Here is a 55,536-nt window from a genome sequence, read left to right as displayed (position 1 = left end):
CCGGGTTGTAGGAGCGGACCAGCTCGTCGGTGAGGAGCAGGTGGTGCGGGGTGACCTCGGCGGTCACGTCGATGCCGCGGGACTTGGCCCAGCGGACGATCTCGACGGAGCCGGCGGTCGAGAGGTGGCAGATGTGCACGCGGGAGCCGACGTGCTCGGCGAGCAGCACGTCGCGGGCGATGATCGACTCCTCGGCGACGGCGGGCCAGCCGCCGAGGCCGAGCTCGGCCGAGACGACGCCCTCGTTCATCTGGGCGCCCTCGGTCAGCCGGGGCTCCTGGGCGTGCTGGGCGACGACGCCGCCGAAGGCCTTCACGTACTCCAGGGCGCGGCGCATGATCACGGCGTCGTCGACGCACTTGCCGTCGTCGGAGAAGACGGTGACGCCGGCCGCCGAGTCGTGCATGGCGCCGAGCTCGGAGAGCTGCTTGCCCTCCAGGCCCACGGTGACGGCGCCGATGGGCTGCACGTCGCAGTAGCCGGACTCCTTGCCGAGCCGCCAGACCTGCTCGACGACGCCCGCCGTGTCGGCGACGGGGAAGGTGTTGGCCATGGCGAAGACGGAGGTGTAACCGCCGCGTGCGGCCGCCTGGGTGCCGGTGAGAACGGTCTCGGAGTCCTCACGGCCGGGCTCGCGCAGGTGGGTGTGCAGGTCGACCAGGCCCGGCAGCAGGATCTGGCCCTCGGCGTCGACCACGGTCGCGCCCTCGGCGTCCAGAGCGGTGCCGACGGCGGCGACGGTCTCGCCGTCGATCAGGACGTCCTGGACCTCGCCGCCGAGGACCTTCGCACCACGGATAAGGATCTTGCTCATGGTTACTTGTTCTCCGAATCGGTGGGACGGGCGTGGCTGACGGCGGGCTCGTTGCCCCCGAGCAGCAGGTACAGGACCGCCATGCGGGTGTGGACGCCGTTGGCGACCTGCTCGACGACCGTGCAGCGGTCGGAGTCGGCGACCTCGGCGGTGATCTCCATGCCGCGCACCATCGGGCCGGGGTGCATGACGATGCCGTGCTCCGGCATCTTCTTCATGCGCTCGCCGTCGAGCCCGTAGCGCCGCGAGTACTCGCGCTCGGTCGGGAAGAAGGCGGCGTTCATGCGTTCGCGCTGCACACGCAGCATCATCACCGCGTCGGACTTCGGCAGCACGGCGTCGAGGTCGTACGACACGTCGCAGGTCCAGTGCTCGACGCCGACGGGCAGCAGCGTCGGCGGGGCCACCAGGGTGACCTCCGCGCCGAGCGTGTGCAGCAGGTCGACGTTGGAGCGGGCCACCCGGCTGTGCAGCACGTCGCCCACGAGGGTGATGCGCTTGCCGGCCAGGTCCTGGCCGAGCGCGTCCTTGCCGACCAGGCGGCGGCGCATGGTGAACGCGTCGAGCAGCGCCTGGGTGGGGTGCTGGTGGGTGCCGTCGCCGGCGTTGATGACGGGGGCGTCGATCCAGCCGGAGGTGGCCAGGCGGTAGGGGGCGCCGGAGGCGCTGTGCCGGATGACCACGGCGTCGACGCCCATGGCCTCCAGGGTCTGCGCGGTGTCCTTGAGGGACTCGCCCTTGGAGACCGAGGAGCCCTTGGCGGCGAAGTTGATGACGTCGGCCGACAGGCGCTTCTCGGCGGCCTCGAACGAGATCCGGGTGCGGGTCGAGTCCTCGAAGAAGAGGTTGCAGATCGTGCGGCCGCGCAGGGCGGGGAGCTTCTTTATCGGCCGGTCGGAGACGCGGGCCATCTCCTCGGCGGTGTCGAGGATGAGGACGGCGTCGTCGCGGGTGAGGTCGGCGGCCGAGATGAGGTGACGCATCATCTGGGGGTTCTCCAGGTGTGGTGGAGGTTGGGGCGTGCGGGCGCGCAGAAGCAGGCCGTACGGGTCCGAGCGGTCCCTACGGAGGGGTGGGTGCCTACTGCTCGCCGGCCGGGGCGGTCTGCTTGACACCGAGCAGCACGGCGTCGCGGCCGTCCTCCTCGGCGAGCTGGACCTTGACCGTCTCCCGCAGCGACGTGGGGAGGTTCTTGCCGACGTAGTCGGCGCGGATCGGAAGTTCGCGGTGGCCGCGGTCGACGAGGACCGCGAGCTGGACGGCGCGGGGGCGGCCGATGTCGCCGAGCGCGTCGAGGGCGGCGCGGATGGTGCGGCCGGAGAAGAGGACGTCGTCGACGAGCACGACCAGGCGGCCGTCGACCCCGTCGCCGGGGATCTCGGTGCGCCCGAGTGCCCGGGCGGGCTTCAGACGCAGGTCGTCGCGGTACATGGTGATGTCGAGCGAGCCGACCGGGGTCTTGCGCCCGGTGATCTCCTCCAGCTTCACGGCGAGCCGCTCGGCGAGGTGGACGCCGCGGGTCGGGATGCCGAGGAGCACCACGTCGTCGGCGCCCTTGGCGCGCTCGACGATCTCGTGGGCGATACGGGTCAGGACGCGGGCGATGTCGGGGCCCTCGAGAACGGGCCGCGCCGCATCGGAGTGCGCCGGATCCTGCTGGTTCTGCGGGTGCTGCGTGTCCATATGAAACGGACCTCCTTCTCCGCCTCACGGGACGGACCTTAAAGGACGTCGGAATTGCGTCACCAACGGTACCAGGGGCCGGGAGCCGCCCGGCACCGGGCCGTCACCCGAACGGGTGAGTGCGCCCGACGGATCGCCGTGACCTGGAGGGCCGGGCCCACGCGGAGCCTGTCACTCCTCCGGGGCGCGGGTGTGGACCATTCGGCTTGACGCGGCCAAGTAACGCTGCGTAACCTCACAGTGAGTTACAGCCGCGCGGCGGAGCCGCACGTTGTCACAGCGTCCGGGGAGCTATATGTCCAGCGAATACGCAAAACAGCTCGGGGCCAAGCTCCGCGCCATCCGCACCCAGCAGGGCCTCTCCCTCCACGGCGTGGAGGAGAAGTCCCAGGGCCGCTGGAAGGCCGTCGTGGTCGGGTCGTACGAGCGTGGCGACCGCGCCGTGACCGTACAGCGCCTTGCCGAGCTGGCGGACTTCTACGGCGTTCCGGTGCAGGAGCTGCTGCCGGGCACCACGCCGGGCGGGGCCGCCGAGCCGCCGCCGAAGCTGGTCCTCGACCTTGAGCGCCTCGCGCACGTCCCGCCGGAGAAGGCGGGCCCGCTGCAGCGCTACGCGGCGACCATCCAGTCGCAGCGGGGTGACTACAACGGCAAGGTCCTCTCGATCCGCCAGGACGACCTGCGCACCCTTGCCGTCATCTACGACCAGTCGCCCTCGGTGCTGACCGAGCAGCTGATCAGCTGGGGCGTCCTGGACGCGGACGCGCGCCGCGCGGTCGCCCACGAAGAGGGCTGACGCCCCTTCAGCAGAAACGTGCCGTCGGGCCCGGTGGGAGCACTCGCTCCCACCGGGCCCGACGGCTTTCGCGCATCCCCGCACGGCTGTCGGCACCACGGCGAAGGGCCCGCAGCACGGTGCGTGCTGCGGGCCCTTCGTAGGCCTTGTCCCGAACCGGAGGCTAGTCGCGGCGCAGGCTCGGCTTGAGGTCCTTGAAACGGGCGAGCATCCCGTTCACGAAGGCCGGGGAGTCGTCCGTGGAGAACTCCTTCGCCAACTGGACGGCCTCGTCGATGACGACCGCGTCGGGCGTCTCGTCCTCCCAGACCAGCTCGTACGTGCCGAGCCGCAGGATGTTCCGGTCGACGACCGGCATGCGGTCGAGCGTCCAGTCCACCGCGTACGTCGAGATCAGGTCGTCGATGCGGTCCACGTGGTCCGCGTACCCCTCGACGAGCTGCATCGTGTACTCGGCGACCGGCGGCTGACGGTCGTCGGACCGCGAGTGCCGCACCCAGTCCGCGAGGACCGTCTGCACGGACTCGCCGCGCTGGTCGGCCTCGAAGAGGATCTGGAAGGCGCGCTTGCGGGCCTTGTTCCGGGCAGCCACGGTTAGCTGTTCACCCGGCCGAGGTAGTCGCTGGTGCGGGTGTCGACCTTGATCTTCTCACCGGTGGTGATGAAGAGCGGGACCTGGATCTGGTGGCCGGTCTCCAGGGTGGCGGGCTTGGTGCCACCGGTGGAGCGGTCACCCTGGACGCCGGGCTCGGTCTCCTGCACGACCAGCTCGACGGCGGCCGGCAGCTCGACGTAGAGCACCTCGCCCTCGTGCTGGGCGACCGAGGCGGTGAAGCCCTCGATCAGGAAGTTGGCGGCGTCGCCGACGGCCTTGCGGTCGACCATGAGCTGGTCGTAGGTCTGCATGTCCATGAAGACGAAGTACTCGCCGTCCATGTACGAGAACTGCATGTCGCGGCGGTCGATGGTGGCCGTCTCGACCTTCACACCGGCGTTGAAGGTCTTGTCGACGACCTTGCCGGAGAGCACGTTCTTGAGCTTGGTGCGCACGAAGGCCGGGCCCTTGCCGGGCTTGACGTGCTGGAACTCGACGACGGACCAGAGCTGGCCTCCGTCGAGCTTGAGCACCAGGCCGTTCTTGAGGTCGTTCGTGGAAGCCACGGTTGCGGAATCTCCTGGACTGAAAGCTGGTGGACGACCGAGGGTACGCGCCCGGGGCACGTACGCGTGCTAGAGCGCTAGCAGCTCCTTGGTCGTGATGGTGAGTAGCTCGGGGCCGCCGTCCGCCTCGGGGCGTACGACGAGCGTGTCATCGATCCGGACGCCGCCCCGGCCCGGGAGGTGGACCCCCGGTTCGACGGTGACCGGCACGCAAGCGTCCAGTTTACCCATGGCTCCAGGTGCGAGCTGCGGCTCCTCGTCGATTTCGATCCCGACGCCATGTCCGGTGAGCGGTCCGAAGGCTTCCGCGTGGCCCGCCGCGTCCAGTACCTGACGGGCCGCGCGGTCCACCGCGCGGTATTCGGCACCCGGCACGAGGGCCTCCCGCCCGGCCCGCTGGGCTGCGAAAACAGCGTCGTACAGCTCGATCTGCCAGTCGGCGGGAGTGGTGCCGATCACGAAGGTGCGGCCGATCTCGCACCGGTATCCGCGGTAGGTGGCGCCCAGGCAGACCGAGAGGAAGTCGCCCTCCTCGACCCGTCGGTCCGCCGGGCGGTGGCCGGCCCGCCCGGAGTTGGGGCCGGTGCCGACCGACGTCATGAACGCGGGGCCGTCGGCGCCGTGGTCCACCAGGCGGCGCTCCAGTTCGAGGGCGAGGTGGCGCTCGGTGCGGCCGACCAGGATCGACTCCAGGAGCTCGCCCAGGGCCTGGTCGGTGATCTCGGCGGCGATGCGCAGACAGGCGATCTCCTCCTCGTCCTTGACCAGGCGGCGCTGCTCGACGGCGCCGCCGAGGTCGCTCAGGAGCAGCCGGGGCGCCACCGAGCCGAGCGCGCGGTGGCGGGCCACCGACAGGTGGTGCTCCTCCACGGCCAGCGAGTCGGCCCCGCTCGCCTGGGCGAGGTCGGCGGCCGCGACGGCGGGGTCGCCGCCGGGGGCGGGCAGCACGATGAGCCGCAACTGCTCGTCGAGGTGCCCCTCGATGAGGTCGCCCGACGGCGTGCGCGGGCACAGCAGTACGTCCTCGGCCGGGCCGATGAGGAGGACCGCGCCGGGCGGGGCGCCGCCCGACAGGTAGCGGACATTGGCCGGGCGGGAGACCAGGGCGGCTGCGCTGCCTGCGGCCGCGCAGCGGTCCCGCAGCCAGCCGCGGCGCGCCGCGAACACCTCTGACATGCCCCGAGCGTATGAGCGGGGCGCCGGGTCGGCCGTTTCAGCGCGTCCGACCGGGGCTACCAGCTCGGCGGGCTCGCGATGGTTCTGGCCAGGACGTCGTCCAGGAGGCGGGCCGTGGTGGGGACGTCGTACTGCGAGTTGTCGATGATCGGCAGGCCCGAGCCGTACCAGCCGGCCATGCGGCCGTGGATGCCCGCGACCTCCTCGTCGGACAGGCGGCGGTTGCCGCTGCGCTCCGCGTTGCGCTCCAGGACCACTTCGAGGCCCGGCAGCAGCACCACCGGCAGCAGCCCCGGGCCCACGTGCCGCTTCCAGCCGCCGAGGCCCACGACCGGCCGGTCGGGGAAGACCGCGTCGTCGAGGATGCAGGAGATGCCGTTGGCCAGGAAGTTGCGCGCCGCGAAGCCGCAGGTGCGGCGGGCGAGGCGGTACTGGGCCTCGGAGTGGTCGTTCCAGCCCGACTGGGGGTCGGCGAAGCCCGAGCACACCCACTCGCGTACGTCGTCGAGGCTGATGTGCGCGGTGGGCACCCGGCGGTGCTGCGCCCAGTACCGCGCCACGGTCGTCTTGCCCGCTCCGGCGGGGCCGATGAGCAGCACCGCGAGGGTGGTGGCGCCGGTCCCCTCGATCGCCTGCGGTATCGGTACCGGCCCGCCGGGCGGCAGCGCCACGTGCCCGGTGGTGTCGCGGGACGGCGGCCGCGCCGAGGCGTGCTGCGGCGCGGGACCGTGCCAGCCCTGGCCGGGCGGCTGCGGGGCCCCGGGCTGGTGGGGCGTTTGCGCCGGGGGCGTCCGCGGGTGGGCCGGGAGCTGCGCGTGTGGATGCCCGGAGCCGGGCTGCGGGCCGGGCTGGTAGGGCGGGGCACCCGCGGGGGGTCCGGGCGCGGGCGCGGTGGGCCGCAGCGGAGCCGTCCCCTCCGACTCGATGTGCTGGGCCCAGTCGTGCGGGGGCTGCCCCGGGGTGTGGGGCGGCGGCAGTGGAGCCCCCCCTGCGTGCTGCATCCGGTGCCACTCCGTCTCGTACAGGCAACTGGCGCTGGTCGGGCGCCCGTCGGTGTGGGACGGCCCGGTGCAGAACCGTACCTCTCCCGGCCGCCACAGTGTGAACGGCCGGGGAGCGGCAGGCGTGCCCGTCAGCCGCGTTCGCCGGCCACTTCGTCGGCGAGCGCGCGCAGCGCCAGGCGGTAGGAGCCGATGCCGAAGCCCGCGACGGTGCCGGTGGCGACGGGTGCGATCACCGAGGTGTGGCGGAACTCCTCACGGGCGTACGGGTTCGAGATGTGGACCTCGATGAGCGGCGCGGTGCGCTGGGCCGCCGCGTCGCGCATCCCGTACGAGTAGTGGGTGAAGGCGCCCGGGTTGATGACGACCGGAATGCGACCGTCCGCCGCCTCGTGGAGCCAGCGGATGAGCTCACCCTCGTCGTTGGTCTCGCGGACCGAGACCTCGAAGCCGAGCTCCTTGCCGAGCGCCTCGCAGACCTCGACGAGGCCCGCGTAGGTGGTGGCGCCGTAGACGTCGGGCTCGCGGGAGCCGAGGCGGCCGAGGTTGGGGCCGTTGAGGACGAACACCCGCCGGGTCATGCGGAGACCTCGCCGTAGGCGGCCAGGAGCACCGACGGGTCCGGGCCCTCCAGGACGGACGGCTTGGCGAGGCCGTCCAGGACGATGAAGCGCAGCAGGTTGCCGCGGGCCTTCTTGTCCAGCTTCATGTTCTCCAGGAGCTTGGGCCACTGGTCACCGCGGTAGGTCAGCGGCAGGCCGACCGACTTCAGGATCGCGCTGTGCCGGTCGGCGGTCGCGTCGTCCAACCGGCCCGCCAGACGGCCGAGTTCGGCCGCGAAGACCATGCCGACCGAGACCGCCGCGCCGTGCCGCCACTTGTAGCGCTCGTTCTTCTCGATCGCGTGGGCGAGGGTGTGGCCGTAGTTGAGGATCTCGCGCCGACCCGCTTCCTTCAGGTCGCCCGAGACCACTTCGGCCTTGACGCGGATGGAGCGCTCGATGAGCTCGGCGGTGTGCGGGCCCTGGGGGGTGCGCGCGCCGGCCGGGTCGGCCTCGACGAGGTCGAGGATGACGGGGTCGGCGATGAAGCCGGCCTTGATGACCTCGGCCATGCCCGACACGTAGTCGTTGACCGGCAGCGAGTCGAGGGCCGCCAGGTCGCACAGGACGCCGACGGGCGGGTGGAAGGAGCCCACCAGGTTCTTGCCCTCGGCGGTGTTGATGCCGGTCTTGCCGCCGACGGCCGCGTCCACCATGCCGAGCACGGTGGTCGGCACCGAGATCCAGCGCACCCCGCGCAGCCAGGTGGCCGCCACGAAGCCCGCGAGGTCGGTGGTGGCGCCGCCGCCCACGCCGACGACGACGTCGGTGCGGGTGAAGCCGGACTGCCCGAGCGCCTTCCAGCAGTAGGCGGCGACCTCGGCGGTCTTGGCCTCCTCGGCGTTCGGGACCTGGATGGCGATGGCCTCGTAGCCCTCGGCCGCGAGGTCCTCGCGGATCGCGTCGCCGGTGCCCGCCAGGGCCTCCGGGTGGATGATCGCGATCCGCCTGGCCCGGTCGCCGATCAGTCCGGCCAGTTCGCCCAGCAGGTTGCGGCCGACGAGCACGTCGTACGGGTCCGTCCCGGCGGTGCCGCCGACCTGGATCCGGGTGGGTGCCTGCTCCGTCATGCGTCCTTCAACTCCAGTGCGTCGAGGACCGCCTGGGCGACCTCTTCGGGGGTGCGCTCGTCGGTCGCGACGACCGCACGGGCGACTTCGGTGTACAGATGGCGCCGCGCGTCCATCAGTTCGCGCCACTGCCGGCGCGGGTTGACCGCGAGCAGCGGGCGGGCGGTGTTCAGGCCGACGCGCTTGACCGCCTCCTCCACGTCCATCGAGAGATAGACGACGGGGTGCGGCGCGAGCAGCGCGCGCGTCGCGGGGTCGAGGATCGCGCCGCCGCCGAGCGCGAGCACGCCCGTGTGCTCGGCGAGCGCGGCACGCACCGCGTCCCGCTCCAGGGCGCGGAAGTGCGGCTCGCCGTCCTCGATGAAGATGTCGGAGATCGGGCGGCCCTCGGCGGCCACGATGTCGGCGTCGGTGTCCCGGTAGGGCGCGCCGAGCCGCTCGGCGAGCAGCGCGCCCACGGTGGACTTGCCCGAGCCCATCGGGCCGACGAGGACGACCAGCGGTCCCTCGCTCACCGGATCTGCAGGTTGTCGAGGTACGACCGCACGTTGCGGCGGGTCTCGGGCACGCTGTCGCCGCCGAACTTCTCGGCGACCGCGTCCGCGAGGACGAGCGCGACCATGGCCTCGGCGACGATGCCGGCGGCCGGCACGGCGCACACGTCGGAGCGCTGGTGGTGGGCCTTGGCGGCCTCCCCCGTGGCGACGTCGATGGTGGCGAGCGCGCGGGGCACGGTCGCGATCGGCTTCATCGCGGCGCGTACGCGCAGCAGTTCACCGGTGGTCAGGCCGCCCTCGGTGCCGCCGGAGCGGCCGGAGGTGCGCCTGACGCCGTCGGCGGTGTTCACGATCTCGTCGTGCGCCTGCGAGCCGGGCACCCGGGCCAGGTCGAAGCCGTCGCCGACCTCGACGCCCTTGATGGCCTGGATGCCCATGAGGGCGGCGGCGAGCCGGGCGTCCAGACGACGGTCCCAGTGCACGTGCGAACCGAGGCCGACGGGCACGCCGTAGGCGAGCACCTCGACGACCCCGCCCAGGGTGTCGCCGTCCTTGTGGGCCTGGTCGATCTCGGCGACCATCGCCTTCGACGCGTCCGCGTCGAGGCAGCGGACGGGGTCCGCGTCGAGCTTCTCCACGTCGGCCGGGGTCGGGTGGACGCCGTACGGAGCCTTGGCGGCGGCCAGCTCCACGACGTGCGAGACGATCTCGATGCCGGCCGTCTCCTTGAGGTAGGAGCGGGCCACCGCGCCGAGCGCGACGCGGGCCGCGGTCTCCCGGGCGCTGGCGCGCTCCAGGATCGGCCGGGCCTCGTCGAAGCCGTACTTCTGCATGCCGGCGAGGTCGGCGTGGCCGGGCCTCGGGCGGGTCAGCGGGGCGTTGCGGGCCGACTCGGCCAGGATCTCGGGGTCGACCGGGTCGGCCGACATGACCTGCTCCCACTTGGGCCACTCGGTGTTGCCGACCATGATCGCGACCGGCGAGCCCATCGAGAGGCCGTGCCGCACGCCGCCGAGGAAGGTCACCTCGTCGCGCTCGAACTTCATGCGGGCGCCGCGGCCATAGCCGAGCCGCCGCCGGGCCAGGTGGTCGGCCACCATCTCCGTGGTGATCGGCACGCCGGCGGGAAGGCCCTCCAGCGTCGCCACAAGTGCGGGTCCGTGGGACTCCCCGGCGGTCAGCCAGCGCAACCTGCTCAACGGTGCTCCTCATGTGCGCGCCTGGAACTGCGACGGCGCGACCGGGTGCGCGGCCCTGGCCCGCCACCCCTGATCCTCCCATGGCCGGAGCGATGAACCGGCCGGAGGTCCACCAGGCGGACTCGAGAACCGCTCCAGAAACCCGGTTACCGGGCGGCCAGCGCCGCCTCGCCCGCCTTGCGCATGGCGTCGAGCGGGGCCGCCGCGCAGCCCGTCATCTGCTCCACCTGGAGCACCGCCTGGTGCACCAGCAGGTCGAGCCCGCCGACCACCGCTCCCCCGCGCCCCGACCAGGCGGCCGCGAGCGCGGTCGGCCAGGGGTCGTACAGCACGTCGAAGAGGGTGCCCACGCGCTCGGGGACGGCCGCGGCCAGCGCGTCGGTGGCGCCGGCCGGGGTGGTGGCCACGACGAGCGGCGCTTCGAAGGCCTCCGCCGCCCGCGACCAGTCGAGGGTGCGGACGTCGACGCCGAGCCGCTCGCCCCAGCCGCGCATCTCCCGGGCCCGCTCCTCGCTGCGTACGTACGCCGTGACGGGGCCGGTGCAGACCCGGGCGAGCGCGGCCAGTGCCGAGGAGGCGGTGGCGCCCGCGCCGAGGACGGCCGCGGACCCGACCCGGGTCACTCCGCGCTCCTGGAGGGCCGCGGTCATCCCCGGGATGTCGGTGTTGTCGCCGAGGCGGCGGTTGTCGTCGGTGAAGACGACGGTGTTGACCGCCTCGACGGAGGCCGCGGTGGCGCTCACCGCGTCGAGCAGCGGGATGACCGCCCGCTTGAGCGGCATCGTGAGCGAGAGGCCCGCCCAGGATCCGTCGAGCCCCGCGAAGAACCCGGAAAGACCGGCCTCGTCGACCTCGAACCGTTCGTAGGACCAGTGGTCGAGGCCGAGTTCGGCATACGCGGCCCGGTGCAGCACCGGAGACAGCGAGTGTGCGATGGGCGACCCGAGAACGGCCGCCCGCCGCGCGCCCTCACTGGCCGGACTGGGCATTGAACTCTTCCTTCAGCTTGTTGAACTCGGCCAGGTTCTTGGCGAACTCGGTCTTGTGCTTGCCGTCGGTGGCCACGAAGTACATCCAGCCCTCGTTCGTCGGGTCCAGCGCGGCGGCCAGCGCCTCGGTGCCGGGGTTGCCGATGGGGCCGGGGGTCAGGCCCTTCCACTTGTACGTGTTGTACGGGTCCTGGTTGGTGTTGATCTCCGCAAGACCGATCTTGATGTCGCTCTTGTTCATCAGGTAGTTGTACGTCGAGTCGAACTGGAGCTTCTGGTTGGTCTGGGTGTTGTCCGGCTTGAGCCGGTTGTAGACGACCTCGGACATCTTGCGGAAGTCGTCCGTCGTCTTGCCCTCGGCCTGCACGAGGCTGGCGACGGTGATGAGCTGCCAGGGCCCGTCCAGGTGGAGCTTCTTGGCCTCGGCGGCCAGGTCCTGCTTGCCGTACTCGGAAGTGGCGCGGTTGACCATCTTCTTCAGCACGTCCTCGGGCTTCATGCCCTTGGCGACCGGGTAGCTCGCCGGGTAGAGGAACCCTTCCAGCGGGTCCTTGACGTTCTTGTGGCCCTTGGCCCAGTCCGGCAGACCCATGCTGTCGGCGTTCTTGAGCGCGATCTCCTTGGTCGTGCCGGGCGACAGGCCGAGGCGTTCGTCGATCTTGCCGTAGACCCAGGAATTGCGTGTGCCTTCGGGAACGATGAGGGCGTTGCGGCTGCTCGGGTTGAGCATCAGCTTGACCGCGTTGGCCGCGGACATGCCCTTCTTCATCGTGTAGGCGCCGGCCTGGATCGTCTTGCCCTTGGGGTCGTCGTTCTGGGCCTGGACGAAGGCGTCGATGCTCTTGACGACACCGGCCTCCTTGAGGATCTGGCCGATCTCGGAGCCGCCCGCACCGGTCGGGATCTCGACCGTGACGGTGTCGCTGGTGCCCTCGCCCACGTAGTCGGGGGCCGCGCCGAACTTCTTCTGGTAGAACTCGTAGCCCACGTAGCCGATCCCGCCGGCTCCGACGGCGAAGATCACGGCGAGGACCAGACAGGCCCGCCCGCTCTTGCCCTTCTTCTTGGTCTTGCCGCGCCGCTCGCGGCCGCCGCCGTCCCCGGTCGCGCGGCGGGACTCGCCCGGCTCGTCGTCTTCGCGTTCGCTTTCGTCAACGCCGGTGAAGAACGGGTGGCGCTCCTCCTGCGGCTCGGCGTCCCACTCGTGCCCCTGCTCCGGCACCTCGGGCGCGGCGGGCGCCTGGCGCTGGCCGGGCGGCTGCGGCGGCGGATACGCCTCGGGGGTGCCGTAGAGATCGTGGCCCTCGCCGGCATAGCCGTTGTTGTACGGATCGGGCTGCTGGCCCGCGTACGGCATGGCCGCCTGCTCGCCCGTGCTGTCCCAACCGCCCTGGTACTGCTGGGGCTGGGCCGCGTACTGGTCCGCGTACTGCTGCTGCGGATAGCCCTGCTGGGGGTGTTCGACGTAGCCCTGCTGCGACGGCTGCGCGGCGTAGTGCGGCTGCGGGGCGTACGGATCCTGCGGCTGCTGGGAGTAGTACGGCTGCTGGTAGTGCTGCTGCGACTGCTGCCCGCCGTCGTACGGAGCCTGACCGGAGGCAGCCTGCTGCGCTCGCCACCCCTGATCCCCGTAGAGGGGATCCTCTGGGTGCCACGGTTCGGAGCCTGCGCCCCGGCCATACTCAGTCATCGGTCCCCTAGAGCCGTGAGGCATCCGGACGGTCCGCCTCTTTTGCTGTGCGGCGACTGTTCGAATGCCTCCGCATCGGCCGGAACGTTACCGTATCGCGATCAGATAACCACTTCGACGCCTTCGCCCGGAGCGTTACCTGACACCCGTTCGGCCTCAAGCGCGTTCTGAAGGATGATCACGGCGGCGGCCTGATCGATGACGGAACGTCCCTTCTTGGACTTCACGCCCGAGGCGCGCAGCCCCTGGCTCGCGGTGACCGTGGTCATCCGTTCGTCGACGAGCCGCACCCCGATCGGGGCGATGCCGCGCGCCAACTCCTGGGCGAACACACGGACTTTGGCCGCCGCCGGGCCCTCGCCCCCGTTCAGGGAGCGGGGCAGTCCGACGACCACCTCGATCGGTTCGTACTCCTCGACGAGCTGCCGCAACCGCCGGTGGGCGGCCGGGACGTCGCGTCCCGGCACGGTCTCCACCGGCGTGGCGAGCACCCCGTCGGGGTCGCACGAGGCGACCCCGATCCGGGCGTCTCCGACATCGATCGCGAGTCGGCGTCCTCGTCGCATCAGGCGGTCTCGGCGACCTGGCGCTCGACGGCGTCGATGGCGTCGCCGATCGCCTCCGGGTTCTGACCGCCGCCCTGGGCGACGTCGGGCTTGCCGCCCCCGCCGCCGCCGAGCGTCTTGGCGGCGGTGCGGACCAGCTCACCGGCCTTGAGACCGCGCTCGCGGGCGGCCTCGTTGGTGGCGATGACGGTCACCGGGCGGCCGTTGGCCGTGGTGAACAGGGCCACGACCGCCGGGCGGTCGCCGGGGATCCGGCCGCGCACGTCCAGGACCAGCTTGCGCAGGTCGTCGGCCGACGTGCCGTCCGGCACCTGACCGGTGACCAGGGCCGTGCCGCGCACGTCCTTGGCGGACTCGACCAGACCCGCGGCGGCCTGCAGCACCTTCTCGGCGCGGAACTTCTCGATCTCCTTCTCGGCGTCCTTCAGCTTGCCGAGCATGCTGGAGATCTTCTCCGGAAGCTCCTCCGGACGCCCCTTGACCAGCTCCTGAAGCTGGGCGACGACCGTGTGCTCACGGGCCAGGAAGTTGTACGCGTCGACGCCGACCAGGGCCTCGATGCGGCGCACGCCGGAGCCGATGGACGACTCGCCGAGCAGCTTCACCAGGCCCAGCTGGGCGGTGTTGTGCACGTGCGTACCGCCGCACAGCTCCTTGGAGAAGTCGCCGATGGTGACGACGCGGACCCGCTCGCCGTACTTCTCGCCGAACTCGGCGATGGCGCCCTGCTTCTTGGCCTCGTCGATCGACATGACCTCGGCCTGCACGTCGAGCTCGCGCGACAGCACCTCGTTGATCTTCTGCTCGACATCGGTGAGGACCGTGCCGGGAACGGCGGCGGGTGAGCCGAAGTCGAAGCGGAAGCGGCCCGGCGAGTTCTCGGAGCCGGCCTGGGCGGCCGTCGGGCCGAGCGCGTCGCGCAGCGCCTGGTGGGTGAGGTGGGTGGCGGAGTGGGCGCGGGCGATGGCGCGCCGGCGCTTGGTGTCGATGGCGGCGTACGCGGACGCGCCGACCGTGACCTCGCCGACCTGGACGACGCCCTTGTGCACGTGGACGCCGGGGACCGGCTTCTGCACGTCGCGGACCTCGATGACCGCGCCGCTGTCGAGCTTGATCCGGCCCTGGTCGGCGAGCTGGCCGCCGCCCTCGGCGTAGAAGGGGGTGCGGTCGAGGACGACCTCGACCTCGTCGCCCTCGGTGGCGGCGGGCGAGGGCACGCCGTCGACGAGCAGGCCGACGATCGTCGACTCGTTCTCGGTGGACCCGTAGCCGGTGAAGTCGGTCTCGCCGGAGGCGTCGGCCACCTCGCGGTAGGCGGACAGGTCGGCGTGGCCGGTCTTCTTGGCCCTGGCGTCCGCCTTGGCCTGGTCGCGCTGCTGCTTCATGAGGCGGCGGAAGCCGTCCTCGTCCACCGAGAGGCCCTGCTCGGCGGCCATCTCCAGGGTCAGGTCGATCGGGAAGCCCCACGTGTCGTGGAGCAGGAACGCCTTGTCGCCGGCCAGGACCGTGCCACCGGTGGCCTTGGTCTCGGTGATGGCGGTGTCCAGGATGTTGGTGCCCCCGCGCAGCGCCTTGAGGAAGGCGGCCTCCTCGGCCAGCGCGACGGTCTCGATGCGCTTGCGGTCGGTGACCAGCTCCGGGTACTGCTGGCCCATCGTCTTGATGACGACGTCGATCAGCTCCTGGACGACCGGGCCGGTGGCGCCCATGAGGCGCATGTTGCGGATGGCGCGGCGCATGATGCGGCGCAGCACATAGCCGCGCCCCTCGTTGCCCGGGGTCACACCGTCGCCGATGAGCATCACCGAGGTGCGGATGTGGTCGGCGACGACGCGCATCGAGACGTCCGACTCGTGCTTGTCGCCGTAGCGCACACCGGTCAGCTCGGTGGCCTTGTCCATGACGACGCGCAGGGTGTCGGTCTCGTACATGTTCTGCACGCCCTGCAGGATCATCGCGAGGCGTTCGAGACCCAGACCGGTGTCGATGTTCTTGGAGGGCAGGTCGCCGAGGATCGGGAAGTCCTCCTTGTTCTCCCCGGCGCCGCGCTCGTACTGCATGAAGACCAGGTTCCAGATCTCCACGTACCGCTCGTCGTTGACGGCGGGGCCGCCCTCGACACCGAACTCGGGGCCGCGGTCGTAGTTGATCTCGGAGCAGGGGCCGCACGGTCCGGGCACGCCCATGGACCAGAAGTTGTCCTTCTTGCCCAGGCGCTGGATGCGCTCGGCGGGCACGCCGATCACGTCGCGCCAGATCGTCTCGGCCTCGTCGTCGTCGAGGTAGACGGTGATCCAGAGCTTCTCGGGTTCGAGGCCGTAGCCGCCGTCCGCCACGGAGCTGGTGAGCAGCTCCCAGGCGTACTTGATGGCGCCTTCCTTGAAGTAGTCCCCGAAGGAGAAGTTGCCGCACATCTGGAAGAAGGTGCCGTGCCGGGTGGTCTTGCCGACCTCTTCGATGTCGGGCGTGCGCACGCACTTCTGCACGCTGGTGGCGCGCGGCGCGGGCGGCTTGGTCTCACCCAGGAAGTACGGCTTGAAGGGGACCATGCCCGCGTTGACGAGCAGCAGAGTCGGGTCGTCCGCGATGAGCGACGCCGAAGGGACGACGGTGTGCCCGCGCTCCTCGAAGAAGCTCAGCCAGCGGCGGCGAATCTCGGCCGACTCCATCAGTGGTCCTCATTCCGGTTGTACGAATGCTTGGGGTACTGCTGTTGTGTGGTCTCGATGGCGACGAGGCGGCGCTGCGCGGGAAGTTCGCGCACCTCGCCCTCGCCGATGCCCAGGACGTCGTTGAGTTCGGCTTCGCGCTGGGCCATGCCGGACTTGATGTCGAGGGCGAAGTCCTTGAGCCGGTGGCCGGCCTCGACCGCCTTGTCGGCGGTGCGCGCGGCCAGGCTCTCCGGGGTCAGCTGTTTCAGCTTCCGGTTGACCTTGGTGGTGGCCCAGACTCCGGCGGCCGCGCCCGCGGTGAACCAGAACGTACGGCGGAACATCGCAGCGTCAGCCCTTTCGCTTGGAGCGCCGCGCGGACGGCACGGTCCGCCCGACGATCACGTTACGTCGGCCCTCCCGAGCGGGCGCGTCGGCGGGGACGGCGCCCTTGCGGCCGATCGCCCGGCGCACTCCGTAGCCGAAGGCGGCCACCTTCACCAGCGGGCCTCCGAAGGTGGAGGCGACGGTGGTGGAGAGCGCGGACGCGTTGGAGGTGACCTCCTGGACGTCGGAGGCGATCGCGTCGACCCGGTCCAGCTGGGTCTGCGCGGAGCGCACCGCGCTGGAGGCGTCCGCGAGCAGCGGGACCGCCTGGTCGGTGACGTCCGCGACCAGTCTGGTCGTCGCCTTCAGCGTCTGGGCCAGCCTCACGAGAACGACCGCGAGGAAGGACACCAGGATCGCCCAGAAGACAGCCACCAGGATCCCGGCCACCTCTCCACCGGACACTTGCACCGCTCCCCGCAACCCGTCGGAACCGAAACCTCGACAACCTCGACAACCTCGAAAAAGGTGTCCTCCGAGCCTATCGCGCCGGGGATGGCTTCCCGCACCGCGTTCCGGGCCGCCACAAGCGGAGTTGCGCAACCCGATTGTACGCAGTGCATGCCCTTGAGTACGCTGCGTGTTCCATGCGCTCCCATCTGCCCGCAGAGTTGAACCGTTTCATCGGGCGAGACCGAGAACTGGACCGCCTGGGCCGACTGCTCAGCGAGGGACGCATGGTCACCGTGACCGGCGTCGGAGGCGTCGGCAAGACCCGCTTCGCCCTGCGCGCCGCCGCCACCGCGGTGGAGCAGGAACGGTACTGCGACGGTGTCCGACTGGTCGAGCTGTCCGCGCTGACGGATCCCGGCCTGCTCGACCACGCGGTCGTCGAGGCGCTCGGCCTGACCGACCACACCGCGAGACCCCCGCGCCGACTGCTGCTCGACCACCTCGGGGAGCGCCGGGTCCTGCTGGTGGTCGACGGGTTCGAGCAGCTGGTGGACGCCTGCGCCGGACTCTTACGGGAGCTGCTGCGCGGCTGCCCCGGCCTGAGCGTGCTCGCCGCGGGGCGGCTGCCGCTCAGGATCGACGGCGAGCGGGTGTTCCCGCTTGCGCCGTTGAACGACGAGGACGCGCTGCGGCTCTTCACGGAGCGCGGCGCCGACGCCCGGGGCGGCGAGCGTTTGGCCGAGGAGCACGAGGAGGCGGCCGCCGAGCTGTGCCGCCGCCTGGACGGGATTCCGCTGGCCCTGGAGCTGGCGGCGGGCCGGCTCGGCACCCTCTCGGTGGAGCAGTTGCTGTACCGGCTCGACGACCGGTTCCGCCTTCTCACCGGTGGCGGGCGGGCGGCGCTGCCGCGCCACCAGACGCTGCGCACGACCATCGGCTGGAGCCATGAGCTGTGCACACCGGCCCAGCGGCTGCTGTGGGCGCGGCTCTCGGTGTTCGCCGGCTCCTTCGACCTGGAGGCCGTCGAGTACATCTGCGTGGGCCCCGATCTGCCGCAGGACGAGGTCCTCGACGTCCTCGGCGAACTGATCGACCAGTCCCTCGTGGTGCGCGACGACGGCCCCTGCGGGGTCCGCTACCGGCTCCTTGACACGGTCCGCGCGTACGGCGCCGAGTGGCTGACGGGGACGGGGGACGCGGACCGGCTGCACCGGCGCCACCGCGACTGGTACCTGGGGCTCGCCACCTGGTGCGAACTGGACTGGTTCAGCCCCCGCCAGGCCGAGGTGGCCGTCCGTGTGGAGAGCGAACTGGCCAATCTGCGCGCCGCGATGGAGTTCTCGCTCGGCTGCCCCGAGGACACGCACCTGGCCCAGCACCTGGCGGGAACGCTCTGGTTCTACTGGGCCGGCTGCGGGCGCCTGGCGGAGGGGCGGCACTGGCTGGCCCAGGTCCTGGACGTCGAGAGCGAGCACGACCGTTCACGCCTCAAGGCGCTGTGGGTGCTCGGCTATGTCGCCGTTCTCCAGGGCGACGCGGTGGCGGCGATCGCGGCGCTCCAGGAGTGCCGCGAGGAGGCCGAGTCGCTGGGCGACGCGGTGGCCGCGGCCTACGCGGTGCACCGCACCGGCTGCCTGGCCCTGGTCACCGACGACATGCCGCGCGCCGAGGAGCTGCTGCGCACGGCGCTGCGCGGGTACGACGAGGTCGGCGAGCTCAACTGCAACGTGCTGATGGGGCAGGTCGAGATGGCGATGGCGGTGGGCTTCCGGGGCCGGCTCGACGAGGCGGTCTCGGTCTGCGAGCAGGTGGTGCGGGTCTGCGAGGACCACGGCGAGCGCTGGGCCCGCGCCTACGCGCTGTACGTCCTGGCGTACGCGGCCTGGCACGGCGGCGACCCGGACCGCGCGCGCGGCCTGCTGCGGGAGACCCTCGCGGTCAGCCACGCCTTCCACGATCTGGTGGGCACGGTGCTCACCCTGGAGATGCTGGCGCTCGTCGAGGTGGACACCGGGGATCCGGCGGAGGCGGCCGTGCTCCAGGGAGCGGCCGAGCGGATCTGGCCGTCGGTGGGGCTGCCGCTGTTCGGCTCGGCCTACTTCTACGCCGCGCACGTGCTCTGCGAGGAGCGGACCCGCGCGCGGCTCGGCGACGTGGCCTACGAGGAGCACCGGCGCGGCGGCACCCGGCTGGACACGGCGGCCGCGGTGGCGCGAGCGCTGGGCCACGAGGGCGGCGGCGTACGGGAGTTGACGGCCGCGGTCGAGGGGCAGCCGCACGAGGGGCCCGGACACACGGAAGCCCGCCGCCTCCCGCTCCATGCGGAGCGGGGCGACGGCGGGCTGAAGCGCTGAGGCTCCGGTGCTACGCCTGGATCAGCGGGCGTAGTACTCGACGACGAGCTGCTCGTCGCAGATGACCGGGATTTCCTTGCGGTTCGGGTCGCGGTCCAGGCGGAAGGCCAGGGCCTTCAGGTTCACCTGGAGGTAGCGCGGGGTCTCGCCCTCGCCGGCGTAGCCACCCTCGCGGGCGACCTGGAAGGGGACCTTCTCGCGGCTGCGCTCGCGGACCGTCACGACGTCGTCGGGACGGACGCGGAACGACGGCTTGTCGACCTTGCCACCGTTGACCTGGATGTGACCGTGCACGACCATCTGGCGGGCCTGGTAGATGGTGCGGGCGATGCCCGAACGCAGGACCAGGGCGTCGAGGCGACGCTCGAGCTCGACGACCAGCGCCTCGCCCGTCTTGCCCTCGGCCTTCTTGGCGCGGTCGTAGGCACGCGCCATCTGGCGCTCGCTGATGTCGTACTGGGCGCGCAGACGCTGCTTCTCGAGCAGACGGACCTTGTAGTCCGAGTTCTGCTTGCGGCCACGGCCGTGCTCGCCCGGCGGGTAGGGGCGGGCCTCGAAGTACTTGACGGCCTTCGGCGTCAGCGCGATGCCGAGCGCACGAGACTTCTTGACCTTGGGACGCGACTGGTTAGGCACGTTCTCCAAACCTCCATGGTTGGGTTAGGTTAGGCTCACCTTACTCAAGGAGATCGCATGTCGCGTCCGGGGAACACCAGTCACATCACGGACAGCACGAAGAAGGTCGGCCAGACGCCGCTTGCGCGGGAGGCCGACTCCACCGGCCCCCAGTCGAAGCATGGGGCCGGGCACGTGACGGAGGTCCGATCAGATCGTGGTCAGCCGCGTCCCAGCGGACTTGAAATCGCGCGGATGCCGTCAGCAGCCGAGCGCACACGAACTCTCGTACATAGTACCTGCTCGGCGGTGCTGCTCGTACCCGGCCCCGTGGGGGGCCCACCCGGAGCAGCTGATGGCCGACGTCCGCAGTGTCGGCCCCGGCGGCGACCTCTTCCTGGTCCTGCCCACCGGATCCCCGGCCGTACGGGCCGCCACCCACGCGCAGGACGACGGCGTCCGGGCGGTGCTGGAGCTCACGGATGTGGCACCGGTGTCCGTCCCCCACCGTATCCGGGGCCGCGCCTGGGTCTCCGGCCGGCTGACCCAGGTGCCCGGCCAGGCGGGCCCCGGCCACACGACGCTCCGCCTCGACGTCGGCGACGTGTACCTGGACGACCTCTGGGGCGCCGCCGCGGTGGACGTCGAGGAGTTCGCGAAGGCGGCGCCCGATCCGCTCGTACGGCACGAGACCGAGCTCCTCCAGCACCTCGCCTCCGCCCACGGCCAGCAGCTCGGCCTGCTGTGCGGGCTCGTGGGGCGGGAGGGCGTGGCAAGCGTCACCCCGCTGGCGCTCGACCGCTTCGGACTGCGGGTGCGCTTCGGCCGGACCGACGGCCACACCTTCGACGCGCGCTTCGACTTCCCCGAGCCGGTGGACGACCTCGCGGCCCTGCGCCGGGCGATGCACCGGCTCTTCGAGGCGGCGGCCGACTAGGGCGCGCTACTCCGGGGCCCGGCCCAGACGCTCGCGCACCTTCTCCACCACGTCCGCGTACCGCGCCTCGGCCCCGTAGCGGGTCGGCTCGTAGTAGCGCCGGTCCGCCACCGCGTCCGGGGCGTACTGCTGGGAGGCGATCGCGCCCGGCACGTCGTGCGGGTAGACATAGCCCTGCGCGTGGCCCAGTTTGGCCGCGCCCTTGTAGTGGCCGTCCCGCAGGTGCGGCGGGACGGGGCCCGCCAGGCCCTTGCGCACGTCCTCCATCGCGGCGGCGATGGCCGTCGTCGCCGAGTTGGACTTCGGGGCGAGCGCCAGCGCGATCGTGGCGTGGCTCAGGGTCAGGGCGGCCTCGGGGAAGCCGATCAGGGCCACCGCCTGAGCCGCGGCCACCGCCGTGGGCAGCGCCGTCGGGTCGGCCAGGCCGATGTCCTCGCTCGCGGAGATGATCAGGCGCCGGGCGATGAAGCGCGGATCCTCGCCCGCCTCGATCATCCGGGCCAGATAGTGCAGGGCCGCGTCCACGTCCGAACCGCGGATCGACTTGATCAGCGCGCTCGCCACGTCGTAGTGCTGGTCGCCGCCCTTGTCGTACTTCACGGCCGCCCGGTCGACCGTCTCCTCCAGCGTCTGGAGCGTGATCTCCCGCTCCGACTTGGCGAGCGCCGAACCGGCCCCCGCCTCCAGGGCGGTGAGCGCCCGCCGGGCGTCGCCGCCCGCGATGCGCAGCAGGTGCGCCTCGGCGTCCGCGGGCAGCGTGACCGCTCCGCCCAGGCCCCGCTCCTCCGTGAGCGCCCGCTGGACCAGGGCTCGCAGGTCGTCGTCCGTGAGCGGTTCGAGGGTGAGCAGCAGGGAGCGCGAGAGCAGCGGGGAGATCACCGAGAAGTACGGGTTCTCCGTCGTCGCCGCGATCAGGGTCACCCAGCGGTTCTCGACCGCCGGGAGCAGGGAGTCCTGCTGGGCCTTGGAGAAGCGGTGGATCTCGTCGAGGAAGAGGACGGTCTCCTTGCCGAAGCCGCCGATGGCGCGGCGCGCGCCGTCGATGACCGCGCGCACCTCCTTCACCCCGGCGGTGATCGCCGAGAGCTCGACGAACCGCTTGTTGGTGGCCTTGGACACCACGTACGCGAGCGTCGTCTTGCCGGTGCCCGGCGGGCCCCACAGGATCACCGAGGACGGGCCGGCCGGCCCGCCGGCGCCCTCCCCCACCAGGCGCCGCAGCGGCGAGCCCTGCTTGAGGAGGTGCTGCTGGCCGACCACCTCGTCGAGGACGCGCGGGCGCATCCGTACGGCCAGAGGGCTGCCCGCAGGGTCTTTCTCCTGGCGGTCCTCTGCGGCTGCGGTGAACAGGTCGGGTTCCACGCTCACGACCCTATGTCACCCCACTGACAACGCCCTCCGGCCTGGGAGAACGCCGGTCAGCTGGTCCAGAAGTCCCACCAGCGGGTCAGGATCAGCATGCCGATGATCCCCACGTGCAGCACCGGCAGCACCCAGGTGAACTCGGACAGGAAGTTCTTCGCCCAGCGCGGCGCGGGCAGCAGGCCCTTGCGGAGGTTGAACGACGTCACGTACCAGAACATGAAGATCGTGGCGACCCAGGCCAGGCAGCACCACAGGCACAGCGAGTTGATCCGGTACAGCGACTCGAACTGGAGCCAGCTGACGAACCCGACGCCGAACAGGGTGCCCGCGTTGAAGGTCAGCCAGTACCAGCGGCGGAAGCGGCCGCCCGCCAGGATGCTCATGCCGACGCAGACGACGATGCCGTACGCGACCAGACCCAGCATGGGGTTCGGGAAGCCGAAGGCCGCCGCTTGGTCGCTCTTCATGATGTTGCCGCAGGACACGACCGGGTTGAGGCTGCAGCCCGGCACGAAGTTCGGGTTCTCGAGCAGCTTGAACTTGTCGAGCGTGATGACCCAGGCCGCCACGAGACCGGCCACGCCGGTGATCACGAGGAGCCAGGCGAAGGCGCGGCTGCCGCCGATCGCCCCCTCGCCGCTCACCTCGCGATGGCCGGAGTCGGAGGAGACGTCGTCAAGTGTTGTGGTCATAGCGCCGGTCCGTCATCCCGTCATCGTGGTTGCCTGTGCTGCCGCCGCCTCATTCTGCCGCACCGGACCCGCTGTTCACCGTTCGATGGGCATAAGGAGACCCGCACGGGGGTCCCTGAGGGGCCGCCTCCGCGGGACGCTCTTGCCATGACAGAACTGGCGGTTGATGTGCGCGGACTTCGCAAGCGGTACGGCGAGGTCACGGCGGTCGGCATCGCGATCAGCAGCCTGCCCCCGTCGGGCAAGAGCGCGAGCTCGGCGCCTGGTGCGCCGGAGGGCTGGTCCTGTGTCTGCTGACCTTCAGGTGGAAGGGCCGCCGCGACGGCTGAGGCGTGTCGCGGGCCGGCTCCGCACGCGGCCGCGGGGGGCTGATCCTCCCGTCCCTCCCCTCGCGCGCCGCGGGAGGAGAGGGACGGAACCGGCTCAGGCCAGGCGGGCGCGCACCGTTTCCAGGACGGCGTCCAGCGGAATGGGCGTCTGCTCCCCGGACTCCATGTCCTTCAGCTGGACCACGCCCTCCGCGAGGTCGCGCTCGCCCGCGACGAGGGTGAAGCGGGCGCCGGAACGGTTCGCGTTCTTCATGGCGCCCTTCAGTCCCTTGCCGCCGAAGCTGAAGTCGGCCGAGATGCCCGCCCGGCGCAGCTCGGTGACCTTGGTGAAGAGCACGCGCCGCGCCTCCTCGCCCAGCGGGACCGCGAACACGCTGGTCGTGGAGGGGAGTTCGAGGGTCACACCCTCGGCCTCCAGGGCCAGCACCGTGCGGTCGACGCCGAGCGCCCAGCCCACCGACGGCAGCGCGGGGCCGCCGATCATCTCGGAGAGGCCGTCGTAGCGACCGCCGCCGCCGACCGCGGACTGCGAGCCCAGACCGTCGTGGACGAACTCGAAGGTCGTGCGCGTGTAGTAGTCGAGGCCGCGCACCAGCTTCTCGTCGTCCTCGAAGGCGACGCCCGCCGCGGTGATCAGGGCGCGCACCTCCTCGTGGTACGCCTTGCACGCGTCGCACAGGTAGTCACGCAGCACCGGAGCGCCGACCAGCTGCTTCTGCACGTCCGGACGCTTGTCGTCGAGCACCCGCAGCGGGTTGATCCCGGCGCGGCGGACGGTGTCCGCGTCGAGGTCGAGGCCGCCCAGGAACGCCTGGAGGGCCTCCCGGTACACCGGGCGGCACTCCTTGTCGCCGAGCGAGTTCAGCAGGATGCGGAAGTCGCGCAGGCCGAGGGAGCGGTAGGCCTGGTCCGCCAGGATGATCATCTCGGCGTCGAGCGCCGGGTCCTCCGCGCCGATCGCCTCGGCACCGACCTGCGAGAAGTGCCGGTAGCGGCCCTTCTGCGGGCGCTCGTAGCGGTAGTACGAGCCCGAGTACCAGAGCTTGACCGGGAGGTTGCCCGCCTTGTGCAGGTTGGCCTCGAGCGCCGCGCGCAGCACGGACGCGGTGCCCTCGGGGCGGAGGGCGAGCCGGTCGCCGCCCTTGGTCTCGAAGGCGTACATCTCCTTGGTGACGATGTCGGTGGACTCGCCGACACCGCGTGCGAACAGCTCGACGTTCTCGAAGCCGGGCGTCTCGATGTAGCCGTAGCCGGAGTTCCGCAGCGGCGCGGCGATCGCCTCGCGCACCGCGAGGAACGTGGCCGAGTCCGGCGGGAGCAGGTCGTAGGTGCCCTTGGGGGCCTGGAAGGTACTCATGGTGAGGCTTCTCGTCACATTCCTCGTCGGGGAGAGGCGATGCCCTCTCCCTGGCCGGCGGCCACCTGCCGCAGATACGGGTTGGTGGCGCGCTCCTGGCCGATGGTCGTCTGGGAGCCGTGGCCGGACAGCACCACGGTCGAGTCGTCGAGCGGCAGGCACACGCGGCCCAGCGACTCGAGGAGCTCGGCGTGGCTGCCGCCGGGCAGGTCGGTGCGTCCGACGGAGCCGGCGAAGAGCAGGTCGCCCGAGAACAGGATCGGAGGAATGTCCTCCGCCTCGGGCAGCCCGAACGTCACCGACCCCTTGGTATGGCCGGGCGCGTGCGACACGGTGAGCTCCATCCCGGCCAGCGCCAGCTTGGCGCCGTCGGTGAGCTCCTTGACGTCGTCCGGCTCCCCCACCGTGAGCTCGCCCAGGAGCTGGGCCCCGAAGGCCCGGCCGAGGGCCTTCTCCGGGTCGCTCATCATGTAGCGGTCGTCGGGGTGGATCCAGGCGGGTACGTCGTGGGCTCCGCAGACCGGGACGACCGAGGCGCAGTGGTCGATGTGGCCGTGGGTGAGGACGACGGCGACGGGCTTGAGCCGATGCTTCTTCAGCGTTTCCTCGACGCCCTGGGTGGCCTGGTGGCCGGGGTCGATGATCACGCATTCCTCGCCTGCGGCGGGGGCGACCAGGTAGCAGTTGGTCCCCCAGGCCCCGGCGGGGAACCCGGCAATCAGCACGATCGTCCTCGATTTCTTGCGCGGCGGGTGATGACGGCTGTTCAGAGCCTACCGGCGCTGCTCCGGTCACAGCGAACCCATATACGGTACGGGGCACAGTCAGCCCGTACTCACGTACCCGCACAAGGAGACGACCGGTGGTCAGCAGCGAACAGCGTCGGCGCCAGCTCGCGCGCGAGAAGTTCGAGCGGCAGCAGCAGCGCCGGGAAGCGGCACGGCGCAGGGCCAGGCGCCGCAACACGATCATCGCGGCGGCCCTCGCGGTGGTCGTCGCGGCGGGCGGCGCCGCCTTCGCCACGGGCGCCTTCTCCGACGACGGCAAGAAGGCGGACGCCGCCGCGCCCTCCGACAGCCCGGCGCCGACCCCGAGCGGGTCGCCCGAGCCGAAGATGGCCGTCGACGCCAAGGCCAAGTACGACCTGGCGCTGAAGACGAACGCCGGCGACATCAAGATCGCGATGGACGCGGCGAAGACTCCGCACACGGTGAACTCGTTCAAGTCCCTCGCCGACAAGGGCTACTTCAACAACACCAAGTGCCACCGTCTGACCACGCAGGGCATCTACGTGCTCCAGTGCGGCGACCCGAAGGGCACCGGTTCGGGCGGTCCCGGCTACACGATCCCCGACGAGAACCTGACCGGGCTCGGCAAGGCGGGCACGGACGGCACCGTGACCTACCCCGCGGGCACGGTCGCCATGGCCAATACCGGCCAACCGCACAGCGGCGGCAGCCAGTTCTTCCTGGTCTACAAGGACAGCAAGCTTCCGCCCACCTACACCCCGTTCGGCACGATGGACGCGGCCGGCCTGAAGGCCGTCGAGGACGTCGCCAAGGAGGGTGTCGAGGGCGGCGCGGGCGACGGAGCGCCCAAGAAGGCCGTCACCATCGAGACGGCCGCCGTCACCAAAGAGTGACGCCCCCGGTCGCCCGGCACCGAGCGTGAACCGCTGAATTCGGCCGCGCTGAGTGCGGACAGCCGGGCGGCCGGTCGCCTAGATTGGCGTTGTGCAGCGCGGGCTCGTACGCGCTGTGGAGGGCGGGCGAGACCCGCCGGGAAACTGTGGACGATGCCCCGGGGGACGAACCCCCCGCGCAGGCATCATGTGGAGGAGGCGCTGTGAGCAGCGACCCGTGGGGCCGCGTCGACGAGACGGGCACCGTGTATGTGCGTACAGCCGAGGGCGAAGTGGTCGTCGGATCGTGGCAGGCGGGCTCTCCCGAGGAGGCCCTGGCCTACTTCGAGCGCAAGTACGAGGGCCTGGTTGTCGAGATCGGCCTCCTCGAACGGCGGGTGAAGACCACCGACCTGTCGGCGAAGGACGCCCAGACCGCGATCGACCACCTGCGGTCGCAGGTGGACGAGCATCACGCGGTCGGTGACCTCGACGCGTTGCGGGGGCGCCTCGACAAGCTCGTCCAGACCGTCGAGTCGCGCCGCGAGGAGCGCAAGGTCCAGAAGGCCAAGCAGACCGACGAGGCCAAGCACGCCAAGGAGGCGCTGGTCGCCGAGGCCGAGGAGCTGGCGCAGAGCGAGCAGTGGCGCTCGGCGGGCGAGCGGCTGCGGGCCCTGGTGGACACCTGGAAGGGGCTGCCGCGCCTGGACCGCAAGTCCGACGACGAGCTGTGGCACCGCTTCTCGCACGCCCGCTCGGCGTTCTCCAAGCGCCGCAAGGCGCACTTCGCGTCGCTGGACGCCCAGCGCGAGGACGCCCGCAAGGTCAAGGAGAAGCTGGTCGTCGAGGCCGAGGCCCTGTCCGGCTCCACGGACTGGGGGACGACGGCCGCGCGCTACCGCGACCTGATGGCGGAGTGGAAGGCGGCGGGCCGCGCCCAGCGCGAGGCCGAGGACGAGCTGTGGAACCGCTTCCGCGGCGCCCAGGACGTCTTCTTCGCGGCGCGCAGCGAGGTGTTCGCGGAGCGCGACGCCGAGCAGACCGAGAACCTGAAGCTCAAGGAGGAGCTGGCCGTCGAGGCCGAGAAGATCCTCCCGGTGACCGACCTGAAGGCAGCCCGCGCCGCGTTCCGCTCGGTCAACGAGCGCTGGGAGGCCGTCGGCCACGTACCCCGGGACGCGCGTCCCAAGGTCGAGGGCCGGATGCACGCCGTGGAGCGGGCGATCCAGGAGGCCGAGGAGGCCGAGTGGCGCCGCACCAACCCGGAGGCTCGGGCGCGTGCCGCGGGTCTCACGGGGCAGCTCCAGGACGCCGTCGACAAGCTGCAGAAGCAGATCGACGCGGCCCGCGCGGCCGGCAACGACGCCAAGGCGGACAAGCTGGCCCGCGAGCTGGAAGGCCGCCAGGCGCTGCTCGACCAGGCGCTGAAGGGACTTGAGGAGTTCGGCGGCTGAGCCACTGACCGCCGCCGCACGGCGAAGCCCCCGGAACCCCTCGGTTCCGGGGGCTTCGCCGTGTGTGCCTACGGCCGGCGCGCCGAGGTCACGCGGTACACGTCGTACACGCCCTCGACTCCCCTGACCGCCTTCAGCACGTGGCCGAGGTGCTTGGGGTCGCCCATCTCGAAGGTGAAGCGCGAGGTGGCGACGCGGTCGCGGGAGGTCTGCACGGCGGCGGACAGGATGTTGACGTGCTGGTCGGACAGGACGCGGGTGACGTCCGACAGGAGGCGCGAGCGGTCCAGGGCCTCGACCTGGATGGCGACCAGGAAGACCGAGGACTGGGTCGGGGCCCACTCCACTTCGAGGATGCGCTCGGGCTGCTGGGACAGCGAGTCCACGTTGACGCAGTCCGCCCGGTGCACCGAGACGCCGCTGCCCCGGGTGACGAAGCCGATGATCGGGTCGCCGGGAACGGGCGTACAACAGCGGGCGAGCTTGACCCACACGTCGTCGACGCCCTTGACGACCACGCCCGGGTCGGCGTTCTTGCGGCGCTTGCTGCGGCCGCGCGAGGGCGGCGCCGACTCGGCGATGTCCTCGTTGGCGGCCTCCTCGCCGCCGAGCGCCTGCACCAGCTTCTGCACGACGCCCTGGGCCGCCACATGGCCCTCGCCGATCGCCGCGTACAGCGAGGAGATGTCGGGGTAGCGCATCTCGTGGGCGAGGGTGACGAGCGAGTCGCCGGTCAGGATGCGCTGGATCGGCAGGTTCTGCTTGCGCATGGCGCGCGCGATGGCGTCCTTGCCCTGCTCGATGGCCTCGTCGCGGCGCTCCTTGGAGAACCAGGCGCGGATCTTGTTGCGGGCGCGGGGCGACTTGACGAAGCCCAGCCAGTCCCGCGAGGGGCCCGCGCCGGCCGCCTTGGAGGTGAAGACCTCCACCAGGTCGCCGTTGTCCAGGGTCGATTCGAGCGGCACGAGCCGCCCGTTGACGCGTGCGCCTATGGTGCGGTGGCCGACCTCGGTGTGGACGGCGTACGAGAAGTCGACCGGGGTCGAGCCCGCCGGGAGCGCGATGACGTCGCCCTTGGGCGTGAAGACGAAGACCTCGTTGCGCGAGAGGTCGAAGCGCAGCGACTCCAGGAACTCGCTGGGGTCCTCGGTCTCCTTCTGCCAGTCGAGCAGCTGGCGCAGCCACGCCATGTCGTTGAGGTGGTCGTCCTTGCCGGTCTTGCGCGGCACGTCGGTGCGCACCTTGGAGGCGCCGGCGACGGCCTCCTGCTTGTACTTCCAGTGCGCCGCGATGCCGTACTCCGCGCGGCGGTGCATGTCGAACGTGCGGATCTGGAGCTCGACGGGCTTGCCGTTGGGGCCGATCACCGTCGTGTGCAGCGACTGGTACATGTTGAACTTGGGCATCGCGATGTAGTCCTTGAACCGGCCGGGGACCGGATTCCATCGCGCGTGGACCGTGCCGAGCGCCGCGTAGCAGTCGCGGACCGTGTCGACCAGGACCCGGATGCCCACCAGGTCGTAGATCTCCGCGAAGTCACGGCCGCGGACGATCATCTTCTGGTAGACGCTGTAGTAGTGCTTGGGGCGGCCGGTGACGGTCGCCTTGATGCGGGCCGCGCGCAGGTCGGACTGGACCTCGTCGGTCACTATGGCGAGGTACTCGTCGCGCTTGGGGGCGCGCTCGGCGACCAGGCGCACGATCTCGTCGTACATCTTGGGGTAGAGGATCGCGAAGGCGAGGTCCTCCAGCTCCCACTTGATCGTGTTCATGCCCAGGCGGTGGGCGAGCGGCGCGTAGATCTCCAGGGTCTCGCGCGCCTTCTTCTCCTGCTTCTCGCGCTTGAGGTACCGCATGGTGCGCATGTTGTGCAGGCGGTCGGCGAGCTTGATGACCAGGACGCGGGGGTCCTTGGCCATGGCGACGACCATCTTGCGCACGGTCTCGGCCTGCGCGGCGTCGCCGAACTGCACCCGGTCGAGCTTGGTGACGCCGTCGACGAGCAGCGCCACCTGGTCGCCGAAGTCGCGGCGCAGGGTGTCCAGGCCGTACTCGGTGTCCTCGACGGTGTCGTGCAGCAGGCCCGCCATCAAGGTGGCCGGGTCCATGCCCAGCTCGGCGAGGATCGTGGTCACCGCGAGGGGGTGCGTGATGTACGGGTCGCCGCTCTTGCGCTTCTGGCCGCGGTGCCAGCGCTCGGCGACCTGGTAGGCGCGCTCGACCTGGCGCAGCGTCGCCGTCTCGATCTTGGGATCGTTGCTGCGCACTATCCGCAGGAGCGGTTCGAGCACCGGGTTGTACGCGGACGAACGCTGCACGCCCAGCCGGGCGAGGCGGGCGCGCACCCGGTTGGAGGAGCCGCCGGAGCGCGACACGGAACCGGCCGGGACCACCGGCTTCGCGACCGGGGCCGGCGCCGGAGCGGGCCGCTCGGCCGGGGCCTTGGCACCCTCGGGCGCCGCGGGCTCCGGCTTCGCCGCGGGCTCGGAGGGCGTGGCCGGAGCCGCCGCGGCCGGTGTGGCCTGCTGCTCGGGCTGCGCGGCGGAGAGTGGCTGGGCCTCGTCTGGCAAAAGCGCTCCTCTGGGGGTCCCCCCGGACGGGGTCTGGGGGAGGGTCCGGGTCCCCCGGTCAGGCCCGGAAGCACCCATGGTATCGAGCCAACGGCCTTCGCTCGCCCTCGGCCGGTGTGACGGCTCTGCCAGGAGAAACGCCAGAGGCGGGCACCGGATTCCTCCGGTGCCCGCCTCGGCGGTGTTCTGCCGCCGCTCAGACCGTGATCAGGGCGTCCAGCGGGGCGCCGCGCAGGGCGGTCTCCAGCCGTGCCCGGCCGCCCAGGAAGCCGAGCTCCATCAGGACCGCGACGCCGGCGACCTCGGCGCCGGCCCGGCGGATCAGTTCGAGGGAGGCCTCGGCGGTGCCGCCGGTGGCCAGCACGTCGTCGATGACCATGACGCGGTCGCCCGCGCTGAGGTCCTCGGCGTGCACCTCGATCTCCGCGGTGCCGTACTCCAGCTCGTACGCCTGCCTGAGCGTGGCTCCGGGGAGCTTGCCCGCCTTGCGTACGGGGATGAACCCGATCCCCGCGCGGACCGAGACGGGGGCCGCCAGGATGAAGCCGCGCGCCTCCAGGCCGACGATCTTCGTCGCGCCGTGCTGGACGCACAGGGCGGCGAGCGCGTCGGTGAGGGCCGTGAACGCCTCCGGGTCCGCGAGCAGCGGGGTGATGTCCTTGAACATCACACCCGGCTTCGGATAGTCCGGCACGTCACGGATGCGGCTGAGCAACAGCCCCGCGGTCTCGGTGGGGACGCTGGTCATCGGCGCTTCCCCCGGTTGTTGCGGCTCGGCTGACGGCGCTGGCCGACGACCGCGCCGGCCGTCTCCGCGTCGTCCTCGTCGTCGAGCGGCGTCGCGTCCTCGGGACCCTCCGCGCTCTCGCCCTTGGCGGCGGCCGCCGCACGCTTGGCGAGCACCCGCTTCTTGAGGGCCTTCATCTCCGGCATGGACTCCTTCAGGTCGGCGACCAGCGGAGTGGCGATGAAGATCGAGGAGTAGGCACCGGCCGCGAGGCCGACGAACAGGGAGAGCGAGATGTCGTTCAGCATGCCGGCGCCGAGGACGCCGCCACCGATGAACAGCAGGCCCGCGACCGGCAGCAGCGCCACGACGGTGGTGTTGATGGAGCGGACCAGGGTGCCGTTGAGGCTCTTGTTCGCCATCTCGCTGTAGGTGACCCGGGTCTGCTTGGTGATCCCCTTCTGGCCCTCCTTGAGTCCGTCGAAGACGACGACGGTGTCGTAGAGGGAGTAGCCGAGGATCGTCAGCAGACCGATCACGGTGCCCGGGGTGACCTCGAAGCCGACCAGCGCGTAGATGCCGACCGTGATGGTGAGGTCGTGGATCAGGGCGACCAGGGCCGCGAGCGCCATGCGCCACTCGAACGCGATGGCCAGGTAGACCACCACCAGGACCATGAAGATGATCAGGCCCGTCCAGGCCTTGTTGGCGATCGTCTCGCCCCAGCTGGGGCCGACCAGATCGGCGTTGATGTCGTTCGCGTCGACCTTGAGGTCCTTCGCGAGGTCCTTCTTGATCTGGTCCGACTTGGCCGTGTCGACCCCGCCGATGGTGATGCGGATCGTGCCGTCGCCGAGCTTCTGGGCGATCGCGTCGTGGCCGGACGCGGCGTGCGCCGCGTCCTCGGCCTGGGAGGCGGAGAAGGAGGTCTTCGGGGTGGTGAAGACCGCGCCGCCCTGGAATTCGATGCCCATCGTCAGACCCCGCACCGCCAGGCCGACGATGGCCGTGATGGTGATCAGGATCGAGATGCCGTACCAGATCTTCCGCTTGCCGACGAAGTCGTATCCGACCTCACCGCGGTACAGCTTGGCGCCGAGAGTGCCGAGCTTCGACATCTCACGCCTCCTTCGGGTTGTCGACGGGGGCGGAGGTGGTGCGGCGCGCGCGGCGCAGCGGCGGCTTGGCGCCGAGCCGCTTCGGGTCCAGACCGGACCACGGGTGGCCGCTCGCGAAGAACTTCGTGCGCGCGAGGATGGTCATCACCGGCTTGGTGAACAGGAACACCACGACCACGTCGAGCAGCGTGGTCAGACCCAGCGTGAACGCGAAGCCCTGGACCTTGCCGACGGTCACGATGAACAGCACCGCGGCGGCGAGGAAGGACACGAAGTCGGAGACCAGGATGGTGCGCCGGGCGCGCGGCCAGGCCCGCTCGACGGCGGGGCGCAGCGTGCGGCCCTCGCGGATCTCGTCGCGGATGCGTTCGAAGTACACGATGAACGAGTCCGCGGTGATGCCGATGGCGACGATCGCACCGCAGACGGCGGGCAGGTTCAGCGCGAAGCCGATGCCCGGGCCGAGCAGCGCCATGATCGTGTAGGTCAGGATCGCCGAGACGACGAGGCTGAGGATGGCGATGAGCGCGAGGCCGCGGTAGTAGGCCACCAGGTAGATGATGACCAGGCCGAGACCGATGGCACCGGCGATCAGGCCCGCGTGCAGTTGGTCGGCGCCGAGGGCCGCGGTCACCGTGGTGACGCTCTGCTCCTGGAAGGTGAGCGGGAGCGCACCGTAGGAGAGCACGTTCGCCAGGTCCTGGGCGGTCTGCTGGGTGAAGTTGCCGGAGATCTCGGCGGAGCCGCTGAGCGTGGAGCTCACGGTGGGGGCCGAGACGACCTGGTTGTCCAGCGCGATCGCGAAGCGGTTGTTCGGGTACTGCTGCTGCGAGAGCTTGCCGGTGATCGACGCGAACTTCTTCGAGCCGCCGCCGGTGAAGTCCATCTGAACGATCCACTGACCGTTCTGCTGGTTGATCACGGCCTGCGCCTTGGAGACGTCCGTGCCGTCGACCTCGGCCGGGCCGAGGATGAACTTCTCCTGGCCGTTCTGGTCGCAGGCCACCGTCGGCTCGGAGGACTTGGCGCCCTCGCCCGCCTTGGAGCGGGCGGCCTTGGTGGAGCAGTCGAGCGCCGCGAACTGGGCCTGGAGCTTGGCCACGGCCGCCGAGTCACCGGCGGGCGCCGACGGGTTCGGCGCGGGGGTGTTCGGCTTGCTCGCGCCGGGCGTGGGCGAACCGGAGGCCTTCAGGGCGTCGGAGACGGCGCGGCCCTGGGGCGAGCTGCTGGAGCTGGGCTTGCCCGCGTCCGGCGTGCCCTTGCCGGAGGCGCTGGGAGCGCCCGAGGGGGTGGGCTTGCCGCTCGGCTTGCCGCTCGGCTTGCCGCTGGTCGAGGCGCTCGGGGAAGCGCTCGGGGTGGGAGCCGCGGTCGGCTGCGCGGTCAGGACCGGCCGGAAGTACAGCTTGGCGGTCTGGCCGACCTGCTGGCGGGCCTGCTCGGAGTTCGTGCCCTTGGGGATGTTGACAATGATGTTGTCGCTGCCCTGGGTCTGAACCTCGGCCTCGCTCACACCAAGACCGTTGACACGCCGCTCCATGATGGAGACCGCCGTGTCCATGTTGGCCTTGTTGATCGCCGACTCCTGGCCAGGCTCGGGCTTGGCCTTGAGCGTGATGCTCGTACCGCCCGCGAGGTCGATGCCCAGCCTCGGGGTGGTGTTGTGGGAAAGGAACATCCCACCGGTGAGCGCGACCATGGCGATGAGGATGAAGGCCAGGGCGCGGCCCGGCTTGCTCTGTCCCCCCGCCGCCGGCCTTCGGCCCTTGTTCGGTGCTGCCACCTTGTCGTTTCTCCCTGTCCAACCGCCCTGCGCCGGGTATGCGCGTGGGCGGCCACGAAGTGTTGTGGGGACGTCCCCCGCGGAAGTCGGCGCGCTCCGGGGACCGCCCGCGCCGGTCGGGCGCCGTGCGGTCCCGGTGCGTGACTACTTCGCGTCGGCCCCGCCGTCGGCCTTGCCGTCCTTGCCGTCCTTGGGCTCGGCGGCGTCCTCCGCCTCGTCCTTCTTGCCCAGGTCGATCTTGGCGTCCTTGCCGTCCTTGGTGTCGACAGCCTCGGCCGCGGCGGCCTCGGTCAGCGACGAGGCGTCGTCCGGCACCGCCGGGAGCTCCTCCTCGGTGTCGCCGTGCACGATGCGGTTGTACTCCGCGTCGTCCAGGACCGCGCCGATGGCGTTCTTCGCGTAGACGGCGTGGACGCCGGGCGCCACCTCCAGAAGCACGGTCTCGTCACCGACTTCCTTGACGGTCGCGTACATGCCCCCGATCGTGCGGACACCGGTGCCGGGCTGCATCTCATTGCGCATGGCCGCGGCCGCTTGCTGCTTCTTCTTCGCCGACCGCGTCATCAGGAACATGGCCCCGATGAGCACGATGAAGGGGAGGAGGGTCACGAGACTCACGGGGGGAACTTCCTTCGCACGACCGCGATCGATCGCGGCCTGATCTTCGGGGGTGGGTACGCCGGCCTGGAAGGGCGGCATCGGCGGAGTCTAAGCGAGTCCGCACAGATGGAACAACGCCCAGCATCCCACCGGGGTTCCTCCGGGTGCGACCCTCCGCGCCGTCACGCCCCGAAGAGCCCCTGTTGTCCGCTTCCTGGCGCGCCGCCGCCCTGCTGCGGCGGTACGAGCCCGAGGTGGGCCCAGGCCGCGGGCGTCGCCACCCGGCCGCGCGGGGTGCGGGCGAGCAGGCCCTCGCGGACCAGGAAGGGCTCGGCCACCTCCTCCACCGTCTCGCGCTCCTCCCCCACCGCGACCGCCAGCGTGGACAGGCCCACCGGGCCCCCGCCGAACAGCTTCAGGAGGGCCTGGAGCACGGCCCGGTCCAGGCGGTCCAGACCGCGGGCGTCGACCTCGTACACCCCGAGGGCCACCGAGGCGATCTCGGGAGTGATGACGCCGTCGGCCTTGACCTGGGCGTAGTCGCGGACGCGGCGCAGCAGCCGGTTGGCGATGCGCGGGGTGCCGCGGGAGCGGCCCGCGATCTCGGCGGCGCCGCCGGAGTCGATCTCCACGTCGAGCAGGCGGGCCGAGCGGTGGATGACCCGCTCCAGCTCGGACGGTTCGTAGAACTCCATGTGCCCGGTGAAGCCGAAGCGGTCGCGCAGCGGGGGCGGCAGCAGACCGGCCCGGGTGGTGGCGCCCACCAGGGTGAAGGGCGGCAGCTCCAGCGGGATGGCGGTGGCGCCGGGGCCCTTGCCGACGATGACGTCGACGCGGAAGTCCTCCATCGCCATGTAGAGCATCTCCTCGGCCGGGCGCGACATCCGGTGGATCTCGTCGAGGAAGAGGACCTCGCCCTCCTGGAGGGAGGAGAGGATCGCGGCGAGGTCGCCGGCGTGCTGGATGGCGGGGCCGCTGGTGATGCGGATGGGGGCGCCCATCTCGGCCGCGATGATCATCGACAGGGTGGTCTTGCCGAGGCCGGGGGCGCCGGAGAGCAGCACGTGGTCGGCGGTGGCGCCGCGGGCGCGGGCCGCCCGCAGGACCAGGTCGAGCTGTTCGCGGACCTTCTCCTGGCCGACGAACTCCTCCAGGTCCTTGGGGCGCAGGGCCGCCTCGACGGCGGTGTCCTCGCCGTCGGCGTCGGCCCCGACCAGGCGGTCCCCGGCCGTCGCGGACAGATCCGCCGTGTCGGAGCTGTCTTCCCAGTTCATGACGTGTGCCTCGGATCGTGGTCGCGATGGGTGGTGCGGGTGCGGGCTCAGCGGGCACGGTTGAGGGTCTGCAGGGCGGCCTTGAGGAGGGCGCCGATGTTCGGCTGCTGGGCGGCCTCGGCCTGCGGCGCCACCGCGGCGACCGCCTCGTCGGCCTCGCGGGTCGCGTACCCGAGCCCGATCAGGGCCGCGTGCAGCTGGTCGCGCCAGCCCGAGGTGACCGGGGCGCCGACGGCCGGGGCGGTGCCGACGGGCGCGCCGAGCCGGTCCTTCAGCTCGATGAGGAGCTTCTGGGCCCCCTTCTTGCCGATGCCGGGCACCGCCGTGAGCGCCTTCTCGTCACCGCTGGCGAAGGCGCGGCGCAGCACGTCCGGGGTGTGCACGGAGAGCACCGCCTGGGCGAGCCGGGGGCCGACGCCGTTGGCGGTCTGGAGCAGCTCGAAGACCTGCTTCTCGTCGTCGTCGGCGAAGCCGTACAGGGTGAGCGAGTCCTCCCGGACGACCAGGGAGGTGGCGAGCTTGGCGTGCTGGCCGACGCGCAGTTCGGCCAGGGTGTTGGGCGTGCACTGGAGGGCCATGCCGACGCCGCCGACCTCGATCACCGCGGTGTCGGGAGCGAGGGCGGCGACCGGGCCGCTGACGAAGGCGATCATCGGGTGACCTTCCGGACGGAGTGCTGGGCGTGGGCCTGTTGGAGCCGGTTGAGCGCGGGGGCGCGCCAGATGTGGCAGATGGCGAGGGCGAGCGCGTCGGCCGCGTCGGCCGGCCTGGGCGGCGCGGCGAGCCGGAGCAACCGGGTCACCATGGCGCCGACCTGCGCCTTGTCGGCCCGGCCGCTGCCGGTGACGGCGGCCTTGACCTCGCTGGGTGTGTGCAGGGCCACGGGGATGCCGCGCCGGGAGGCGCACAGCATGGCGACCGCGCTCGCCTGGGCGGTGCCCATCACGGTGCGCACGTTGTGCTGGCTGAACACCCGCTCCACGGCGACGCATTCGGGCCGGTGCGCGTCGAGCCACTCCTCGATGCCGCGCTCGATGGCGACGAGGCGGTGGCCCAACTCGGCGTCCGCCGGGGTCCGTACGACACCGACGCCGAGCATCGTCAGGGGCCGCCCCGCGACCCCCTCGACGACACCCACGCCGCACCGCGTCAGACCGGGGTCCACCCCAAGTACGCGCACGGCCCCTCCCCTCGGTGATCTTTGACTTCCCGCCAGGCTATCCGCTGCCACTGACAACGGCGGCGGGCCGATGGGACGTGTCCCATCGGCCCGCCGAAACCGCTCGGAGCGCGGCAGCGCTACGCGTCGACCTTCTCCATGACCTCGTCGGAGACGTCGAAGTTGGCGAAGACGTTCTGCACGTCGTCGCTGTCCTCCAGCGCGTCGATCAGCTTGAAGATCTTCCGGGCGCCCTCTTCGTCCAGCTCGACCTGCATGGTCGGGACGAAGTTGGAGTCGGCCGAGTCGTAGTCGATGCCGGCCTCCTGGAGCGCGGTGCGGACCGCGACCAGGTCGGTCGCCTCGGAGATGATCTCGAAGGACTCACCGAGGTCGTTGACTTCCTCCGCACCCGCGTCCAGAACGGCGTCCAGGACGTCGTCCTCGGAGAGCTCGCCCTTGGGCAGGACGATGACGCCCTTGCGGTTGAAGAGGTACGAAACCGAGCCCGGGTCGGCCATGTTGCCGCCGTTGCGGGTCATCGCGACACGTACGTCGGAGGCGGCACGGTTGCGGTTGTCGGTGAGGCACTCGATGAGCACCGCGACACCGTTCGGGCCGTAACCCTCGTACATGATCGTCTCGTAGTCGGCACCGCCCGCCTCGAGACCGGCACCGCGCTTGAGCGCGGAGTCGATGTTCTTGTTGGGCACCGACTGCTTCTTGGCCTTCTGCACGGCGTCGAAGAGCGTCGGGTTGCCGTCGATGTCGGCGCCGCCGGTGCGGGCCGCGACCTCGATGTTCTTGATCAGCTTCGCGAAGAGCTTGCCGCGCTTGGCATCGATCACGGCCTTCTTGTGCTTCGTCGTAGCCCATTTAGAGTGGCCGGACATCTGCCTGTCTCCTTCGCGTAACCCATTCTGCGTCGTTCGGCAGAGATCCTACCGGGACCCGGCCCACCCGTCGCCCGGCCCTCTCGGAGTGCCGGGCGGACGTTCCTCAAGCGGCGGCGCGCACCATGTCGACGAACAGCGCGTGCATGCGGTGGTCGCCGGTCAGCTCGGGGTGGAACGAGGTCGCCAGCGCGTTCCGCTGGCGGACGGCGACGATGTGGCCGCCGTGCTCGGCGAGCACCTCGGCCTCGGCGCCCACGGACTCGACCCAGGGGGCGCGGATGAAGACGCCCTCCACCGGGCCGACGCCCGTGACGTCCACGGTCGCCTCGAACGACTCGTTCTGGCGGCCGAAGGCGTTGCGGCGGACGATCATCTCGATGCCGCCGATGGTCTCCTGACCCGAACGCGGGTCGAGGATCTTCTCGGCGAGCATGATCAGCCCGGCGCAGGTGCCGTACACGGGCATGCCCGCGCGGACCCGCTCGCGCAGCGGCTCCAGCATGCCGAAGAGCGCGGCGAGCTTGGAGATGGTGGTGGACTCGCCGCCGGGGATGACCAGGCCGTCCACCTCGGCGAGTTCCTCGGGGCGCCGCACCGGCCTGGCCACGGCGTCCGCCGCGGCCAGGGCGATGAGGTGCTCCCGTACGTCGCCCTGGAGGGCCAGGACACCGATCACAGGGGTGTTCATGGGTGACTACCAGCCGCGGTTGGCGTAGCGCTCGGTCTCGGGCAGGGTGTCGCAGTTGATGCCGACCATGGCCTCGCCCAGGTTGCGGGAGGCGTCCGCGATGATCTTCGGGTCGTCGAAGAAGGTGGTGGCCTTCACGATGGCGGCGGCGCGCTTGGCCGGGTCGCCCGACTTGAAGATGCCCGAGCCGACGAAGACGCCCTCGGCGCCGAGCTGGCGCATCAGCGCGGCGTCGGCGGGGGTGGCCACGCCACCGGCCGAGAACAGCACCACGGGGAGCTTGCCGAGCTCGGCGACCTCCTTGACCAGCTCGTACGGGGCGCGCAGCTCCTTGGCGGCGGCGTACAGCTCGTTGTTGTCGAAGCCGCGCAGCTTGGCGATCTCGTTCTTGATCTGGCGCAGGTGGCGGACGGCCTCGACGACGTTGCCGGTGCCGGCCTCGCCCTTGGAGCGGATCATGGCCGCGCCCTCGGCGATGCGGCGCAGGGCCTCGCCCAGGTTGGTGGCGCCGCACACGAACGGCGTGGTGAAGGCGAACTTGTCGCTGTGGTTGACCTCGTCGGCCGGGGTGAGGACCTCGGACTCGTCGATGTAATCGACGCCGAGGGACTGCAGGACCTGGGCCTCGACGAAGTGGCCGATGCGGGACTTGGCCATCACGGGGATGGAGACCGCGCCGATGATCTCCTCGATCATGTTCGGGTCGGACATCCGGGCCACGCCGCCGTCCTTGCGGATGTCGGCCGGAACCCGCTCCAGGGCCATGACGGCGACGGCGCCCGCGTCCTCGGCGATCTTCGCCTGCTCGGCGTTGACCACGTCCATGATCACGCCGCCCTTGAGCTGCTCGGCCATGCCGCGCTTGACGCGCGCGGTGCCGATGGCGGGGCTGTCGGACTGGGGGGTGCTGGAAGGCGTGCTGGACACGGAGCGACCTCACTGGGTGAAGAAGGGATTCTGCTGTCCCCGAGAGAACCCTGGTGGACCAGTCCACATCAAGGGCCAATGCGTACCCGGTGGATCGTTTTCGCCGCTCGGTGCGTCCCCCTCGGCCCGGGGCGTCAGCTGCCCGGGCGGTCGGCGAGGGCGGTCGGAGGCTCGTCGTCCATCTCGAAGGCGAGCGGGAACGGCGCGTGGCCCGCGAGCCGGAACCAGCGCACCGTGCGGTGCGTGCGCAGCGCCCGCGCGGCCCGGACGGCGTCGTTGTGGAAGCGCCGTGCCATCGGCACCCTGCGCACCGCCTGGGCCAGTTCCTCGGCGGCCTCCACGCCGCCCGGCGCCTCCCGTACGGCGTCGACCTGCGCGGGCTCCCCGAAGACCGCCCGCAGCGCCTGGCTGAGCTCGCTCTCGGCGACCTCCCGGTGCTCCTCCTCCGCCTGGCGCGCCGCGTGCGCGGCCTCGTACAGGACGATCGAGGCGGCCGGGTCGAGCACTCCGCTGGTCGCCAGTTCCTGGGTGACCGAGGCGCGGCGCAGCAGTTGGGCGTCCAGGGCCGCCCGGGCGGCGTCGATGCGGGCGTGCAGCCGGTCGAGCCGGCCGGCGGTCCAGCTGAGATAGAGGCCGATCGCGACGAGGGCGACGACGATCCAGATGAGGGTTGCGGTCACGGGCCGCAAGGCTACCGGGGCGCCGGGCGGCGCCGTCGCGGCCGTTCGCGGCGGCCCGCTTCCGGACGGCCGGAAACCGCGCGGAAGACCGGGGCCCCCTCACCGCACGCGGTCGAGGGACAGGGGCAACGGGCCGTGGACGCGGGCCGGTTGAGAAGGGCAAGGGGCCGTGCCGGGCCGGGCACGCTGCCCCTGCCGTACGGGTACGTGGGGCATGCCACCGGGACGGTGCCGATCCTGCACCCCTCGCACCGACCGCGGCGCTTGGGCGCGTCCGGCACGACGGGGCCGCCCTGAGGGGCCGGATTCAGTCCCGGGCCAGCCCGAACCGCGCCCGGAACCCGGTGCGTTCGTCCGTCGCCACCGCGGCGGCCCCGTGCGTCACCGTCTCGTACACCGCGAGGATGTCCGCACCGACGGTCGCCCAGTCGAAGCGCCGCACATGGGCCGAGCCGCGTTCGCTCAGGCCCGCGCGGCGGGCCGGGTCGGCGAGCAGGCGGACCGCGGCGGCGGCCAGCGCGTCGGCATCCTCGTTGGCGAAGAGGTCGCCCGCCGCGCCCTGGTCCAGCACCTGCGCGAACGCGTCCAGGTCGCTGGCCAGCACCGCGGCCCCCGCCGACAGCGCCTCGACCAGGATGATCCCGAAGCTCTCGCCGCCGGTGTTGGGGGCGACGTACACGTCGACGCTGCGCAGCAGCCGCGCCTTGTCCTCGTCGCTCACCATGCCCAGGAACTCGACCCGCGAGCGCATCCCGGGCGGCAGCGACGCCACCGCCTCCTCCTCGTCCCCACGGCCCGCGACCAGCAGCCGCGTCTCGGGGCGCTCGGCGAGGATCGCGGGGAGCGCCTTCATCAGGACCGGCAGGCCCTTGCGGGGCTCGTCGATGCGGCCGATGAAGCCGAGGGTCTGGCCCTGCCACTCCTTCTTCGGCTCGGCCTGCGCGAAGAAGTCGACGTCGACGCCGTTGGGGATCACCACGGCGTCGCCGCCGAGGTGCTCCACCAGCGTGCGCCGCGCGTACTCGCTGACCGCGATCCGCGCACTGATCTTCTCCAGCGCGGGCTGGAGGATCGGGTACGCCGCGATCATCGCGCGCGAGCGGGGGTTGGAGGTGTGGAAGGTCGCCACGATGGGCCCCTGCGCCGCCCAGCAGGAGAGCAGGCCGAGCGAGGGCGAGGCCGGCTCGTGGATGTGGATCACGTCGAAGGTGCCGTCGTGCAGCCAGCGCCGCACGCGCGCGGCCGACAGGAACCCGAAGTTGAGCCGCGCCACCGAGCCGTTGTACGGGACCGGGACGGCCCGGCCCGCCGAGACGACGTACGGCGGCAGCGGGGTCTCGTCGTCGGCGGGGGCGAGCACCGACACCTCGTGGCCGAGGCGGATCAGATGTTCCGCCAGGTCGCGGATGTGGAACTGGACGCCGCCGGGGACGTCCCACGAGTACGGGCAGACGATGCCGATCTTCACGGCCGTCGCTCCTCCAGGTCCGCGAGCCACAGGCGTTGCAGCATGTGCCAGTCCTCGGGGTGGTCGGCGATTCCGGTGGCGAAGGCGTCCGCCAGCGCCTGGGTCATCGAGGCCGTTTTGGACGCCCGGTCACCTGTCTCGGGCACCTCGACGGGCGGGTGCACCCGGCCCTTCATGACCGGTGACGCGTCGTACCAGAGCGTCACCGGGAGCAGCAGCGCGCCGGTCTGCTGGGCCAGCATCGCCGGTCCGGCGGGCATCCGGGTGGCCTCGCCGAAGAACTTGACCTCGACGCCGGACGCCGACAGGTCGCGGTCGGCCACCAGGCAGACCAGGCCGCCCGCGCGCAGCCGCCGGGCCAGCGTGCCGAAGGCGGAGCCGCCGGTGTGCGGCAGGACCTCCATGCCGAGGCCCTCGCGGTAGGCGACGAAGCGGTCGTACAGCGTCTCGGGCTTGAGCCGCTCGGCGACCGTGGTGAAGGGCGTCTCCAGCTTGGTGGTGACCCAGGCGCCCGCGAGGTCGTAGTTGCCCATGTGGGGCAGGGCCAGGACGACGCCGCGCCCGGTGGCCAGGCCCTCCGTCAGATGGTGGAGGTCCTGCGGCACGAAGCCGTTCCTCATCCGCTCCTTGCTCCACGCGGGCAGCCGGAAGGACTCCATCCAGTACCGCATGTAGGAGCGCATTCCGGCCCGGGAGAGCTCCGCGAGCCGGTCCGGGGTGGCGTCCGGGACGACCCGCGCCAGGTTGGACTCCAGGCGCAGCACGCTCTTGCCGCGCCGCTTCCACACCTGGTCCGCGATGCGCCGGCCGAGCCCGTTCGCGACGGGTTCCGGAAGCTTCTTGACGGTGGACCAGCCAAGGCCGTACAGCGCGTCGGTCAGCCGGTCCTTCATGCGCCCGCCTCGCCCGCGGCCCGCGCGTCGGCCTCGGCGGACTCCCGGCGGACCGTCACCACCCGCTGGATCAGGGTGATCAGGCTGCCGACCGCGACGATCCACAGCGCGATCGGGAGCAGGACCTGGATGCCGGGCACACCGAAGGCGTGCAGTCCGGCCAGGCCCGCGGCGACCAGCGAGATGACGAGCCGCTCGGCGCGCTCGACGAGGCCGTTGACCGCGACGGGCAGCCCGATCGCCTCGCCGCGCGCCTTGGTGTACGAGACCACCTGGCCACTGGCCAGGCAGAAGATGGCCACCGCGCAGAGAACGTTGTCGTCGCCCCGCCCGGCGTACCAGAGGGCGAAGCCGCCGAAGATCGCGCCGTCGGCGACGCGGTCCAGCGTCGAGTCGAGGAAGGCGCCCCAGCGGCTGGAGATCCCGGCCTGGCGGGCCATGTTGCCGTCGACCAGGTCGGAGAAGACGAACAGGGTGATGACGATGGTGCCCCAGAAGAACTCTCCACGGGGGAAGAAGACCAGCGCTCCCGCCATCACTCCGGCCGTACCGATGAGGGTCACGGCGTCGGGGCTCACCCCGCGGCGGAGCAGAAACGCGGCGAACGGCGTGAGGACACGCGTGAAGAATGCACGCGCGTACTTGTTCAGCATGGCCTTCCCGAGGGGTCGGTGTGGCCGCGCGGCCCCTGCTGGCCACCGGCCGACCCATCGTAGCCACGACTGCGGGGCCGCACCGCCGGGCACCCGCCGGGTGACCATCGGGCCACGGTCCGCGTGCGGTCGCGTACGACGTATGGACGCACCGTGACCGGAGTGGAAAGCTCGAATTACCGCGGGCGTCGCAGATGCCGCCTCGGCACGCGGAGTCCGCGTGTCCGCGCCCCCCTCACCACCTCACCGCGCACGAAACCGGGAGGAACGGACATGGGCGACAAGGCGAACGCACACCCCGGGGCCGCCGGCAGGGCCACAGCGGCCGACCACCCCTCATCCGTACGGAACGTGGTGCTGGTCGGCCACAGCGGATCCGGGAAGACCACTCTGGTGGAAGCGCTCGCGCTGGCGGCGGGGGCCGTCAACCGCGCGGGCCGGGTCGAGGACGGCGGGACCGTCTCCGACTACGACGAGATCGAGCACCGGCAGCAGCGCTCCGTACAGCTGTCGCTGGTTCCGGTCGAATGGGGTGGTTTCAAGATCAATATCTTGGACACCCCGGGATACGCCGACTTCGTCGGGGAACTCAGGGCCGGTCTGCGGGCAGCGGACGCGGCCCTTTTCGTCGTCTCGGCCGCGGACGGCGTGGACGGCTCGACCCGGATGGTCTGGGACGAGTGCGCGGCCGTCGGGATGCCGCGGGCGATCGTGGTCACGCACCTGGAGGCGGCCCGCGCCGACTTCGAGGCGATGACCGCCATCTGCGCGGAGGCCTTCGGCGGCGACGACCCCGACGCGGTGCTCCCGCTGTACCTGCCGGTGCACGGCACCGCCGGCCCGGACGGGCACGCGCCGGTGACCGGCCTGATCGGGCTGCTCTCGCAGCGGGTCTTCGACTACGAGTCCGGCGAGCGCAAGGAGACCCAGCCCGACACGGACCAGCTCCCGCTGATCGAGGAGGCCCGCAACCGGCTCATCGAGGGGATCATCGCCGAGAGCGAGGACGAGACCCTCATGGACCGCTACCTCGGCGGCGAGGACATCGATTTCAAGACGTTGGTCGCCGACCTGGAGCGCGCGGTGGCGCGCGGCACCTTCCATCCGGTGCTGGCCGCGGCCCCGGCCGCCGAGGGCGCCAAGCAGGGCCTCGGCACGATCGAGCTGCTCGAACTCGTCACGGGCGGCTTCCCCTCCCCCCTGGAGCGGACCGCGCCGGACATCACGACCCCCCAGGGCGCTCCCCGCCCGGCCCCGGCCTGCGCCGTCGAGGGTCCACTGGTGGCCGAGGTGATCAAGACCTCGTCCGACCCGTACGTGGGCCGGATCAGCCTGGTGCGGGTCTTCTCCGGCACCCTGCGGCCCGACGAGACGGTGCACGTCTCCGGCCACGGCATGGCCGACCGCGGCCACGAGGACCACGACGTCGACGAGCGCATCGGCGCCCTGTCCTCGCCGTTCGGCAAGCAGCAGCGCACGCTGACGAAGTGCGTCGCGGGCGACCTCGCGTGCGTGGCGAAGCTGTCCAGGGCGGAGACCGGCGACACGCTGTCCGCCAAGGACGACCCGCTCCTGATGACTCCCTGGGACATGCCCGACCCGCTCCTCCCGCTGGCCATCGAGGCACACAGCAAGGCCGACGAGGACAAGCTGTCGCAAGGACTCGCGCGGCTGGTGGCCGAGGACCCGACGATGCGCCTGGAACAGAACCCGCACACCCACCAGCTGGTGCTGTGGTGCCTGGGCGAGGCCCACAAGGAGGTCGCCCTGGAGCGGCTGCGCAGCAGGTACGGCGTCCAGGTCGACGTCGTGCCGCACAAGGTGTCGCTGCGCGAGACGTTCGGCGCGAAGGCGGCCGGGCGCGGCCGGCACGTCAAGCAGTCCGGCGGCCACGGCCAGTTCGCGATCTGCGAGATCGACGTGGAGCCGCTGCCCGCGGGCAGCGGCGTCGAGTTCGTGGACAAGGTGGTCGGCGGCTCGGTCCCGCGCCAGTTCATCCCCTCCGTCGAGAAGGGCGTACGGGCCCAGGCGGCGAAGGGCGTGGCGGCCGGGTACCCGCTCGTGGACGTGCGCATCACGCTCCTGGACGGCAAGGCCCACTCGGTGGACTCCTCCGACGCCGCGTTCCAGACCGCGGGCGCGCTCGCGCTGCGCGAGGCCGCCGCCGAGGCCCGCATCCATCTGCTCGAACCGGTCGCCGAGGTCCAGGTCCTGGTCTCCGACGACTACGTGGGCCCGGTCATGAGCGACCTGTCCGGGCGCCGCGGCCGGGTGGTCGGCACCGAACAGGCAGGCCCGGGCCGCACCCTGGTGCGCGCCGAGATCCCGGAGATCGAGATCGGCCGGTACGCCCTCGACCTGAGGTCCCTCTCGCACGGCACCGGACGGTTCAGCCGCAGCTACGCGCGGCACGAGCCGATGCCGCCCCAGCTCGCCGACAAAATTCGCGAACAGGCCGAAGAAGGACGGTAGTTGACAAGTCATCAGAAAGCCGTCCGCCACAATTGCCTTGCGGTGGGCGGCATTCCGATGTCCCCTGACGGGCAGGCTGTGACCCCGATACCCTGTGGTCCCAGCTCAGCAGGTGTGCGGGGTGCGGTGGCCGGGAACAGGCCGCGGAGCGACGGTATGCGGCGATGGGGGCGGCAGTGACGACGGAAGAGCCATTCTTCGACTTCTTGCCCAGGCCGCAGGTGCCGCTCCAGGGCTCCGCGGGCCAGACGGCGGCGACCCAGGCACTGGCCTCGGCCGCGTACCGGGACAGCCCGGTCGAGGACATACTCAAGGCCAACGGCGAATGGCACGAGTCCGAGGTGAAGAAGGGCAAGCTGTCCCTCTTCGAACCCAACCTCGGCGAGGCGTTCTCGCGCGCCGTGCAGTCCCGGATGCTCGGTGCCACCCGCAAGGGCATCATCCAGTCCTTCGGCATCGAGCCGCAGACCGTGGTCGAGCACTGCCTCGCCGCGATCCGCATCCGCAAGGAGCGCGACACCCGGCTCACCCTGGTCATGGTGGTCTTCGGGCTCCTGTTCCTGCCCGGGCTGCTCATCTGGCTCGGCCTGTTCCAGCTGCGCCGCACCCTGGCCGGGGCCAAGGACCGGCGGGCCGGGGCGATCGGCACCATCCTGCTCGCGGCGGCCGGGATCCTGGCCGTGATCTTCCTGATCAAGCTGCCGTTCCAGGGCGTACTCGCCCTCTATCTGCGCGCGATGATCGTGGCCCCGATCATCGGCTGGTACTGGGCGAAGCTCATCTGCGAGAAGACCGCACGCGACCTGCGCTCCCGCTGGGACAGCCTGCTCGGCGGCGGCGGCCTCGGCGCCAAGATCCCCGAGGCGGTCCCCAAGAGCTCGGCGGCGGGCGCCGCAGAGCAACTGCGCCAGTCCCTGGTCAAGCTGGCCGCCGAGGACCAGAGCAACATCGTCTTCTACGCCGGGCCCAAGGGAATACTGGGCATGGGCACCCGGTGGGGCAGCTGGCAGCTCGCCGAGGAACTGGAGCCCAAGGAAGCGGGCAAGGAGATCCACGGCTTCCGCAGCTGGGACGTCATAAAGGCGATCCAGGACCGGCTGCGCCTGCTGGAGCGCGGCCCGCTGCACACCGGCGGCTTCCCCACCCCGTCCATCAGGAACTGGGTGGTCTCGCCCATCGGCGAGGGCGCCAAGGAGGTGTCACGTCCCAGCGGCCAGGACATCGACAACTTCCAGGTGCGCCAGCACGAGATACAGCGGATCTGCAACGAGCAGCAGTTCTCCAGCGGCAACCGGCACTACCTCGGCGTCCAGTTCACGCTCTGGGACGGCCAGTTGGTCATCACCATGATGGTCACCGTCACCGTGCTGCACGAGACGCTGCGGATCGAGGTGACCGGGCACGCGCTCGGTCCGGTGCACGCGCTGTTCACCACCAAGCCCTCGCCCAAGACCAAGGAGGTCGACAAGACCTTCCGGTTCTGGGAGAAGAAGACGGTCGCGCTCCCTCTGGTCGACGCCACCGAGGTGGTGCGCCTGGCCGCGCGGGCTCCGCTGACCTGGTACCCGCCGCTGCTCGACTACCTGGGCGGCAAGATAGCGCTGCCCGAGCCGTTCGGGCTGCGGCACGCCTGGGCCGACAAGCCCTGGCGCCACCGCTTCATGGCCGACGACGCGATGCGGGCCGCCACGCCCGTCCTGCGGGTGGTGCACTCCGCGGCCATGAAGGTGCTCGACGAGCACGGAGTGAACACCGACCGCTTCACCAACCGCTCGATGATCCTCAGCGGCATGGTCCAGGACGCGGCGCCGCGGAAGGCGGACCTGTACGACGCGTGAGGACTAGTCCTCGGGCCAGGCGTCGGCCAGCATCTTGCGGGTGTCCGCGAGGAGTTGGGGCAGCACCTTGGTGTGGCCGACGACCGGCATGAAGTTGGTGTCGCCGCCCCAGCGGGGCACGATGTGCTGGTGCAGATGGGCGGCGATCCCGGCACCGGCCACCGTGCCCTGGTTCATCCCGATGTTGAACCCGTGCGCCCCGGAAGCGGCGCGCAGCGCGGTCATCGCCCGCTTGGTGAGCTCGGCGAGTTCGAGCGTCTCGGCCGCGTCCAGCTCGGTGTAGTCGGCGACGTGCCGGTAGGGCACGACCATGAGGTGGCCGCCGTTGTACGGGTAGAGGTTGAGCACCGCGTACACGTGCTCGCCGCGCTTGATGATCAGCCCGTCCTCGTCCGACTTCGCCGGAATCGAGCAGAACGGACATCCGTCGCCGGACTCCGGTCCCGTCGGCTTGTTCTCGCCCTGGATGTAGGCCATCCGGTGGGGCGTCCACAGGCGCTGGAACGCGTCCTGCGTCCCCACTCCGATCTGCTGCTCCGGCTCAGTCGTCATGGTGTGCAGCATATGACTTCGGCCGTCCGCGGCGTCGGCGGGGTGGCCGGGACGGGACGCGCGAAGGCCCCCGGGAAGCGGGGCTTCCCGGGGGCCCGACGCGTACGGAGGGACTCAGATCTGGGTCCGCTCGGCCACGATCTTCTCGATCTTCGCGATGGCCTCGTCGCGCGGGATGCCGTTCTCCTGCGAGCCGTCGCGGTAGCGGAAGGAGACGGTGCCCGCGTTCATGTCCTCGTCACCGACGATGACCATGAACGGGACCTTCTGCTTCTGCTGGTTGCGGATCTTCTTCTGCATCCGGTCCGAGGAGGCGTCCACCTCGACCCGCAGCCCCTTCTTCCGCGCCTCGGCGGCGAACTCCTGGAGGTAGGGGACGTGGGCGTCGCCGATCGGGATGCCGACCGCCTGGACCGGCGCCAGCCACGCCGGGAAGGCGCCCGCGTAGTGCTCCAGGAGCACCGCGAAGAAGCGCTCGATCGAACCGAACAGGGCACGGTGGATCATGACCGGCTGCTGCTTGGTGCCGTCGGTCGAGGTGTACTCCAGGCCGAACCGCTCGGGCTGGTTGAAGTCGACCTGGATGGTCGACATCTGCCAGGACCGCCCGATCGCGTCCTTGGCCTGCACCGAGATCTTCGGACCGTAGAACGCCGCGCCACCCGGGTCCGGGACCAGCGGAAGGCCCTGCTTCTCGGCCGCCTGCCGCAGCGCGTCGGTGGCCTCCTCCCAGGCCTCGTCGGAGCCGATGAACTTGTCCGACTCGGGGTCGCGGGTGGACAGCTCCAGCTCGAAGTCGTCCAGGCCGTAGTCGCGCAGCAGGTCGAGCACGAAGGTCAGGAGCGAGTCGAGCTCCTGGGGCATCTGCTCCTTGGTGCAGTAGATGTGCGAGTCGTCCTGGGTGAAGCCGCGCGCACGGGTCAGGCCGTGCACCACACCGGACTTCTCGTACCGGTACACCGTGCCGAATTCGAAGAGCCGCAGCGGCAGTTCACGGTAGGAGCGGCCGCGCGCCTTGAAGATCAGGTTGTGCATGGGGCAGTTCATCGCCTTGAGGCGGTAGTTCTGCCCGTCGAACTCCACCGGCGGGAACATGCCCTCGCCGTAGTGCGGCAGGTGCCCCGAGGTGACGAAGAGCTCTTCCTTGGAGATGTGCGGGGTGTTCACGAACTCGTAGTCCGCGTCCTCGTGCTTCTTGCGCGAGTACGCCTCCATCTCCCGCCGGACGATGCCGCCCTTGGGGTGGAAGACCGCGAGGCCGGAGCCCAGCTCCTCCGGGATGGAGAACAGGTCGAGCTCGGCGCCGAGCTTGCGGTGGTCGCGCTTCTCGGCCTCGGCGAGGAAGTCGAGGTGCGCCTTGAGCTCGTCCTTGGTCGGCCAGGCGGTGCCGTAGATGCGCTGCAGCATCGGGTTCTTCTCGCTGCCGCGCCAGTAGGCGCCGCCCGAACGCATCAGCTTGAACGCCGGGATGTTCCGGGTGGTCGGCAGGTGCGGACCGCGGCACAGGTCCTTCCAGCACAGCTCGCCGGTCTTGGCGTCGAGGTTGTCGTAGATGGTCAGCTCGCCGGAGCCGACCTCCGCGTCCGCTCCGTCGGCGGCCTGCGCGGCATTGCCCTTCAGCCCGATGAGCTCCAGCTTGTACGGCTCGTCGGCCAGCTCGACGCGGGCGGCCTCATCGGTGGTGACGCGGCGCGAGAAGCGCTGGCCGCGCTTCTGGATCTCCTGCATCTTCTTCTCGATGGCCTTGAGGTCCTCGGGCGTGAACGGCTTCTCGACGTCGAAGTCGTAGTAGAAGCCGTCCCGGACCGGCGGGCCGATGCCCAGCTTGGCCTCGGGGTGGAGCTCCTGGACGGCCTGGGCCATGACGTGCGCGGTGGAGTGGCGCAGGATGTTGAGGCCGTCCTCGGAGGAGATCTCGACGGGCTCGACCTCCTCGCCGTCCTTCACCTCGTACGCGAGGTCCTTGAGTTCGCCGGCCACGCGGGCCGCGACGATGGTGCGCTCACCGGCGAAGAGCTCGGCGGCCGTAGTGCCCGTCGTCACCACGCGCTCTTCCCGCTCGGAATCGCGTTGGATGATCACACGGACGTCTGACACCGGACTTCTCCTGCCGTAGGGGGGCGCGCAGCGCGTGTCGCGTACGCGAGACGATCCTACCGAGCCGGTGGGGTGGGCCGCGAAACGGATATCGGGCCGCTCAGCCAGCCGTCCCGTCCGGTTCGGCTCCGCAGGCCTCCTCGAAGAAGTCCAGGTTCTCCTGGAGCGACTTCATCAGGCGGTCCCGCTCGGCGTCGTCCACCTGCACCGGCGTCACCTCCCGCGCCTGCGACAGCCGGCGGAACCCTCCCCTGCTCTCCAGCCGCCCCACGACCCGGATCGGCAGCCCGACCAGATGCGCGTGCCCCGCGATGCGGTACGCCTCCTCGTCCAGCTCCATGCGCACGTGCGGCACCTCGGCCCCGGCCAGCACCCGCAGCCGTACGACGCCGCAGCCGCGCGGCCCCGAGCGGCGCAGCCGCACCACGGCGCCGGTGATCCGCACCGGCAGGGACGGCTCGTCGCCCAGGTAGCGGGCGCCGGCCGCGCGCAGCGCCGGCAGGTCGCCGGGCGAGAAGCCGACGGGCTCGGGGCGGGCCGCGCACCCGGCGGGCACCCCGGCGGCCGGGGCCCATTCGAGGCCGACCCGCACCCCTTCGGTGCCGCGCACCAGCGCGACCACGGACTCGGTGAGCTCGCGGCTCACCCCCGCCCGCACGGCCGCGTCGAAGGCCTCCATGCCGCCGGTGGTGCGCTGGTAGTCGACCGCGTCCCGGACCGCGTTGAGCGCCGCGTAGAGGTGGACGACGGCCGGCCGGCCGGACTCCACCGGCACGAACGCGGTGAGCCCGCCACCCGGGCCCGGCTCCACCAGGACCCCCTCCAGCGAGGCGAGGGCCTGCCGGTGGTGGCGCGCCCCGTGGTACCCGGCGGGCCCGCGCACCGCCAGCGCGCCCGCGAGCAGCATCCGGTGGGCGGCGCCGCGCAGGTGTTCCTGCTCGCTCCAGGAGGCGGCGCCGGCCGGCCCCTCGGGCACCTCGCGCCGCCACCGCACCTCGTCACTGGGCACCGCGAGCGAGACGAGCACCTCGCGCGCGGAGGGCGCGGCGCTGTGGGCGAGCGCGGTCAGCGCCTCACCGAGCAGGTCCTCGCTGTCGGGAAAGGCGCGGCTCTCCGGGACCAGCAGGCTCGTGCCGGCGCCGATCGTCCCGGGCGGAGTCCAGCGCGTGTAGCGCCCCGCCGCTCCCCCGCGCCGCCGCCACCCGTGCCGGTGGAGCAGCGCCCCGAGCACCGCCGGATCGGCCTGGCCGGGAACCGGCAGCGTCCCGCCGGTGTCATCGTCCAACCAGCGCATCAGGGTCTCCCTCCCGCCCCGACCCGCGTCATGATCTCGCAGAGCGCGCGGTCGTCGAAGATCCGCGAGGTCGGTATTCGCACCGTGGTCCTGCGCCGGCCGGTCACCGGGTGCCCGGCCAGATTGGTCCAGTAGCAGCAGTGCCGCAGCGCCAGGCGGTCGTGGCCCGCGCGCAGCCACTCGTCCCGGCTCCTCGGCACCAGCATCACGACCAGGATCTTGTGCACCGACACGGGTGTGCGGGCCAGCTTCACCAGGTGGTCGTTGTCCAGCGTGAAGGAGAAGGCCCCGCCCGGCGGATGCGGCGGAATCTGGTACGTGCACTTGAGCTGCACCTTGATCGTCACTTCGTCGTCGACCGTGTGGCCGGGAGCGCTGTGGCTCACGTGCCAGTCGATCCCGTTGTCCGGAAAGGGCTGCGACAGCGAACACCCCGCTGCCGCCGCCACCGCGTGCAGGTAGCCCACCTGAAGGGTCTCCATGCAGGCGGTGGTGGCGAGCGAGCCGCGCAGCGGTGCGATCCGCTCGGGCAGCAGACCGTGCCCGGGCGCGGCCGGATCGGGCTGCGCGAGCGCCATGGCTGTCGTATGCCTTCCGGAACTGTGCCGACTTTCCTCGTGACGGCCCGTCAAACCCCAGTCCCGTCACCAGTGTTGTCTCCGCACTCGGCGCCCCGCAAACGGCGTATGTCGCAAACGGCCCGGGTATCACGGAATCGGGCAGGGGATGCACGCCATCTGCCAGGAGTGCGCGAGGAGTTGAGTAGACATGACGTGCTGGTACGAGGGTCCCCTGGCGGCGTTCGACACGGAGACCACCGGGGTGGACGTCGAGGGGGACCGGATAGTTTCGGCCGCGGTGGTGGTCCAGGACGGTCCGGGCGCCCGGCCGCGGTCGACGCGCTGGCTGGTCAATCCGGGCATATCCGTCCCGGAGGGCGCCACCGCCGTCCACGGTCTGACCGATGAGCACCTCCGGCTGAACGGGCGCTGGCCGGCGCCGGTGATGGACGAGATCGCGAAGGCGCTGGCCGAGCAGTGCGCGGCGGGCCGCCCGCTGGTCATCATGAACGCGCCGTTCGACCTGACGCTGCTGGACCGGGAGTTGAAGCGCCACCGCGCCGCGGGCCTGGCCCACTACCTCGGGCAGAACCCGCTGCGGGTGCTGGACCCGCGGGTCCTGGACAAGCACCTGGACCGCTACCGCAAGGGCCGCCGCACCCTCACCGACCTGTGCGAGCACTACGGCGTGACGCTGGAGGGCGCCCACGACGCGGCCGCCGACGCGCTGGCCGCCCTGGAGGTCGTACGGGCCGTGGGGCGCAGGTTCGCGGGGCGTCTGGAGCGGCTCACGCCCACCGAGTTGCACACGCTCCAGGCGACCTGGCACGCGGCCCAGGCGCGCGGCCTGCAGGCGTGGTTCGCCCGGCAGGGCACCCCGGAGCTGGTGGACACGGCGTGGCCCCTGCGCCCCGAACTCCCGGCGGCGGCCTGAGCGTTGCCGACGGCTTCGACACGGCACCGACAGCAAGAAGGCCGGTCCGTCAATGACGGACCGGCCTTTCCCGGTGGGCGATACTGGGTTCGAACCAGTGACCTCTTCGGTGTGAACGAAGCGCTCTCCCACTGAGCTAATCGCCCGGGAACGCACTGAACAATACAGGCCCCGGCGCCCACCTTTCAAACCGCCTTCAGATGACGGGCCAGACCGCGCCTCCCGGACCTCATCATCAGCGCGTGGTTGGCCCGGAACATCGGGCGGCCGGGCACCGCGAGCCATCGCATCAGCGGCTTGCGCACCTCAACCTCCTGCTCGTACACGGCCCGCGTGCCACGGCCGTGCGCGGCCAGCGTCCAGCGCGCCCATCCTTCGAGATCGCCGCTCAGCGCGACTTCGAGCACCAGGGCCCGAGGATCGCGCCGCCGTTCGCGGCCGGTCACGAACAGGTCGTACGGGACGAGCGAGCGGAGCCGGCTCGTGGCGGTGTGCTCGTCGACGGAGGTGACCTCGCGGACCTCGCGCCACCAGCGGGGGTACTCCTCGGCGCGCTCCAGGACCGCGTACACGGCGGCGGGCGACCGGGGCAGCTCCCAGACGCTGCGGAAGCGGTAGCGGCACCAGTCCATGCCGCCAGTGTGCTGGCACGGGGCGCCGTCGCGGGGCCTGGGGGCCGCCGGAACGCCGAAGGCCCCGGAGATCGAGATGATCTCCGGGGCCTTCGGTCCGGGTGGGCGATACTGGGTTCGAACCAGTGACCTCTTCGGTGTGAACGAAGCGCTCTCCCACTGAGCTAATCGCCCGGGCGCACCGCAAACATTACCGCATGTCAGCGGGGCCTTTGACCAGGCCGGGTCACTCGTCGACCCGCCACGGCGCCACGAGGCCGAACTGCCACGCGTAGCCGCCGACGAGCACGGCGACGACGGCCAGAGCGATCACGGTCAAAGCGATGTTGCGGCGCCGCACCCTGGGGTCGAGCGCCCTGTGCGCGGCCTCGGTGACCTTCCGCCGTGTCCAGCGGAGCACGAGCTGGGCCCATACGAATTCGGTCGCCCAGATCGCCATGCCGCCGAAGATCACCAGCCAGCCGGGGCCCGGCAGCGGCAGCATCACCACTCCTGCGGCCACGACGGCGAGCCCCACCACGAAAACACCGACCTGCCAGCTCAGATGCAGCGGCCTGGACGCCTTGACGAAGGCCGGCGCACGCGAGCCGAGACCCGCCGCGGGCCGTTCGTCACTCCCCGTATCCATGCGCCCCAACCTACCGGACCGGTGTCTCGAAACGGGTTCACCGAAATGGACCTATAACCCAAAGTAATAGTCGGCCGTACGAGCTACGTGAACGCCCGCAAAACGGTCAGAGGGGTTTACAACGGCACCGTAGGTGGCATGTCGATTTCGCCGACGTGCGAATCCCCGAGCGCACACTGAGCGAAAGGCCCTGGCGCTTATGAACACCACGGTCAGCTGCGAGCTGCACCTGCGCCTCGTTGTGTCGAGCGAGTCCTCACTGCCTGTACCCGCGGGCCTGCGGTATGACACGGCCGATCCCTATGCCGTGCACGCCACCTTCCACACCGGAGCCGAGGAGACCGTCGAGTGGGTCTTCGCCCGCGACCTCCTCGCCGAGGGCCTGCACCGGCCCACCGGAACCGGCGACGTCAGAGTCTGGCCGTCACGCAGTCACGGCCAGGGTGTCGTCTGTATCGCCCTGAGCTCGCCGGAAGGAGAAGCCCTGCTCGAAGCCCCGGCGCGGGCCCTGGAGTCGTTCCTGAAACGGACCGACGCCGCGGTGCCGCCCGGCACCGAGCATCGTCACTTCGATCTCGACACGGAACTCTCGCACATCCTGGCCGAGAACAACTGAGGCCAGGAAGAGAGCCGCACGGCGCCGTCCGACTCGGGGCGACGGCGCCGCGCGGACAACCACATAACGGCAGTCATCGGCGCCGTCCCCCACGAAAGCCGTCGTGGGGGACGGCGCCGGTGCGCCGCGGGGGCGAGCCGCTAGAGTCGGCCAGCATCGACGGGCGCCCGCCCGCGGCAGGCCAGGGAGCGAATCGTGCTGATCCCTCACGACACCAGGATCGCCCTCGACATGGTGGTCGATCTGGTGAACACGGCACCGGAAAGCGAGGCGACCGACCGCCTCGCGGACGTGGACGCGCTGTACCGCTTCGTGCAGGACCACAGCGTGAGCGGGGTGGAGCGGCTCTCCACCGGTGACCTCCTGGGTGTCCAGGGGGTGCGCGGCCGGTTCGCCGAGATCTTCGCGGCGCCCGACGCCCGCACCGCCGCCGAGCTCGTCAACCAGCTGGTCGCCGCCGCGGGCACCACCCCCCAGCTGACCGACCACGACGGCTACGACTGGCACGTGCACTACTTCGCGCCCGGCGCCTCGGTGGCCGACCACCTGGCCGCGGACGGCGGCATGGCCCTGGCCTTCATCGTCGTCACCGGCGAGCAGGAACGCCTTCGCAGATGCGAGGCGCCGGACTGCGGGCGGGCCTTCGTGGACCTCTCCCGCAACCGCTCCCGCCGCTACTGCGACAGCCGCACCTGCGGGAACCGGCTGCACGTGGCGGCGTACCGGGCCCGGCGCAAGGAAGCCGCGGGCTGAACGCGCGCAGGGCGCTCACAGCAGGAAGAGATCGTGCACGGCCGCCATGAGCAAGAGGCAGCCGATCACCCCCAGGAAAATCATCAGGGGTGGCTGGGAGAGCGCGAAGAGACAGCCCCGCGCCTGCGGATCGGGCGCGTCCGGCTTGTCGGTCGGTGCAGGGGTGGAGCCCTGGGAAGTGTCCAGCATCTCGGGGCGATGATGACCCAGCCGGACCGCATGGGTATACCAACACTCCCATAAGCAGCGGGAGTTCACCCAATCTTGTAGCGTGCGGCGCGACTCCCGCGCGGGGTGCCCGCGCCCCCGCGCGCCCGTGGCCGCGGCC

Annotated in this window: 55 protein-coding genes and 2 tRNA genes (1 of these 57 running past the window's edge); 11 read left to right on the top strand and 46 right to left on the bottom strand. The window is 71.2% G+C overall.

Translation table 11 applies throughout. The features are described 5' to 3' along the window. The 3 genes from DT019_RS19040 to pyrR form a co-directional block, all read right to left on the bottom strand. Nucleotides 1–814 carry the 5' portion of a dihydroorotase gene (locus DT019_RS19040; RefSeq protein ID WP_114038042.1) on the bottom strand. Its footprint begins 473 nt before the window's first position, so only the first 814 of its 1,287 coding nucleotides appear in the window; its start codon is at nucleotides 812–814; its stop codon lies off the left edge, out of view. Nucleotides 815–816: 2 nt separating this feature from the next. After that, nucleotides 817–1,800, bottom strand: a complete 984-nt coding sequence (locus DT019_RS19035) for an aspartate carbamoyltransferase catalytic subunit (RefSeq protein ID WP_114038041.1) — start codon at nucleotides 1,798–1,800, stop codon at nucleotides 817–819. A gap of 94 nt (nucleotides 1,801–1,894) precedes the next feature. Next, nucleotides 1,895–2,497, bottom strand: coding sequence for a bifunctional pyr operon transcriptional regulator/uracil phosphoribosyltransferase PyrR (gene pyrR, locus DT019_RS19030; RefSeq protein WP_114038040.1), 603 nt, complete (start codon nucleotides 2,495–2,497; stop codon nucleotides 1,895–1,897). Nucleotides 2,498–2,792: 295 nt separating this feature from the next. Here pyrR and bldD point away from each other — a divergent pair, with 295 nt between their 5' ends. Further along, nucleotides 2,793–3,293, top strand: a complete 501-nt coding sequence (gene bldD, locus DT019_RS19025; RefSeq protein ID WP_014044812.1) for a transcriptional regulator BldD — start codon at nucleotides 2,793–2,795, stop codon at nucleotides 3,291–3,293. A gap of 163 nt (nucleotides 3,294–3,456) precedes the next feature. Here the strand turns inward: bldD and nusB are convergent, their stop codons facing one another. From nusB to DT019_RS18950, 14 genes are all read right to left on the bottom strand, one after another. Continuing rightward, nucleotides 3,457–3,885, bottom strand: coding sequence for a transcription antitermination factor NusB (nusB, locus tag DT019_RS19020; protein WP_114038039.1), 429 nt, complete (start codon nucleotides 3,883–3,885; stop codon nucleotides 3,457–3,459). Between the two features lie 2 nt (nucleotides 3,886–3,887). Next, nucleotides 3,888–4,454 carry an elongation factor P gene (gene efp, locus DT019_RS19015; protein WP_114038038.1) on the bottom strand — a complete coding sequence of 189 codons (567 nt, stop codon included), beginning with the start codon at nucleotides 4,452–4,454 and terminating at the stop codon, nucleotides 3,888–3,890. Nucleotides 4,455–4,523: 69 nt separating this feature from the next. Next, nucleotides 4,524–5,630, bottom strand: coding sequence for an aminopeptidase P family protein (locus DT019_RS19010; RefSeq protein WP_114038037.1), 1,107 nt, complete (start codon nucleotides 5,628–5,630; stop codon nucleotides 4,524–4,526). A gap of 56 nt (nucleotides 5,631–5,686) precedes the next feature. Next, nucleotides 5,687–6,631, bottom strand: coding sequence for a Pro-rich N-terminal domain-containing protein (locus tag DT019_RS19005; protein ID WP_114038036.1), 945 nt, complete (start codon nucleotides 6,629–6,631; stop codon nucleotides 5,687–5,689). A 131-nt stretch (nucleotides 6,632–6,762) separates the two neighbouring features. Continuing rightward, nucleotides 6,763–7,212: a type II 3-dehydroquinate dehydratase gene (aroQ, locus tag DT019_RS19000; protein WP_114038035.1), complete on the bottom strand. Its 450-nt coding sequence runs from the start codon at nucleotides 7,210–7,212 to the stop codon at nucleotides 6,763–6,765. Further along, nucleotides 7,209–8,303: a 3-dehydroquinate synthase gene (aroB, locus tag DT019_RS18995; protein ID WP_114038034.1), complete on the bottom strand. Its 1,095-nt coding sequence runs from the start codon at nucleotides 8,301–8,303 to the stop codon at nucleotides 7,209–7,211. The genes aroQ and aroB overlap by 4 nt, the downstream gene beginning before the upstream one ends. Then, complete coding sequence (locus DT019_RS18990; protein ID WP_317617778.1) at nucleotides 8,300–8,818, bottom strand: shikimate kinase; 519 nt, start codon at nucleotides 8,816–8,818, stop codon at nucleotides 8,300–8,302. Before DT019_RS18990 ends, aroB begins: the two co-directional genes overlap by 4 nt. Continuing rightward, nucleotides 8,815–9,999, bottom strand: coding sequence for a chorismate synthase (gene aroC / locus DT019_RS18985; protein ID WP_114038033.1), 1,185 nt, complete (start codon nucleotides 9,997–9,999; stop codon nucleotides 8,815–8,817). The genes DT019_RS18990 and aroC overlap by 4 nt, the downstream gene beginning before the upstream one ends. A 146-nt stretch (nucleotides 10,000–10,145) precedes the next feature. Continuing rightward, a complete protein-coding gene (locus DT019_RS18980) occupies nucleotides 10,146–10,988 on the bottom strand; it encodes a shikimate dehydrogenase (RefSeq protein ID WP_114038032.1) in 843 nt (280 codons plus the stop codon). Then, nucleotides 10,969–12,678 carry an endolytic transglycosylase MltG gene (mltG, locus tag DT019_RS18975; protein ID WP_114038031.1) on the bottom strand — a complete coding sequence of 570 codons (1,710 nt, stop codon included), beginning with the start codon at nucleotides 12,676–12,678 and terminating at the stop codon, nucleotides 10,969–10,971. Before mltG ends, DT019_RS18980 begins: the two co-directional genes overlap by 20 nt. A gap of 101 nt (nucleotides 12,679–12,779) precedes the next feature. Further along, a complete protein-coding gene (ruvX, locus tag DT019_RS18965) occupies nucleotides 12,780–13,244 on the bottom strand; it encodes a Holliday junction resolvase RuvX (RefSeq protein ID WP_114038030.1) in 465 nt (154 codons plus the stop codon). Beyond that, nucleotides 13,244–15,913 (bottom strand): alanine--tRNA ligase, encoded by a 2,670-nt coding sequence (alaS, locus tag DT019_RS18960; RefSeq protein ID WP_114038029.1) that lies wholly within the window; start codon nucleotides 15,911–15,913, stop codon nucleotides 13,244–13,246. The genes ruvX and alaS overlap by 1 nt, the downstream gene beginning before the upstream one ends. Continuing rightward, nucleotides 15,913–16,239, bottom strand: coding sequence for a DUF6167 family protein (locus DT019_RS18955; protein WP_114038028.1), 327 nt, complete (start codon nucleotides 16,237–16,239; stop codon nucleotides 15,913–15,915). Before DT019_RS18955 ends, alaS begins: the two co-directional genes overlap by 1 nt. Before the next feature lie 7 nt (nucleotides 16,240–16,246). Next, the gene (locus DT019_RS18950) at nucleotides 16,247–16,687 is read right to left on the bottom strand and encodes a DUF948 domain-containing protein (protein ID WP_114038027.1); all 441 of its coding nucleotides are present in this window, start codon (nucleotides 16,685–16,687) and stop codon (nucleotides 16,247–16,249) included. Nucleotides 16,688–16,869: 182 nt separating this feature from the next. On the opposite strand from DT019_RS18950, the gene DT019_RS18945 reads away from it, so the two are divergent. Beyond that, nucleotides 16,870–19,029 (top strand): ATP-binding protein, encoded by a 2,160-nt coding sequence (locus DT019_RS18945; protein WP_114038026.1) that lies wholly within the window; start codon nucleotides 16,870–16,872, stop codon nucleotides 19,027–19,029. A 21-nt stretch (nucleotides 19,030–19,050) separates the two neighbouring features. Here the strand turns inward: DT019_RS18945 and rpsD are convergent, their stop codons facing one another. Next, nucleotides 19,051–19,665 (bottom strand): 30S ribosomal protein S4, encoded by a 615-nt coding sequence (rpsD, locus tag DT019_RS18940; RefSeq protein ID WP_053723667.1) that lies wholly within the window; start codon nucleotides 19,663–19,665, stop codon nucleotides 19,051–19,053. A gap of 334 nt (nucleotides 19,666–19,999) precedes the next feature. Here rpsD and DT019_RS18935 point away from each other — a divergent pair, with 334 nt between their 5' ends. Beyond that, nucleotides 20,000–20,581 carry a DUF2470 domain-containing protein gene (locus tag DT019_RS18935; RefSeq protein ID WP_114038025.1) on the top strand — a complete coding sequence of 194 codons (582 nt, stop codon included), beginning with the start codon at nucleotides 20,000–20,002 and terminating at the stop codon, nucleotides 20,579–20,581. Between the two features lie 6 nt (nucleotides 20,582–20,587). Here the strand turns inward: DT019_RS18935 and DT019_RS18930 are convergent, their stop codons facing one another. Beyond that, on the bottom strand, nucleotides 20,588–21,943 hold the full coding sequence (locus tag DT019_RS18930; protein ID WP_114038150.1) for a replication-associated recombination protein A: 1,356 nt from the start codon (nucleotides 21,941–21,943) through the stop codon (nucleotides 20,588–20,590). Nucleotides 21,944–21,999: 56 nt separating this feature from the next. Next, nucleotides 22,000–22,638, bottom strand: coding sequence for a vitamin K epoxide reductase family protein (locus DT019_RS18925; protein WP_114038024.1), 639 nt, complete (start codon nucleotides 22,636–22,638; stop codon nucleotides 22,000–22,002). 147 nt (nucleotides 22,639–22,785) lie between these two features. Between DT019_RS18925 and DT019_RS39635 the strand changes: the two genes are divergently transcribed. After that, entirely contained in the window at nucleotides 22,786–22,935 is a 150-nt protein-coding gene (locus tag DT019_RS39635) for a hypothetical protein (RefSeq protein ID WP_189389719.1), read from the top strand. Between the two features lie 126 nt (nucleotides 22,936–23,061). On the opposite strand, the gene hisS is transcribed toward DT019_RS39635, so the two are convergent. Both hisS and DT019_RS18915 read right to left on the bottom strand, forming a co-directional pair. After that, nucleotides 23,062–24,324, bottom strand: coding sequence for a histidine--tRNA ligase (gene hisS, locus DT019_RS18920; RefSeq protein WP_114038023.1), 1,263 nt, complete (start codon nucleotides 24,322–24,324; stop codon nucleotides 23,062–23,064). Between the two features lie 14 nt (nucleotides 24,325–24,338). After that, nucleotides 24,339–25,049 (bottom strand): MBL fold metallo-hydrolase, encoded by a 711-nt coding sequence (locus tag DT019_RS18915; protein ID WP_114038022.1) that lies wholly within the window; start codon nucleotides 25,047–25,049, stop codon nucleotides 24,339–24,341. A 137-nt stretch (nucleotides 25,050–25,186) separates the two neighbouring features. Here DT019_RS18915 and DT019_RS18910 point away from each other — a divergent pair, with 137 nt between their 5' ends. After that, entirely contained in the window at nucleotides 25,187–25,966 is a 780-nt protein-coding gene (locus DT019_RS18910; RefSeq protein WP_114038021.1) for a peptidylprolyl isomerase, read from the top strand. 203 nt (nucleotides 25,967–26,169) lie between these two features. Next, nucleotides 26,170–27,399: a DUF349 domain-containing protein gene (locus tag DT019_RS18905; protein WP_114038020.1), complete on the top strand. Its 1,230-nt coding sequence runs from the start codon at nucleotides 26,170–26,172 to the stop codon at nucleotides 27,397–27,399. A 68-nt stretch (nucleotides 27,400–27,467) separates the two neighbouring features. Here the strand turns inward: DT019_RS18905 and DT019_RS18900 are convergent, their stop codons facing one another. The 15 genes from DT019_RS18900 to pgsA all read right to left on the bottom strand — a co-directional run bounded on the left by DT019_RS18900 (nucleotide 27,468) and on the right by pgsA (nucleotide 42,832). Next, nucleotides 27,468–29,969, bottom strand: coding sequence for a RelA/SpoT family protein (locus DT019_RS18900; RefSeq protein ID WP_114038019.1), 2,502 nt, complete (start codon nucleotides 29,967–29,969; stop codon nucleotides 27,468–27,470). A gap of 196 nt (nucleotides 29,970–30,165) precedes the next feature. Then, nucleotides 30,166–30,717, bottom strand: coding sequence for an adenine phosphoribosyltransferase (locus tag DT019_RS18895; RefSeq protein ID WP_114038018.1), 552 nt, complete (start codon nucleotides 30,715–30,717; stop codon nucleotides 30,166–30,168). Continuing rightward, entirely contained in the window at nucleotides 30,714–31,814 is a 1,101-nt protein-coding gene (secF, locus tag DT019_RS18890; protein WP_114038017.1) for a protein translocase subunit SecF, read from the bottom strand. The genes DT019_RS18895 and secF overlap by 4 nt, the downstream gene beginning before the upstream one ends. Nucleotide 31,815: 1 nt before the next feature. Then, nucleotides 31,816–33,594 carry a protein translocase subunit SecD gene (gene secD / locus DT019_RS18885; RefSeq protein WP_114038016.1) on the bottom strand — a complete coding sequence of 593 codons (1,779 nt, stop codon included), beginning with the start codon at nucleotides 33,592–33,594 and terminating at the stop codon, nucleotides 31,816–31,818. A gap of 144 nt (nucleotides 33,595–33,738) precedes the next feature. Then, nucleotides 33,739–34,212, bottom strand: coding sequence for a preprotein translocase subunit YajC (yajC, locus tag DT019_RS18880; protein WP_114038015.1), 474 nt, complete (start codon nucleotides 34,210–34,212; stop codon nucleotides 33,739–33,741). Between the two features lie 164 nt (nucleotides 34,213–34,376). After that, the gene (ruvB, locus tag DT019_RS18875) at nucleotides 34,377–35,468 is read right to left on the bottom strand and encodes a Holliday junction branch migration DNA helicase RuvB (RefSeq protein WP_114038014.1); all 1,092 of its coding nucleotides are present in this window, start codon (nucleotides 35,466–35,468) and stop codon (nucleotides 34,377–34,379) included. A 47-nt stretch (nucleotides 35,469–35,515) separates the two neighbouring features. Then, entirely contained in the window at nucleotides 35,516–36,121 is a 606-nt protein-coding gene (gene ruvA, locus DT019_RS18870; protein WP_114038013.1) for a Holliday junction branch migration protein RuvA, read from the bottom strand. Further along, nucleotides 36,118–36,648 (bottom strand): crossover junction endodeoxyribonuclease RuvC, encoded by a 531-nt coding sequence (ruvC, locus tag DT019_RS18865; RefSeq protein WP_114038012.1) that lies wholly within the window; start codon nucleotides 36,646–36,648, stop codon nucleotides 36,118–36,120. The genes ruvA and ruvC overlap by 4 nt, the downstream gene beginning before the upstream one ends. Nucleotides 36,649–36,767: 119 nt before the next feature. Beyond that, nucleotides 36,768–37,520: a YebC/PmpR family DNA-binding transcriptional regulator gene (locus tag DT019_RS18860; RefSeq protein ID WP_114038011.1), complete on the bottom strand. Its 753-nt coding sequence runs from the start codon at nucleotides 37,518–37,520 to the stop codon at nucleotides 36,768–36,770. Between the two features lie 106 nt (nucleotides 37,521–37,626). Beyond that, nucleotides 37,627–38,211, bottom strand: coding sequence for a pyridoxal 5'-phosphate synthase glutaminase subunit PdxT (gene pdxT / locus DT019_RS18855; protein WP_114038010.1), 585 nt, complete (start codon nucleotides 38,209–38,211; stop codon nucleotides 37,627–37,629). A 6-nt stretch (nucleotides 38,212–38,217) separates the two neighbouring features. After that, complete coding sequence (pdxS, locus tag DT019_RS18850) at nucleotides 38,218–39,138, bottom strand: pyridoxal 5'-phosphate synthase lyase subunit PdxS (protein WP_114038009.1); 921 nt, start codon at nucleotides 39,136–39,138, stop codon at nucleotides 38,218–38,220. A gap of 134 nt (nucleotides 39,139–39,272) precedes the next feature. Next, a complete protein-coding gene (locus DT019_RS18845; protein ID WP_114038008.1) occupies nucleotides 39,273–39,818 on the bottom strand; it encodes a hypothetical protein in 546 nt (181 codons plus the stop codon). Nucleotides 39,819–40,125: 307 nt separating this feature from the next. Continuing rightward, entirely contained in the window at nucleotides 40,126–41,286 is a 1,161-nt protein-coding gene (locus tag DT019_RS18840; protein ID WP_114038007.1) for a glycosyltransferase family 4 protein, read from the bottom strand. Then, on the bottom strand, nucleotides 41,283–42,179 hold the full coding sequence (locus DT019_RS18835) for a phosphatidylinositol mannoside acyltransferase (RefSeq protein ID WP_114038006.1): 897 nt from the start codon (nucleotides 42,177–42,179) through the stop codon (nucleotides 41,283–41,285). Before DT019_RS18835 ends, DT019_RS18840 begins: the two co-directional genes overlap by 4 nt. Further along, nucleotides 42,176–42,832: a phosphatidylinositol phosphate synthase gene (gene pgsA / locus DT019_RS18830; protein ID WP_114038005.1), complete on the bottom strand. Its 657-nt coding sequence runs from the start codon at nucleotides 42,830–42,832 to the stop codon at nucleotides 42,176–42,178. Before pgsA ends, DT019_RS18835 begins: the two co-directional genes overlap by 4 nt. Before the next feature lie 273 nt (nucleotides 42,833–43,105). Here pgsA and DT019_RS18825 point away from each other — a divergent pair, with 273 nt between their 5' ends. Both DT019_RS18825 and DT019_RS18820 read left to right on the top strand, forming a co-directional pair. Further along, nucleotides 43,106–45,304: an elongation factor G-like protein EF-G2 gene (locus DT019_RS18825; protein ID WP_114038004.1), complete on the top strand. Its 2,199-nt coding sequence runs from the start codon at nucleotides 43,106–43,108 to the stop codon at nucleotides 45,302–45,304. A gap of 164 nt (nucleotides 45,305–45,468) precedes the next feature. Beyond that, nucleotides 45,469–47,142 carry a hypothetical protein gene (locus tag DT019_RS18820; RefSeq protein ID WP_114038003.1) on the top strand — a complete coding sequence of 558 codons (1,674 nt, stop codon included), beginning with the start codon at nucleotides 45,469–45,471 and terminating at the stop codon, nucleotides 47,140–47,142. 3 nt (nucleotides 47,143–47,145) lie between these two features. On the opposite strand, the gene DT019_RS18815 is transcribed toward DT019_RS18820, so the two are convergent. The 4 genes from DT019_RS18815 to DT019_RS18800 form a co-directional block, all read right to left on the bottom strand. Further along, nucleotides 47,146–47,706 (bottom strand): HIT family protein, encoded by a 561-nt coding sequence (locus DT019_RS18815; protein WP_114038002.1) that lies wholly within the window; start codon nucleotides 47,704–47,706, stop codon nucleotides 47,146–47,148. A 102-nt stretch (nucleotides 47,707–47,808) separates the two neighbouring features. Continuing rightward, complete coding sequence (thrS, locus tag DT019_RS18810; RefSeq protein ID WP_189389729.1) at nucleotides 47,809–49,776, bottom strand: threonine--tRNA ligase; 1,968 nt, start codon at nucleotides 49,774–49,776, stop codon at nucleotides 47,809–47,811. 115 nt (nucleotides 49,777–49,891) lie between these two features. Further along, nucleotides 49,892–51,085 carry a hypothetical protein gene (locus DT019_RS18805; RefSeq protein ID WP_114038000.1) on the bottom strand — a complete coding sequence of 398 codons (1,194 nt, stop codon included), beginning with the start codon at nucleotides 51,083–51,085 and terminating at the stop codon, nucleotides 49,892–49,894. Continuing rightward, nucleotides 51,085–51,663, bottom strand: a complete 579-nt coding sequence (locus DT019_RS18800) for a DUF4365 domain-containing protein (protein WP_114037999.1) — start codon at nucleotides 51,661–51,663, stop codon at nucleotides 51,085–51,087. The genes DT019_RS18805 and DT019_RS18800 overlap by 1 nt, the downstream gene beginning before the upstream one ends. A 190-nt stretch (nucleotides 51,664–51,853) precedes the next feature. On the opposite strand from DT019_RS18800, the gene DT019_RS18795 reads away from it, so the two are divergent. Beyond that, nucleotides 51,854–52,579, top strand: a complete 726-nt coding sequence (locus tag DT019_RS18795; RefSeq protein WP_114037998.1) for a 3'-5' exonuclease — start codon at nucleotides 51,854–51,856, stop codon at nucleotides 52,577–52,579. Between the two features lie 74 nt (nucleotides 52,580–52,653). Here DT019_RS18795 and DT019_RS18790 read toward each other — a convergent pair. From DT019_RS18790 to DT019_RS18775, 4 genes are all read right to left on the bottom strand, one after another. Continuing rightward, nucleotides 52,654–52,725, bottom strand: a tRNA-Val gene (locus DT019_RS18790). A gap of 39 nt (nucleotides 52,726–52,764) precedes the next feature. Further along, the gene (locus DT019_RS18785) at nucleotides 52,765–53,211 is read right to left on the bottom strand and encodes an SRPBCC family protein (RefSeq protein ID WP_114037997.1); all 447 of its coding nucleotides are present in this window, start codon (nucleotides 53,209–53,211) and stop codon (nucleotides 52,765–52,767) included. A 102-nt stretch (nucleotides 53,212–53,313) separates the two neighbouring features. Next, nucleotides 53,314–53,385: transfer RNA gene (locus DT019_RS18780), tRNA-Val, on the bottom strand. A gap of 52 nt (nucleotides 53,386–53,437) precedes the next feature. After that, nucleotides 53,438–53,839: a TIGR02611 family protein gene (locus DT019_RS18775; RefSeq protein WP_114037996.1), complete on the bottom strand. Its 402-nt coding sequence runs from the start codon at nucleotides 53,837–53,839 to the stop codon at nucleotides 53,438–53,440. Between the two features lie 199 nt (nucleotides 53,840–54,038). On the opposite strand from DT019_RS18775, the gene DT019_RS18770 reads away from it, so the two are divergent. Together DT019_RS18770 and DT019_RS18765 are read left to right on the top strand one after the other, a co-directional pair. Next, nucleotides 54,039–54,455, top strand: coding sequence for an SsgA family sporulation/cell division regulator (locus DT019_RS18770; protein ID WP_053723613.1), 417 nt, complete (start codon nucleotides 54,039–54,041; stop codon nucleotides 54,453–54,455). A 195-nt stretch (nucleotides 54,456–54,650) separates the two neighbouring features. Continuing rightward, entirely contained in the window at nucleotides 54,651–55,208 is a 558-nt protein-coding gene (locus DT019_RS18765; protein WP_114037995.1) for a CGNR zinc finger domain-containing protein, read from the top strand. 15 nt (nucleotides 55,209–55,223) lie between these two features. On the opposite strand, the gene DT019_RS39630 is transcribed toward DT019_RS18765, so the two are convergent. Next, the gene (locus DT019_RS39630; protein ID WP_189389718.1) at nucleotides 55,224–55,397 is read right to left on the bottom strand and encodes a hypothetical protein; all 174 of its coding nucleotides are present in this window, start codon (nucleotides 55,395–55,397) and stop codon (nucleotides 55,224–55,226) included. Between the last annotated feature and the right edge of the window lie 139 nt (nucleotides 55,398–55,536).

This window comes from Streptomyces sp. SDr-06, from assembly GCF_003324565.1.
Lineage (GTDB): Bacteria > Actinomycetota > Actinomycetes > Streptomycetales > Streptomycetaceae > Streptomyces.
Note: the sequence above shows the minus strand (reverse complement) of the source record. Positions and strands in the feature narration are given on the sequence as shown.

What these genes read in the sequence shown, in the direction of transcription:
- DT019_RS19035 (WP_114038041.1), bottom strand. Translation starts at nt 1,800, where the DNA reads ATGATGCGTCACCTCATCTCGGCCGCCGACCTCACCCGCGACGACGCC.
- pyrR (WP_114038040.1), bottom strand. Translation starts at nt 2,497, where the DNA reads ATGGACACGCAGCACCCGCAGAACCAGCAGGATCCGGCGCACTCCGAT.
- bldD (WP_014044812.1), top strand. Translation starts at nt 2,793, where the DNA reads ATGTCCAGCGAATACGCAAAACAGCTCGGGGCCAAGCTCCGCGCCATC.
- DT019_RS19010 (WP_114038037.1), bottom strand. Translation starts at nt 5,630, where the DNA reads ATGTCAGAGGTGTTCGCGGCGCGCCGCGGCTGGCTGCGGGACCGCTGC.
- DT019_RS19005 (WP_114038036.1), bottom strand. Translation starts at nt 6,631, where the DNA reads ATGCAGCACGCAGGGGGGGCTCCACTGCCGCCGCCCCACACCCCGGGG.
- aroQ (WP_114038035.1), bottom strand. Translation starts at nt 7,212, where the DNA reads ATGACCCGGCGGGTGTTCGTCCTCAACGGCCCCAACCTCGGCCGCCTC.
- aroB (WP_114038034.1), bottom strand. Translation starts at nt 8,303, where the DNA reads ATGACGGAGCAGGCACCCACCCGGATCCAGGTCGGCGGCACCGCCGGG.
- DT019_RS18980 (WP_114038032.1), bottom strand. Translation starts at nt 10,988, where the DNA reads ATGCCCAGTCCGGCCAGTGAGGGCGCGCGGCGGGCGGCCGTTCTCGGG.
- mltG (WP_114038031.1), bottom strand. Translation starts at nt 12,678, where the DNA reads ATGACTGAGTATGGCCGGGGCGCAGGCTCCGAACCGTGGCACCCAGAG.
- ruvX (WP_114038030.1), bottom strand. Translation starts at nt 13,244, where the DNA reads ATGCGACGAGGACGCCGACTCGCGATCGATGTCGGAGACGCCCGGATC.
- alaS (WP_114038029.1), bottom strand. Translation starts at nt 15,913, where the DNA reads ATGGAGTCGGCCGAGATTCGCCGCCGCTGGCTGAGCTTCTTCGAGGAG.
- DT019_RS18955 (WP_114038028.1), bottom strand. Translation starts at nt 16,239, where the DNA reads ATGTTCCGCCGTACGTTCTGGTTCACCGCGGGCGCGGCCGCCGGAGTC.
- DT019_RS18945 (WP_114038026.1), top strand. Translation starts at nt 16,870, where the DNA reads ATGCGCTCCCATCTGCCCGCAGAGTTGAACCGTTTCATCGGGCGAGAC.
- DT019_RS18935 (WP_114038025.1), top strand. Translation starts at nt 20,000, where the DNA reads ATGGCCGACGTCCGCAGTGTCGGCCCCGGCGGCGACCTCTTCCTGGTC.
- DT019_RS18925 (WP_114038024.1), bottom strand. Translation starts at nt 22,638, where the DNA reads ATGACCACAACACTTGACGACGTCTCCTCCGACTCCGGCCATCGCGAG.
- DT019_RS39635 (WP_189389719.1), top strand. Translation starts at nt 22,786, where the DNA reads ATGACAGAACTGGCGGTTGATGTGCGCGGACTTCGCAAGCGGTACGGC.
- hisS (WP_114038023.1), bottom strand. Translation starts at nt 24,324, where the DNA reads ATGAGTACCTTCCAGGCCCCCAAGGGCACCTACGACCTGCTCCCGCCG.
- DT019_RS18895 (WP_114038018.1), bottom strand. Translation starts at nt 30,717, where the DNA reads ATGACCAGCGTCCCCACCGAGACCGCGGGGCTGTTGCTCAGCCGCATC.
- secF (WP_114038017.1), bottom strand. Translation starts at nt 31,814, where the DNA reads ATGTCGAAGCTCGGCACTCTCGGCGCCAAGCTGTACCGCGGTGAGGTC.
- ruvB (WP_114038014.1), bottom strand. Translation starts at nt 35,468, where the DNA reads ATGAACTGGGAAGACAGCTCCGACACGGCGGATCTGTCCGCGACGGCC.
- ruvA (WP_114038013.1), bottom strand. Translation starts at nt 36,121, where the DNA reads ATGATCGCCTTCGTCAGCGGCCCGGTCGCCGCCCTCGCTCCCGACACC.
- DT019_RS18860 (WP_114038011.1), bottom strand. Translation starts at nt 37,520, where the DNA reads ATGTCCGGCCACTCTAAATGGGCTACGACGAAGCACAAGAAGGCCGTG.
- pdxT (WP_114038010.1), bottom strand. Translation starts at nt 38,211, where the DNA reads ATGAACACCCCTGTGATCGGTGTCCTGGCCCTCCAGGGCGACGTACGG.
- DT019_RS18835 (WP_114038006.1), bottom strand. Translation starts at nt 42,179, where the DNA reads ATGAAGGACCGGCTGACCGACGCGCTGTACGGCCTTGGCTGGTCCACC.
- pgsA (WP_114038005.1), bottom strand. Translation starts at nt 42,832, where the DNA reads ATGCTGAACAAGTACGCGCGTGCATTCTTCACGCGTGTCCTCACGCCG.
- DT019_RS18825 (WP_114038004.1), top strand. Translation starts at nt 43,106, where the DNA reads ATGGGCGACAAGGCGAACGCACACCCCGGGGCCGCCGGCAGGGCCACA.
- DT019_RS18820 (WP_114038003.1), top strand. Translation starts at nt 45,469, where the DNA reads ATGGGGGCGGCAGTGACGACGGAAGAGCCATTCTTCGACTTCTTGCCC.
- DT019_RS18815 (WP_114038002.1), bottom strand. Translation starts at nt 47,706, where the DNA reads ATGCTGCACACCATGACGACTGAGCCGGAGCAGCAGATCGGAGTGGGG.
- DT019_RS18805 (WP_114038000.1), bottom strand. Translation starts at nt 51,085, where the DNA reads ATGCGCTGGTTGGACGATGACACCGGCGGGACGCTGCCGGTTCCCGGC.
- DT019_RS18800 (WP_114037999.1), bottom strand. Translation starts at nt 51,663, where the DNA reads ATGGCGCTCGCGCAGCCCGATCCGGCCGCGCCCGGGCACGGTCTGCTG.
- DT019_RS18795 (WP_114037998.1), top strand. Translation starts at nt 51,854, where the DNA reads ATGACGTGCTGGTACGAGGGTCCCCTGGCGGCGTTCGACACGGAGACC.
- DT019_RS18785 (WP_114037997.1), bottom strand. Translation starts at nt 53,211, where the DNA reads ATGGACTGGTGCCGCTACCGCTTCCGCAGCGTCTGGGAGCTGCCCCGG.
- DT019_RS18775 (WP_114037996.1), bottom strand. Translation starts at nt 53,839, where the DNA reads ATGGATACGGGGAGTGACGAACGGCCCGCGGCGGGTCTCGGCTCGCGT.
- DT019_RS18770 (WP_053723613.1), top strand. Translation starts at nt 54,039, where the DNA reads ATGAACACCACGGTCAGCTGCGAGCTGCACCTGCGCCTCGTTGTGTCG.
- DT019_RS39630 (WP_189389718.1), bottom strand. Translation starts at nt 55,397, where the DNA reads ATGCTGGACACTTCCCAGGGCTCCACCCCTGCACCGACCGACAAGCCG.